The 56,196-nt window shown below is 70.9% G+C and carries 50 protein-coding genes and 1 tRNA gene (1 of these 51 cut by a window edge); 28 read left to right on the forward strand and 23 right to left on the reverse strand.

Annotation, left to right across the window (positions count from 1 at the left end):
• Positions 1 to 110: 110 nt before the first annotated feature.
• Positions 111 to 1,364, reverse strand: coding sequence for an exo-beta-N-acetylmuramidase NamZ family protein (locus ACWIHY_RS08495; RefSeq protein WP_454374878.1), 1,254 nt, complete (start codon positions 1,362 to 1,364; stop codon positions 111 to 113).
• 171 nt (positions 1,365 to 1,535) lie between these two features.
• Between ACWIHY_RS08495 and ACWIHY_RS08500 the strand changes: the two genes are divergently transcribed.
• Genes ACWIHY_RS08500 through ACWIHY_RS08510 form a run of 3 tightly spaced genes read left to right on the forward strand, consistent with a single transcriptional unit; the run spans position 1,536 to position 4,637 of the window.
• Positions 1,536 to 2,300, forward strand: a complete 765-nt coding sequence (locus ACWIHY_RS08500; RefSeq protein ID WP_454374879.1) for an SDR family oxidoreductase — start codon at positions 1,536 to 1,538, stop codon at positions 2,298 to 2,300.
• Positions 2,297 to 4,003, forward strand: a complete 1,707-nt coding sequence (locus ACWIHY_RS08505; RefSeq protein WP_454374880.1) for a class I adenylate-forming enzyme family protein — start codon at positions 2,297 to 2,299, stop codon at positions 4,001 to 4,003. Before ACWIHY_RS08500 ends, ACWIHY_RS08505 begins: the two co-directional genes overlap by 4 nt.
• A 40-nt stretch (positions 4,004 to 4,043) precedes the next feature.
• Positions 4,044 to 4,637, forward strand: a complete 594-nt coding sequence (locus tag ACWIHY_RS08510) for a TetR/AcrR family transcriptional regulator (protein WP_454374881.1) — start codon at positions 4,044 to 4,046, stop codon at positions 4,635 to 4,637.
• Positions 4,638 to 4,736: 99 nt separating this feature from the next.
• On the opposite strand, the gene ACWIHY_RS08515 is transcribed toward ACWIHY_RS08510, so the two are convergent.
• The 7 genes from ACWIHY_RS08515 to ACWIHY_RS08545 form a co-directional block, all read right to left on the reverse strand.
• Positions 4,737 to 5,951 carry an acyl-CoA dehydrogenase family protein gene (locus tag ACWIHY_RS08515; RefSeq protein ID WP_454374882.1) on the reverse strand — a complete coding sequence of 405 codons (1,215 nt, stop codon included), beginning with the start codon at positions 5,949 to 5,951 and terminating at the stop codon, positions 4,737 to 4,739.
• Positions 5,952 to 5,957: 6 nt separating this feature from the next.
• Complete coding sequence (locus ACWIHY_RS08520; protein ID WP_454374883.1) at positions 5,958 to 6,983, reverse strand: phosphotransferase family protein; 1,026 nt, start codon at positions 6,981 to 6,983, stop codon at positions 5,958 to 5,960.
• A 102-nt stretch (positions 6,984 to 7,085) separates the two neighbouring features.
• Complete coding sequence (locus ACWIHY_RS08525; protein WP_454374884.1) at positions 7,086 to 7,997, reverse strand: MBL fold metallo-hydrolase; 912 nt, start codon at positions 7,995 to 7,997, stop codon at positions 7,086 to 7,088.
• 105 nt (positions 7,998 to 8,102) lie between these two features.
• Positions 8,103 to 8,399: a hypothetical protein gene (locus ACWIHY_RS08530; protein WP_454374885.1), complete on the reverse strand. Its 297-nt coding sequence runs from the start codon at positions 8,397 to 8,399 to the stop codon at positions 8,103 to 8,105.
• Positions 8,400 to 8,574: 175 nt separating this feature from the next.
• Positions 8,575 to 8,904, reverse strand: coding sequence for a DUF202 domain-containing protein (locus ACWIHY_RS08535; protein ID WP_454374886.1), 330 nt, complete (start codon positions 8,902 to 8,904; stop codon positions 8,575 to 8,577).
• Complete coding sequence (locus tag ACWIHY_RS08540) at positions 8,901 to 9,299, reverse strand: YidH family protein (RefSeq protein WP_454374887.1); 399 nt, start codon at positions 9,297 to 9,299, stop codon at positions 8,901 to 8,903. Before ACWIHY_RS08540 ends, ACWIHY_RS08535 begins: the two co-directional genes overlap by 4 nt.
• Positions 9,300 to 10,088: 789 nt before the next feature.
• Positions 10,089 to 10,634, reverse strand: a complete 546-nt coding sequence (locus tag ACWIHY_RS08545) for an NUDIX domain-containing protein (protein ID WP_454375121.1) — start codon at positions 10,632 to 10,634, stop codon at positions 10,089 to 10,091.
• Between the two features lie 121 nt (positions 10,635 to 10,755).
• Between ACWIHY_RS08545 and ACWIHY_RS08550 the strand changes: the two genes are divergently transcribed.
• Positions 10,756 to 12,411, forward strand: coding sequence for an FAD-binding dehydrogenase (locus tag ACWIHY_RS08550; protein WP_454374888.1), 1,656 nt, complete (start codon positions 10,756 to 10,758; stop codon positions 12,409 to 12,411).
• Between the two features lie 22 nt (positions 12,412 to 12,433).
• On the opposite strand, the gene ACWIHY_RS08555 is transcribed toward ACWIHY_RS08550, so the two are convergent.
• Positions 12,434 to 12,874, reverse strand: a complete 441-nt coding sequence (locus tag ACWIHY_RS08555) for an ASCH domain-containing protein (protein WP_454374889.1) — start codon at positions 12,872 to 12,874, stop codon at positions 12,434 to 12,436.
• Between the two features lie 234 nt (positions 12,875 to 13,108).
• Here ACWIHY_RS08555 and ACWIHY_RS08560 point away from each other — a divergent pair, with 234 nt between their 5' ends.
• The 4 genes from ACWIHY_RS08560 to ACWIHY_RS08575 all read left to right on the forward strand — a co-directional run bounded on the left by ACWIHY_RS08560 (position 13,109) and on the right by ACWIHY_RS08575 (position 17,125).
• Positions 13,109 to 14,059: a hypothetical protein gene (locus ACWIHY_RS08560; RefSeq protein WP_454374890.1), complete on the forward strand. Its 951-nt coding sequence runs from the start codon at positions 13,109 to 13,111 to the stop codon at positions 14,057 to 14,059.
• Positions 14,060 to 14,124: 65 nt separating this feature from the next.
• Positions 14,125 to 15,675, forward strand: coding sequence for an APC family permease (locus tag ACWIHY_RS08565; protein ID WP_454375122.1), 1,551 nt, complete (start codon positions 14,125 to 14,127; stop codon positions 15,673 to 15,675).
• A gap of 153 nt (positions 15,676 to 15,828) precedes the next feature.
• Positions 15,829 to 16,494 carry a molybdopterin-dependent oxidoreductase gene (locus tag ACWIHY_RS08570; protein ID WP_454375123.1) on the forward strand — a complete coding sequence of 222 codons (666 nt, stop codon included), beginning with the start codon at positions 15,829 to 15,831 and terminating at the stop codon, positions 16,492 to 16,494.
• Positions 16,478 to 17,125: a cytochrome b/b6 domain-containing protein gene (locus ACWIHY_RS08575; protein WP_454374891.1), complete on the forward strand. Its 648-nt coding sequence runs from the start codon at positions 16,478 to 16,480 to the stop codon at positions 17,123 to 17,125. The genes ACWIHY_RS08570 and ACWIHY_RS08575 overlap by 17 nt, the downstream gene beginning before the upstream one ends.
• On the opposite strand, the gene ACWIHY_RS08580 is transcribed toward ACWIHY_RS08575, so the two are convergent.
• Both ACWIHY_RS08580 and ACWIHY_RS08585 read right to left on the reverse strand, forming a co-directional pair.
• Complete coding sequence (locus ACWIHY_RS08580; protein ID WP_454374892.1) at positions 17,111 to 18,523, reverse strand: GntP family permease; 1,413 nt, start codon at positions 18,521 to 18,523, stop codon at positions 17,111 to 17,113. The genes ACWIHY_RS08575 and ACWIHY_RS08580 overlap by 15 nt on opposite strands.
• A gap of 6 nt (positions 18,524 to 18,529) precedes the next feature.
• On the reverse strand, positions 18,530 to 19,054 hold the full coding sequence (locus tag ACWIHY_RS08585; RefSeq protein ID WP_454374893.1) for a gluconokinase: 525 nt from the start codon (positions 19,052 to 19,054) through the stop codon (positions 18,530 to 18,532).
• Positions 19,055 to 19,190: 136 nt separating this feature from the next.
• Here ACWIHY_RS08585 and ACWIHY_RS08590 point away from each other — a divergent pair, with 136 nt between their 5' ends.
• The 3 genes from ACWIHY_RS08590 (at position 19,191) to ACWIHY_RS08600 (ending at position 22,186) form a co-directional block, all read left to right on the forward strand.
• Positions 19,191 to 19,892 (forward strand): FadR/GntR family transcriptional regulator, encoded by a 702-nt coding sequence (locus tag ACWIHY_RS08590; RefSeq protein WP_454374894.1) that lies wholly within the window; start codon positions 19,191 to 19,193, stop codon positions 19,890 to 19,892.
• Positions 19,893 to 19,991: 99 nt separating this feature from the next.
• Complete coding sequence (locus ACWIHY_RS08595; RefSeq protein ID WP_454374895.1) at positions 19,992 to 20,729, forward strand: FadR/GntR family transcriptional regulator; 738 nt, start codon at positions 19,992 to 19,994, stop codon at positions 20,727 to 20,729.
• On the forward strand, positions 20,726 to 22,186 hold the full coding sequence (locus tag ACWIHY_RS08600) for an amino acid permease (RefSeq protein ID WP_454374896.1): 1,461 nt from the start codon (positions 20,726 to 20,728) through the stop codon (positions 22,184 to 22,186). The genes ACWIHY_RS08595 and ACWIHY_RS08600 overlap by 4 nt, the downstream gene beginning before the upstream one ends.
• A 96-nt stretch (positions 22,187 to 22,282) precedes the next feature.
• On the opposite strand, the gene ACWIHY_RS08605 is transcribed toward ACWIHY_RS08600, so the two are convergent.
• Complete coding sequence (locus tag ACWIHY_RS08605; protein WP_454374897.1) at positions 22,283 to 23,056, reverse strand: TetR/AcrR family transcriptional regulator; 774 nt, start codon at positions 23,054 to 23,056, stop codon at positions 22,283 to 22,285.
• Positions 23,057 to 23,156: 100 nt separating this feature from the next.
• On the opposite strand from ACWIHY_RS08605, the gene ACWIHY_RS08610 reads away from it, so the two are divergent.
• The 4 genes from ACWIHY_RS08610 (at position 23,157) to ACWIHY_RS08625 (ending at position 28,114) form a co-directional block, all read left to right on the forward strand.
• Positions 23,157 to 24,632, forward strand: coding sequence for an APC family permease (locus tag ACWIHY_RS08610; RefSeq protein WP_454374898.1), 1,476 nt, complete (start codon positions 23,157 to 23,159; stop codon positions 24,630 to 24,632).
• A 62-nt stretch (positions 24,633 to 24,694) separates the two neighbouring features.
• Positions 24,695 to 26,338 (forward strand): amidohydrolase, encoded by a 1,644-nt coding sequence (locus ACWIHY_RS08615; RefSeq protein WP_454374899.1) that lies wholly within the window; start codon positions 24,695 to 24,697, stop codon positions 26,336 to 26,338.
• Between the two features lie 58 nt (positions 26,339 to 26,396).
• Complete coding sequence (locus tag ACWIHY_RS08620) at positions 26,397 to 27,485, forward strand: S-(hydroxymethyl)mycothiol dehydrogenase (RefSeq protein ID WP_454374900.1); 1,089 nt, start codon at positions 26,397 to 26,399, stop codon at positions 27,483 to 27,485.
• The gene (locus ACWIHY_RS08625) at positions 27,482 to 28,114 is read left to right on the forward strand and encodes an MBL fold metallo-hydrolase (protein WP_454374901.1); all 633 of its coding nucleotides are present in this window, start codon (positions 27,482 to 27,484) and stop codon (positions 28,112 to 28,114) included. Before ACWIHY_RS08620 ends, ACWIHY_RS08625 begins: the two co-directional genes overlap by 4 nt.
• 39 nt (positions 28,115 to 28,153) lie before the next feature.
• Here ACWIHY_RS08625 and ACWIHY_RS08630 read toward each other — a convergent pair.
• Positions 28,154 to 28,241 (reverse strand) — tRNA-Leu (locus ACWIHY_RS08630).
• Between the two features lie 137 nt (positions 28,242 to 28,378).
• Between ACWIHY_RS08630 and ACWIHY_RS08635 the strand changes: the two genes are divergently transcribed.
• The 3 genes from ACWIHY_RS08635 (at position 28,379) to ACWIHY_RS08645 (ending at position 31,083) form a co-directional block, all read left to right on the forward strand.
• Positions 28,379 to 29,722 carry a M20/M25/M40 family metallo-hydrolase gene (locus ACWIHY_RS08635; RefSeq protein WP_454374902.1) on the forward strand — a complete coding sequence of 448 codons (1,344 nt, stop codon included), beginning with the start codon at positions 28,379 to 28,381 and terminating at the stop codon, positions 29,720 to 29,722.
• Between the two features lie 194 nt (positions 29,723 to 29,916).
• A complete protein-coding gene (gene chpH, locus ACWIHY_RS08640; RefSeq protein ID WP_214976507.1) occupies positions 29,917 to 30,150 on the forward strand; it encodes a chaplin ChpH in 234 nt (77 codons plus the stop codon).
• 147 nt (positions 30,151 to 30,297) lie between these two features.
• Positions 30,298 to 31,083 (forward strand): chaplin family protein, encoded by a 786-nt coding sequence (locus tag ACWIHY_RS08645; protein WP_454374903.1) that lies wholly within the window; start codon positions 30,298 to 30,300, stop codon positions 31,081 to 31,083.
• A 73-nt stretch (positions 31,084 to 31,156) separates the two neighbouring features.
• On the opposite strand, the gene ACWIHY_RS08650 is transcribed toward ACWIHY_RS08645, so the two are convergent.
• The gene (locus tag ACWIHY_RS08650) at positions 31,157 to 31,345 is read right to left on the reverse strand and encodes a DUF5703 family protein (RefSeq protein ID WP_018535088.1); all 189 of its coding nucleotides are present in this window, start codon (positions 31,343 to 31,345) and stop codon (positions 31,157 to 31,159) included.
• 47 nt (positions 31,346 to 31,392) lie between these two features.
• Between ACWIHY_RS08650 and ACWIHY_RS08655 the strand changes: the two genes are divergently transcribed.
• Positions 31,393 to 32,088, forward strand: coding sequence for a hypothetical protein (locus tag ACWIHY_RS08655; RefSeq protein ID WP_454374904.1), 696 nt, complete (start codon positions 31,393 to 31,395; stop codon positions 32,086 to 32,088).
• A gap of 62 nt (positions 32,089 to 32,150) precedes the next feature.
• On the opposite strand, the gene ACWIHY_RS08660 is transcribed toward ACWIHY_RS08655, so the two are convergent.
• Together ACWIHY_RS08660 and ACWIHY_RS08665 are read right to left on the reverse strand one after the other, a co-directional pair.
• The gene (locus ACWIHY_RS08660; protein ID WP_454374905.1) at positions 32,151 to 34,613 is read right to left on the reverse strand and encodes an ATP-binding domain-containing protein; all 2,463 of its coding nucleotides are present in this window, start codon (positions 34,611 to 34,613) and stop codon (positions 32,151 to 32,153) included.
• A complete protein-coding gene (locus ACWIHY_RS08665) occupies positions 34,610 to 35,593 on the reverse strand; it encodes an aldo/keto reductase (RefSeq protein WP_454374906.1) in 984 nt (327 codons plus the stop codon). Before ACWIHY_RS08665 ends, ACWIHY_RS08660 begins: the two co-directional genes overlap by 4 nt.
• A 195-nt stretch (positions 35,594 to 35,788) precedes the next feature.
• On the opposite strand from ACWIHY_RS08665, the gene ACWIHY_RS08670 reads away from it, so the two are divergent.
• A complete protein-coding gene (locus ACWIHY_RS08670) occupies positions 35,789 to 36,838 on the forward strand; it encodes an LLM class F420-dependent oxidoreductase (protein ID WP_454374907.1) in 1,050 nt (349 codons plus the stop codon).
• Between the two features lie 238 nt (positions 36,839 to 37,076).
• The gene (locus tag ACWIHY_RS08675; protein ID WP_454374908.1) at positions 37,077 to 37,865 is read left to right on the forward strand and encodes a ferritin-like domain-containing protein; all 789 of its coding nucleotides are present in this window, start codon (positions 37,077 to 37,079) and stop codon (positions 37,863 to 37,865) included.
• Positions 37,866 to 37,953: 88 nt separating this feature from the next.
• Here ACWIHY_RS08675 and corA read toward each other — a convergent pair whose 3' ends face one another.
• Entirely contained in the window at positions 37,954 to 38,946 is a 993-nt protein-coding gene (corA, locus tag ACWIHY_RS08680) for a magnesium/cobalt transporter CorA (protein ID WP_454374909.1), read from the reverse strand.
• Positions 38,947 to 39,005: 59 nt separating this feature from the next.
• Between corA and ACWIHY_RS08685 the strand changes: the two genes are divergently transcribed.
• The 4 genes from ACWIHY_RS08685 to mshC all read left to right on the forward strand — a co-directional run bounded on the left by ACWIHY_RS08685 (position 39,006) and on the right by mshC (position 42,489).
• Entirely contained in the window at positions 39,006 to 39,692 is a 687-nt protein-coding gene (locus ACWIHY_RS08685) for a histidine phosphatase family protein (RefSeq protein ID WP_454374910.1), read from the forward strand.
• An 86-nt stretch (positions 39,693 to 39,778) separates the two neighbouring features.
• A complete protein-coding gene (locus ACWIHY_RS08690) occupies positions 39,779 to 40,369 on the forward strand; it encodes a DUF3090 domain-containing protein (protein WP_138894543.1) in 591 nt (196 codons plus the stop codon).
• Positions 40,333 to 41,175 carry an SCO1664 family protein gene (locus tag ACWIHY_RS08695; RefSeq protein ID WP_454374911.1) on the forward strand — a complete coding sequence of 281 codons (843 nt, stop codon included), beginning with the start codon at positions 40,333 to 40,335 and terminating at the stop codon, positions 41,173 to 41,175. Before ACWIHY_RS08690 ends, ACWIHY_RS08695 begins: the two co-directional genes overlap by 37 nt.
• Before the next feature lie 84 nt (positions 41,176 to 41,259).
• A complete protein-coding gene (mshC, locus tag ACWIHY_RS08700) occupies positions 41,260 to 42,489 on the forward strand; it encodes a cysteine--1-D-myo-inosityl 2-amino-2-deoxy-alpha-D-glucopyranoside ligase (RefSeq protein ID WP_454374912.1) in 1,230 nt (409 codons plus the stop codon).
• A gap of 336 nt (positions 42,490 to 42,825) precedes the next feature.
• Here the strand turns inward: mshC and ACWIHY_RS08705 are convergent, their stop codons facing one another.
• The 6 genes from ACWIHY_RS08705 to ACWIHY_RS08730 form a co-directional block, all read right to left on the reverse strand.
• A complete protein-coding gene (locus ACWIHY_RS08705) occupies positions 42,826 to 43,842 on the reverse strand; it encodes a PAC2 family protein (RefSeq protein WP_454374913.1) in 1,017 nt (338 codons plus the stop codon).
• Positions 43,843 to 44,005: 163 nt separating this feature from the next.
• Positions 44,006 to 44,677, reverse strand: a complete 672-nt coding sequence (locus ACWIHY_RS08710; RefSeq protein WP_454374914.1) for a FadR/GntR family transcriptional regulator — start codon at positions 44,675 to 44,677, stop codon at positions 44,006 to 44,008.
• A 136-nt stretch (positions 44,678 to 44,813) separates the two neighbouring features.
• Complete coding sequence (locus ACWIHY_RS08715; protein WP_454374915.1) at positions 44,814 to 46,424, reverse strand: FAD-dependent oxidoreductase; 1,611 nt, start codon at positions 46,422 to 46,424, stop codon at positions 44,814 to 44,816.
• 15 nt (positions 46,425 to 46,439) lie between these two features.
• On the reverse strand, positions 46,440 to 47,966 hold the full coding sequence (gene glpK / locus ACWIHY_RS08720) for a glycerol kinase GlpK (protein ID WP_454374916.1): 1,527 nt from the start codon (positions 47,964 to 47,966) through the stop codon (positions 46,440 to 46,442).
• Between the two features lie 40 nt (positions 47,967 to 48,006).
• Positions 48,007 to 48,795 (reverse strand): MIP/aquaporin family protein, encoded by a 789-nt coding sequence (locus ACWIHY_RS08725; protein WP_454374917.1) that lies wholly within the window; start codon positions 48,793 to 48,795, stop codon positions 48,007 to 48,009.
• Between the two features lie 244 nt (positions 48,796 to 49,039).
• Positions 49,040 to 49,804, reverse strand: coding sequence for an IclR family transcriptional regulator (locus ACWIHY_RS08730; protein ID WP_454374918.1), 765 nt, complete (start codon positions 49,802 to 49,804; stop codon positions 49,040 to 49,042).
• A 238-nt stretch (positions 49,805 to 50,042) separates the two neighbouring features.
• Here ACWIHY_RS08730 and metH point away from each other — a divergent pair, with 238 nt between their 5' ends.
• From metH to ACWIHY_RS08745, 3 genes are all read left to right on the forward strand, one after another.
• Complete coding sequence (metH, locus tag ACWIHY_RS08735) at positions 50,043 to 53,561, forward strand: methionine synthase (protein WP_454374919.1); 3,519 nt, start codon at positions 50,043 to 50,045, stop codon at positions 53,559 to 53,561.
• A 99-nt stretch (positions 53,562 to 53,660) separates the two neighbouring features.
• Entirely contained in the window at positions 53,661 to 54,362 is a 702-nt protein-coding gene (locus tag ACWIHY_RS08740; RefSeq protein WP_454374920.1) for an HAD family hydrolase, read from the forward strand.
• A 498-nt stretch (positions 54,363 to 54,860) separates the two neighbouring features.
• Positions 54,861 to 56,196 carry the 5' portion of an ABC transporter substrate-binding protein gene (locus ACWIHY_RS08745; protein WP_454374921.1) on the forward strand. 266 nt of this gene lie beyond the right edge of the window, so 1,336 of the gene's 1,602 nt are visible here — the first part of the coding sequence; its start codon is at positions 54,861 to 54,863; its stop codon lies off the right edge, out of view.

Below are 56,196 nucleotides of genomic sequence, written 5' to 3' on the forward strand. Positions count from 1 at the left end.
CCTGGGGTCGAGCTCCTACGCCAGTTCGTGCGGGGGGGTGCCCGCATCCCGGCTCCCACCCCTCGGCCCGCGCCAGGGGGTCCGCCCGGTCCCCCGCCCACGTCCCGGTGTCACCGGTACAGCAGATACTCCCGGCGTACGGAGCCGAACGCCGCGAGGTCGGAGCGCCAGGCGCCCACCACCTCGTCGGTCCCCGCCCCCGCGTCGATCATCGTGCGGACCCGCGTATTGCCCGTCAGCTTGTCGATCCAGTTGTCGGCCCGCCACGCGAAGCCGCTCCAGCTCTTCTTCGCCGTGATGAGCAGCGCGATGCCGGTGCGCACCGGGTCGTACGCGGCCCGGTCGTGCACATGCAGCTGTACGCCGCCGATGGTCTTCCCCTGGAACTTGGAGAACGTCGGCGCGAAGTACGCCTCCCGGAAGCGCACCCCGGCCAGCCCGGTGGCGTTCGCGGCCTCCGCCCACGCGCGGTCGACGCCCTCCGCGCCCAGCAGTTCGAAGGGCCGGGTCGTGCCCCGCCCCTCCGACAGGTTGGTGCCCTCGAAGAGACAGGTGCCGGAGTACACCAGTGCCGTGTCGGGTGTCGGCATGTTGGGGCTCGGCGGCACCCACGGCAGGCCCGTCCTGTCGAAGAAGTCGCCGCGCCGCCAGCCCGACATCTTCACCGTCTCCAGTACCACCGGCCGCTTCAGGAACTCGCCGTTGAAGAGCCGCGCCAGCTCGCAGACCGTCATCCCGTGGGCCTGCGCGATCGGCTCGCGCCCCACGAACGTCGCGAACGCCTTGTCCAGCACGGGACCGAGGGCGGCCCGCCCGGTCACCGGATTCGGCCGGTCGAGCACCACGAACCGCTTGCCCGCGAGCACCGCGGCCGCCATGCAGTCGTACAGCGTCCAGATGTACGTGTAGAAGCGCGCGCCCGCGTCCTGGATGTCGAACACGATGGTGTCCACGCCCGACGCCGTGAAGATGTCGGCGAGCGGCTGCCCGCTCTTCAGGTACGTGTCGTACACGGGCAGCCCGGTCGCCGGATCGTCGTAACGCCCCTCCGAGCCGCCCGCCTGCGCGGTCCCGCGGAAGCCGTGCTCGGGGCCGAAGACGGCGGTGAGGTTCACCCGGTCGTCGGCGTGCATGACGTCCACGATGTGGCGTACGTCCGAGGTGATGCCCGTCGGATTGGTGACGACGCCGACCTTCTGCCCGTCGAGGAGCGCGTAACCGTCGGCGGCCAGCCGGTCGAAGCCGGTCCGCACCCGGAACTGCCCGGGGCGCCCGGCGGCGGCCGGGGGAGCCGCGGCGCCGAGTGCTCCGGCGGCTCCCGCCGCCCCGGTGGCGGCCAGCAACCCGCGTCTGGACAGGCTCATCCCAGTACCTCCGTGATCGACGCCGTCTGTCATGGCCACGCACGCTAGCGCGCGCGGGGGCCGCGGGGAACGAGCCGGGCACGGCGGGTTGAGGGCGCTCTACCCCTTCCGCTGCTCCATACCGACCGGTTAGTCTGCCGAAGTTGTCGGCAGGAGAGGCGGGCCTCAAGGATGAGCCAGTTCTACGACGCGGGAGTCGTCGTCACCGGTGCGGGAGGCGGTATCGGAGCCGCCCTCGCCCGCAGATTCGCGGCCGGGGGAGCACGCGTCGTCGTCAACGACATCGACGCGCAGAAGATCAAGGCGATCGCCGACGAAATCGGTGCCACCGCCGTCGTGGGCGACGCGTCCGCCGTCGTCGACGAGGCCCGCGAGGCGCTCGGCGGCAAGGTCGACGTGTACTGCGCCAACGCGGGCCTCGCCTCGCCCGGCGACGCCTTCGCCGACGAGGAGGTCTGGGCCGCGGCCTGGGACGTCAACGTGATGGCCCACGTCCGGGCGGCCAGGGCGCTGCTGCCCGACTGGCTGGAGCGCGGCAGCGGCCGGTTCGTCTCCACCGTCTCGGCGGCCGGCCTGCTGACCATGGTCGGCGCGGCCCCGTACAGCGTCAGCAAGCATGGCGCGCTGGCCTTCGCGGAGTGGCTCTCACTGACCTACCGTCACCGCGGGGTCAAGGTCCACGCGATCTGCCCGCAGGGTGTCCGTACCGACATGCTGACCGCCGCCGGTTCGGCCGGCGAGCTGGTGCTGGAGCCCACCGCCATCGAGCCGGAGGACGTCGCCGAGGCACTCTTCGAGGGCATCGCGGCCGACCGCTTCCTCATCCTGCCGCACCCCGAGGTCGCCGGGTACTACCAGGCCCGCGCCGGGAACCCCGACCGCTGGCTGACCGGAATGAACCACCTTCAGCAGAAGTGGGAGGAGGCCGGCCGATGAGCGAGTCGACCAAGGAGACCACCACCGGGCCGGCCAAGGAGTCCGCGGCCGCGTCGATCTACGCGGACAGGCCCTGGCTCGCCCAGCTCAGCGACGCCCAGCGCGCCCCCATGGCCCCGCCGGCCACCCTGCTGCACGCCTTCGGCGACGCGGTGACCCGCGCGCCGGACCACCCCGCCCTCGCCTACTTCGACGGCCGGCTCACCTACCGCGAGGCCGACGCGCTGTCGGACTCCGTCGCGGGCCACCTGGCCGCGAAGGGGCTGCGGCACGGCGACCGGGTCGCGGTCATGCTCCAGAACAGCCCGCACTTCGTCATCGCGCTGCTGGGCGCCTGGAAGGCCGGCGCGGTCGTCGTACCGCTCAACCCGATGTACAAGTCGGCCGAGGTCGCGCACGCGCTCGGGGACGCCGAGGCGGCCGCGCTGATCTGCTCGGACCGCGCGTGGGAGTCGTATCTGCGCGACACCGCCGCGGACTCGCCCGTACGCGTCGCCCTCACCGCCTGCGAACTCGACCTCCAGAGCAGGAACGACACGCGGGTCCTGAACTTCGAGCGGGTGACGCCGCAGGCGGACGACGCGGACGATCTGGTGACGGTCGCCCGCCAGGGCCTCCCGGCTCCGGCGGACCGGGAGCTCACCGCCACCGACGTGGCGCTGATCAGCTACACCTCGGGCACCAGCGGCACCCCCAAGGGCGCCATGAACGTCCACGGCGGCATCATGCACAACGCCGAGCGCCAGCGCACCGGCCATCCGATAGCCGAGGGCTCGGCGTACTTCGCTCTCGCGCCCCTCTTCCACATCACCGGCATGGTCTGCGAACTGGCCGCCTGCGTCGCCAACGCCGGCACGCTCGTCCTCGCCTACCGCTTCCACCCGGGTGTCGTCCTCGACGCGTTCACCGAGCACCGCCCGGCCTACACCGTCGGCCCCTCCACGGCCTTCATGGCCCTCGCCGCCACCCCCGGCGTCACACGGGACCACTTCGCGTCCTTCCAGGTCATCTCCTCGGGCGGCGCGCCGCTGCCGCCGGCCCTGGTCGAGAAGTTTCGTGCGGGCTTCGGCCCGTACATCCGCAACGGCTACGGACTCACCGAGTGCACCGCGCCCTGCGCCTCCGTGCCGCCCGAGAAGGAGGCCCCGGTCGACCCCGCATCGGGAACGCTCTCCGTCGGCGTGCCGGGTCCGGACACCGTCGTGCGTATCGTCGACGAGAAGGGCGCGGACGTGCCCTTCGGCGAGCAGGGCGAGATCGCCGTCAGCGGCCCGCAGGTCGTCCCCGGCTACTGGCGCCGACCCGAGGCGACCGCCGAGGCCTTCCCCGGCGGGGAACTGCGCACCGGCGACATCGGCTTCATGGACGAGGACGGCTGGCTGTACGTCGTCGACCGCAAGAAGGACATGATCAACGCGTCGGGCTTCAAGGTGTGGCCGCGCGAGGTCGAGGACGTCCTCTACACCCACCCGGCGGTGCGCGAGGCCGCCGTCGTCGGCATCCCCGACGCGTACCGGGGCGAGAGTGTCAAGGCGTACGTCAGCCTGCGCCCCGGGGCCGAGGTCGCGCCGGCGGACATCTCGGCGTACTGCGAGGAACGGCTGGCGGCGTACAAGTATCCGCGCGAAGTGGAGATCCTGCCGGAACTTCCCAAGACGACGAGTGGGAAGATCCTCAGGCGGGAACTGCGTTCCCGTTCCTGAACTCCCAACCGGTTGTTTCGACGAAAGGCAGGTGGCGGCAATGGCCAGGACGACGGACGGAAGCGGCATCCCCGTCCCCCAGAGGCTGCTGGCCGCCGCCACCCGCCTGTTCGCCGAGCGGGGCTACGACCGCACGTCGGTGCAGGAGATCGTCGAGGCGGCCGGCGTCACCAAGGGCGCGCTCTACCACTACTTCGGCTCCAAGGACGACCTGCTGCACGAGGTGTACGCCCGTGTCCTGCGGCTCCAGCAGGAGCGGCTCGACGCGTTCGCGGACGCGGACGCGCCGGTGGAGCAGCGGCTGCGGGACGCGGCGGCGGATGTGGTCGTGACGACCATCGACAATCTCGACGACGCGTCGATCTTCTTCCGGTCCATGCACCATCTGAGCCCGGAGAAGGACAAGCAGGTGCGGGCGGAGCGGCGGCGGTATCACGAGCGGTTCCGCGCGCTGGTGGAAGAGGGCCAGCAGGCGGGCGTGTTCTCGACCGCGACGCCGGCCGACCTGGTGGTGGACTACCACTTCGGGTCGGTCCACCACCTGTCGACGTGGTACCGCCCGGACGGCCCGCTCACGCCGCAGCAGGTGGCGGAGCATCTGGCGGATCTGCTGCTGCGCGCGCTGCGGCCGTAGGGGCGGTGGGTCTGCGGTCCCGCGTCCGACGCCGGGCGCGGGACCGGGCGGGGGCGGGAAGACGCCCGCAGGCGTACCGTCCCGCCCCCGCCCGCACCCCTACACGTACTTCTTCAGCTCCCGCCGCGCCAGCGACCGCTGGTGCACCTCGTCCGGCCCGTCCGCCAGCTTCAGCGTCCGCGCCCCCGCCCACAGCTCCGCCAGCGGGAAGTCCTGGCTGACGCCGCCCGCGCCGTGCAGCTGCACCGCCTTGTCGATGATGTCGACGACCGCCCGCGGCGTGGCGATCTTGATGGCCTGAATCTCGGTGTGCGCCCCGCGATTGCCCACCGTGTCCATCAGCCACGCCGTCTTGAGCACGAGCAGCCGCAGCTGCTCGACCGCCACCCGCGCGTCCGCGATCCAGTTGTGCACGACACCCTGCTGGGCCAGCGGCTTGCCGAAGGCTTCGCGCGACACCGCCCGGCGGCACATGAGCTCGATGGCCCGCTCGGCCATGCCGATCAGCCGCATGCAGTGGTGGATCCGGCCCGGGCCGAGGCGGGCCTGGGCGATGGCGAAGCCGCTGCCCTCCTCGCCGACCAGGGCGGACGCCGGTACCCGCGCGCCGTCGAAGACGATCTCGGCGTGGCCGCCGTGCGAGTGGTCCTCGTACCCGTACACCTGCATCGCACGACGGACCTCGACGCCCGGCGTGTCCCGCGGCACCAGGATCATGGACTGCTGGCGGCGGATGTCCGCGCCGTCCGGATCGGTCTTGCCCATGACGATGAAGATCTTGCAGTCCGGGTTCATCGCCCCGGAGATGTACCACTTGCGTCCGGTGACGACGTACTCGTCACCGTCCCGCACGATACGGGTCTCGATGTTGGTCGCGTCCGACGAGGCGACCTCCGGCTCCGTCATCGCGAACGCCGACCGGATCTCGCCCGAGAGCAGCGGCTCCAGCCATTGCTTCTTCTGGTCGTCGGTGGCGAACTGCGCCAGCAGCTCCATGTTTCCCGTGTCCGGCGCGGCGCAGTTCAGCGCGGTGGGCGCGAGATGGGGGCTGCGGCCGGTGATCTCGGCGAGCGGCGCGTACTGGAGGTTGGTCAGCCCGGCGCCGTACTCCGCGTCCGGAAGGAAGAGGTTCCACAGGCCCTGCCGACGCGCCACCGTCTTGAGGTCCTCCACCACCTGCGGGGTGTCCCACGGCGAGGCGAGCCGCTCGCGCTGCTCGTGCGCGACGGCCTCGGCCGGATACACGAAGTCGTCCATGAAGGCGAGAAGTTTGGCGCGGAGCTCTTCGGTCCGTGCGTCGTATGCGAAATCCATGGTGTCTCAGCCTTCCTGAAGGGTGGTCAGGCCGTGCTCGATGAAGACGGGCACGAGGTCGCCGATCCGGTCGAAGCCGGCGCCGACGGTCTGCCCGAGCGTGTAGCGGTAGTGGATGCCCTCGAGGATCACGGCGAGCTTGAACCACGCGAACGCCGTGTACCAGGCGATCGCCGAGGTGTCCCGGCCGGACCCGGTTGCGTAGCGCTCGACGATCTCGCGCGCCGAGGGGTGGCCCGGGGCGCCGGCCGTCGTGGAGACCGGGGAGTCGGGCAGCCCCAGCTCGGAGCTGTACATCACGAGCAGCCCGAGGTCGGTGAGCGGGTCGCCGAGGGTCGACATCTCCCAGTCGAGGATGGCATTGATCCGGTCGTCGGCGCCGCCGATCAGGACATTGTCGAGCCGGTAGTCGCCGTGTACGACGGTGGGCGCGGGGGAGTCGGGCAGCGAGCGCCCGAGCGCCGCGTGCAGCTCGTCGATGCCCGGGAGCTCACGGTTGCGCGACGCGTCGAGCTGCTTGCCCCAGCGGCGCAGCTGCCGGTCGAGGAAGCCCTCGGGGCGGCCGAAGTCGCCCAGGCCGACCGCTGCGGGGTCCACGGCGTGCAGGGCGACGAGCGTGTCGACCAGGCCGAGTACGGCGGCGCGGGTGCGCTCGGCGCCCAGCGCGGCGAGCTCGTCGGCCGTACGGTACGGAACGCCCTCCACGAACTCCATGACGTAGAACGGCGACCCGATGACCGACTCGTCCTCGCACAGCAGTACCGGCGCGGGCACCGGCACATCCGTCGGGTGCAGCGCGCTGATCACGCGGAACTCGCGCTTCATGTCGTGCGCCGTCGCCAGCACATGGCCGAGCGGCGGCCGTCGCACCACCCACCGCGCCGTGCCGTCCGTGACGGCGTACGTCAGATTCGAGCGGCCGCCCTCGATGAGCCGGGCGCTGAGCGGTCCGCGCACCAGCCCCGGCCGCTCGCGGTCGAGATGACCGCGCAGCTGCTCGGGATCGAGACCTGGCGGGTGGACTGCGCTCATGGGGGTACCTCCGGGGGCGGACACGGCGGACAGGACGTCGCGACTCATCATGCCGACCAGTCGGTATGCCGTCCAGTGCGCCGACGTACCCCGAGACGCGGATCACGCGTGGCAGGCGACCGGCTTCCCGCCGTTCATGGCCGCCATGTCGCCGAAGACGAGCACCGGATCGAGCGGCGATCCCTCCGGCAGGCCGTCCAGCTCGGCGTAGGCCCGGTGCAGGTTGGCGACCAGGCGCTCGCTTTCGCGCAGCCCGGCGAAGGCGCCGGGACCGGCCTCCCGCGCCGTCTCCAGCGGCGTACGGCCCTTGGCGTGCCCGGCCTCGGCCAGCTCGGCGACGTACCGCAGATACCGCTCGGTCGCGTCGTACGCCGACGGACCGGTGACCGGGCCGTGGCCCGGCACGACGGTGTCCGCGCCGAGTGAGCGGAGCACGTCGAGCGCGCGCAGCGACCCGCTCAGGGACCCCATCGCCACGAAGGGCGTGCCGCCCTGGAAGACCAGATCGCCGGTGAAGACGATCCCGTACTCCGGCAGGTGGACGATCGAATCGCCGGTGGTGTGCGCGACGCCCGGGTGGATCAGCCGTACCTCGGTCCCGCCCGCGTGGACGGTGAGCCGCTCGCTGTAGGTGAGAGCGGGCGCGGTGACGGTGATGTCACCGAAGTCGTTCTGCGGCCACACCAGGTGCAGCTGGAGCCCGACCGCCAGGACTTCGGCGCGGCAGGTGTCGTGCCCGACGACGGTCGCCTCCGGGGTGAAGACGCTGTTGCCGTAGGTGTGGTCGCCGTGGTGGTGGGTGTTGACGACGGTACGGGGGAGCGGCGCGCCGGTCGCGAGGAGCGCTTCGCGCAGCGCCTGCGCCCGGCGCGCGGTGGCCGCGGTGTCGACGAGCAGGGTCGAGGCGCCGTCGCTGACGAATCCGGCGTTGTTCAGGCACCACCCGCCGTCCGGCTGGATGTACGCGTGCACTCCGGGCGCGAGCTGAACGAGGTACGGGTCCGTGGCGGGCACTGGGATTCCCCCGGGTCGGGCCGGGTCACTGGCTGAACCGGCTGGGGAGAGCCTGCCAGTTGGCGCCCGTCCGGGGGAAGGGAGGCCCGGGTCCGGGGCCTGCGCTCAGTGATCGTCCCAGTGGCCGTCGTGTGCGGCGTGGCGGTGGCCGTCGTGGACGTAGTCGAGGTGATCGCCGTGCGTGACGGCGCTGTGCCCACAGTCCTGGCCGTGCTCATGGGGGTGAGCGTGGTGCGTGTGGTGATCCGTGGATTCGCACTCGTCCCAGTGCCCGGAGTGCTCGCGGTGCATGTGCCCGTTGTGCGCGTAGTCGGTGTGGTCGCCGTGCGGCACCGCGGCGTGCCCGCAGGCCGGGCCGTGCATGTGCTCGTGGGTGGGGTGCTCCTGGTGCAGGGTGGCCATTGCGTTCACCTCTGGTGCGATTACGGATACTTTGTGGTACTTCCAGGCTAGTCCTGGACGCCCGCTTCATCCGTCTCCCAGCCCTGCGCCGCGACGAATTCGCCCCTGTGCTCCACCGGCCACCTGCCCGGCGCCCGGATCGGCTCCACGAGGCTCCGCCCCGGGCCCGGCCGGTTCAGACGACGATCGCCACCGCGAACCCGGCCAGGGCGATCGTGCAGGCCGTCGCCGTCAGTGCGGCCCGCACCGACATCGGCGCCGGCGTGGCCGTGCTGCCGACGGCCCGGATGCGGTGGTGGGCGACCCGCAGGAAGCCCAGCCAGACAAGCACGCACAGCGCGGTGGCGACCACCGCGGCCACGCCGGCCTCGTCCTGGACCGCCTGCCTCGCCGCCAGTACGGCCACCACCGTGCAGGCCAGCGTGGTCCTGCGCCAGGCGAGCCTGGTCCGCTCCGGCTGCAGACCGGGGTCGCGGTCGGGGACGGGCGCGGCCGGGCCGCTCAACTGCTGCCCTCCCAGCCGAAGAGGACGACCACCACCATGGCGACAGCGACCACCGCGACCACGAGGCTCAGGACCGTCGGGAACCGGGTGACGGGAAGGTCGTCGCCGCGCCGCATGGCCTGCTCGCAGCGCACCCAGTGGTTGACCGCCCGCAGTGCGCACAGCACACCGGCGGCCAGCAGTCCGAGCGCCATGCCCGCGCGGACGCCGTACGCCAGTTCCGGCAGGAACTGGTCGACCGCGAAACCGCCGCCGATGAGAGCCAGCGCCGTACGGATCCAGGCCAGGAAGGTGCGCTCATTGGCCAGCGAGAAGCGGTAGTCGGGGGTGTCGCCCTCTTCCCGGATGCGCTGCGGCGCGAACCAGAGCCGCAGACTCCGTACAAACTCGGTCACCCGCCGCACCCTACCGGGCCCGTTGTCAGTGGCCGCCTCTACGCTGCGGTGCATGGACGACGTCGTGCGTTTCCCGCTGTACGAGACGGAGCACGAGCTGGTCGCGGCCGAAAAGCTGGCCGAGGACCCGGCGTTCTGGCTCGCGCATCTGTGGGTCACGGCGGGGGACCCGGACGAGCTGACGGAGCGCTTCGGCACGGACACCGCCGACTTCGACGCCGTGCTGGGCCGGCTCGGGGACGAGGAGCGGCCGTGGCCGGTCCTCCGGGTGCCCTTCGGCGGTGGCCACACGGCCGTCGCCGTCTACCGCAACTTCCCCGAGGACAACGGCATCGACTTCTTCGTCCACCACCCCGACTGGGGGCGGCTCGGTCACCTCGGCAAGTTCGACGGACACGACGCCGGCCCCGGCCTGTCCTGGACCGAGCTGACGGCCATCGCCGCTTCCCCGGCGGACGGCGGCGAGGGCCTCGACGACCCGTCGCAGCGCCTGCTGCTCCTGTTGCCGGTCCTGGGCGACGCGGACACGCCCGACGAGGCGGTGGGCGTGGTCGAGAAGGCGCTGACCTGCTGCGGCACACCTGCGGGCCGGGCGCGGGAGACCGCCGCGCACCTGCTGGACGCGAGCTTCTTCGGCGACGGCGCGCGCTGGTACGTCACGGACGCGAGCCCCCTCGCCGTCTGCGACGAGCCGTACAGCCCCCGCGCGGTCCCGCTCGCCCAGGGCATCACCGAAGCGCAGGCGCAGGCCTTGGCGGACGCCCTGGCGGCGAGTCCCGGAGGACGTGATCAGGCCGGGCGGGAATCCGGGGCCCCCGGGCCCGGCAACGCGCGCAGCCGTTCCCACGCGGCGAGACCGTCCGGCACCCACTGCCACCCGCCTTCGCCGAGCCGCCGCTCCAGCTCCGCGCGGGTCAGGAAGCCGTGCCAGGCGACCTCCTCCGCCTGCGGATTCACCGGCAGGTCGCACCGCACCTCGTAGACGCAGGACCACCAGGCCCCCACCCCGTCGCCGCTCTCGTACAGGAACTTGAACAGGGGGACCGGCGCGGGCAGTCCGCGGACCCCCAGCTCCTCCTCCGCCTCGCGCAGCGCCGCCTCGTCGTACGACTCGCCCGCGCCGACGACCCCGCCGACGAACATGTCGTACATCGAGGGGAAGACGAGCTTCACCGGCGTCCTGCGGTGCACGAAGTACCGCCCCCCACCGTCCCGCGCCAGGACGAAGACGCAGCGGTGACGCAGGCCGCGTGCGTACACCACACCGCGCGGGGCCTGTCCGACCACCTCGTCGTTCTCGTCGACGATGTCCAGAATCTCGTCAGCAGGAGTCACCGGAGTCATACCGCCCATCCAACCCCACTGCCGCGAACCGGTTGACGCCCCGCCCGCCTCTGCCGAAGATCTGACGCACGAGTAACTTCTCGGCCTACTCGCCCCGGCAAGGACGGAAACCATGGCGTACGACGCTGACGTGATCGTGATCGGGGCGGGCCTCGCGGGCCTGGCGGCCACGGCGGAACTCGTCGACGCGGGCCGCAAGGTGATCCTGCTCGACCAGGAACCCGAGCAGTCCATCGGCGGTCAGGCGCACTGGTCCTTCGGCGGCCTCTTCTTCGTCGACTCGCCCGAGCAGCGCCGCATGCGGATCAAGGACAGCCGCGAGCTGGCACTCCAGGACTGGCACGGCGCTGCGGGCTTCGACCGCGAGGAGGACCACTGGCCGCGCAAGTGGGCCGAGGCGTACGTCGACTTCGCGGCCGGCGAGAAGCGGGCGTGGCTGCACGGGCAGGGTGTGCGCTTCTTCCCCGTCGTGGGATGGGCCGAACGCGGCGGTTACGACGCCACCGGGCACGGCAACTCCGTACCCCGCTTCCACATCACCTGGGGCACGGGCCCCGGCATCGTCGCACCCTTCGAGCGCCGCGTACGCGACGGCGTGGCGCGTGGCCTGGTCCAGCTGAGGTTCCGCCACCGCGTCACCGGCCTCACACGCAGCGCAGGCTCCGTGGACACCGTCACCGGCGAGATCCTGGAGCCCTCGGCCGCCGAGCGCGGGGCCGCCAGCAGCCGCGACGTGACGGGGGCCTTCGAGTACAGGGCCCAGGCGGTGATCGTCACCTCGGGCGGCATCGGCGGCAACCACGATCTCGTACGCGCCAACTGGCCCGAACGGCTGGGCACCCCGCCGGCCTCGATGCTCTCCGGCGTACCCGCGCACGTCGACGGTCTGATGCTGGGCGTCACCGAGGCGGCGGGCGGCCGCATGATCAACCGCGACCGGATGTGGCACTACACGGAGGGCATCCAGAACTGGAACCCCATCTGGGCCAAGCACGGCATCCGCATCCTGCCCGGCCCCTCGTCCTTGTGGTTCGACGCCCGCGGCAACCGGCTGCCGGTGCCGCTGTTCCCCGGCTTCGACACGCTGGGCACGCTCGACCACATCATGAGGACGGGGTACGACTACACCTGGTTCGTCCTCGACCAGAAGATCATCGGCAAGGAGTTCGCCCTCTCGGGCTCCGAACAGAACCCGGACCTGACGGGCAAGTCCGTCCGTGACGTCATCGGCCGCGCGCGGGCCGATGTCCCCGGCCCCGTCAGGGCGTTCATGGACAAGGGCGCGGACTTCGTCGTGGAGAAGGACCTGGCGTCACTGGTGCGGGGCATGAACGCGCTCACCAAGGAGCCGCTGATCGACGAGGCGCGGCTGCGGCGCGAAATCACCGCGCGGGACCGGGAGATCACCAACACCTTCACCAAGGATCTCCAGGTCATGGCGATCCGGGGCGCGCGCAACTACCTGGGCGACAAGCTGATCCGTACGGCCACGCCGCACCGCATCCTCGACCCCAAGGCGGGTCCGCTCATCGCCGTACGCCTGCACATCCTCACCCGGAAATCGCTCGGCGGTCTGGAGACCGATCTGTCGTCGCGCGTACTCACGGGGGGCGGCGGCGTGCTGCCGGGCGTGTACGCGGCGGGGGAGGCGGCGGGGTTCGGCGGCGGCGGTGTCCACGGCTACCGCTCGCTCGAAGGCACCTTCCTGGGAGGCTGCCTCTTCTCCGGCCGCACGGCGGGCCGCGCGGCGGCGAGGGCGGTGGCGTAGACGTTGGCGGGGGAGCGGCCGGCTACACGGCCGCCGCGCCGTCCAGCCGCTCGACCACCCGGAAGCGTTCCGCGACGATCATCGTCGTGTCGTCGACCGTGAACTCGGGGTCGCCCAGGGCCTCCCGCATCTCCTCGCTGTGCCAGAACCTCTCGTGTCCCGCACGCCATTGGGCCACCGAGGTGTAACCCTCGCCCTCGTCCAGTGCGTGCCGGAGGTCCACCTCGCCGAGCGCCAGCACCCGCACCTCGGTCAGCTCGATCACCGCCACCTCCCGGCCGTCCGAGTCGATCACCGCGGACCGTTCGCCTACCGGCGGCAGCTCCTCCCGTTCGGCCTCGTACTCGGCGAGCAGACCGGTGGTCGAGACCTTCTCGCCGGACAGCACGGCGGAGACCAGTCGGTCCCGCAGCGGCCCGGGAAAGGCCAGCAGGCACGGAGGCAGCGAAGAGTGTTCAGGCATGGGGGCAAGACTAGGCCCGCGCTGGAGGAATCGGGTCCTGGAGTGACGGGAGCAGGAGGAATCGGGCCCTGGAGATACGAGGTCAGGAGGAAATCGGGCCCAGGACGTCGGTGCCCGTTCAACTACCGCAAGTCGGCGCAAAGTTGGTGTAGACCGCCCTTGACGTGGAGTACCCCCTACCGCTTTGCTGTGCGTGATCAAACGCTCGCACACTGCGCCGTGGAGGACCCGCGGATGCCCCCACCTCCGCCACCCCTCGGCCGCTCGCGTCGCCGTACCGACCCCTCGTTCGACGCCGCGCTCGACGACGCCGAACTCGTCACCGTACGCGGCCAGCTGGCCCAGGGCCGCTGGACCAGGGCTCGTTCCCTGCTCGCCGCGACCGGCGACGACTGGGACCGCCGCGGCCACCGTCTCGTCGTGCTCGCCCAGGCCAACGGCGCCGCCGCCTGGGCCGGCGACTGGCTCCTCGCCGAACCCGAGAGCGCCGACGCCGTCACCCTGATCGCCTGCGCCAACGTCCTCGGCGCGCTGCGCGGCAAGGAGCCCGAGGGCCGCGCGCGTGAGGCCTGCCGCCGCGCCGCCGAGTGCTCCCCGGCCGACCCGACCCCGTGGCTCGGCCTGCTGCTGCTCGCCCGTTCCCTCGGTACGGAGGAGGAGGTCACCCAGCTCTTCGACCAGGTCCGGCTGCGCCACCCCGAGCACCACCACGCCCACCACCTGATGGCCGCCCGTCTCGCCGAACGCCGGCCGGACACGGGCAGCGACCCGCTCCACGAGGTGTACGACTTCGCCGCCTGGGCCGCCGAACAGGCCCCCGCCGACTCCCCGCTCGCCGTACTCCCCGTGGTGGCCCACGCCGAGCGCTACCGGGCACTGGCTCTCGCGGGCCAAGCGCCGAAGGACCCCGGGGCCTCCGGCCACTGGACGGGCCGCCGCGCCCGCCAGGTGATGAAGGCGGCGTTCGACTGGTGGCTGGAGTGGGAGCACGAGGGACACCCGCGCCGGCACATCGACCTCAACTACCTGGCCCACGCGAAGCTCTGCGAGGGCAGACCCGCCGAGGCCGCCGCCCTCCTCAACCGCATCGGCCCGCACGCCACCGAAGCCCCGTGGTCGTACCCCGACCGGGACCCGCACCGGGCCTTTCGCGCCGCGCGCGGCGCCGCGCTCGGGATCGCATGACTCAGCACGTCACAGCCAGAGCCAAGGACAGCGTCACCTCACCGAAGCGAAGGGACAACCCCGCCATGTCGACGGGCAGTTCGAGCACGAGCGAGAGAAGCAGAGACACCAGCGCCGACGAGATCCGTACGTACAAGGGGCAGGAGCGGGCGCTGCGAGCCGGCCGCCTCGGCACGACGGGACTCCTGCTGTCCGTACTGGCCGCGAGCGCCCCCCTCATGGTCGTCGCAGGTGTCATGCCCACCACATACGGCGTGATGGGCATCGTCGGCCAGCCACTCCTCTTCGTCATCCTCGGCGTGGTCCTGATGCTGTTCAGCGTCGGATACGCCGAGATGAGCCGGCACGTCCACAACGCCGGCGCCTTCTACGCGTACATAGCCCGGGGCCTCGGCCCCACCGCCGGCGCCGGAGCGTCGCTCGTCGCGCTCGTCGCGTACAGCGCCATGCAGGTCGGCATCTACGGCATCCTCGGCTTCGAGATCTCCGGGATCTTCGCCACCTACCTCGACATCACCCTCGCCTGGTGGATCCCCGCCCTCGTCGCCGTGCTGGTCGTCGGGGCGCTCGGCTGGCTCAAGATCGACCTCAACGCCAAGGTGCTCGGCGTCCTGCTGGTCGTCGAGTGCGCACTCGTCGTGATCTTCGATGTGGCCGCGATCGCCGACCCTGCCAAGGAGGGCCTGTCCCTCCAGGCGTTCAACCCGGAGACCCTCACCGGCGCCGGACTCGGCACCGCGCTCTGCTTCTGCATCGCCGCCTTCGTCGGCTTCGAGCAGGCCCCGGTGTACGCCGAGGAGACCAGCCGCCCGCAGATCGTCGTATCGCGCGTGATGTTCCTCGCCGTCGGCTACGCCGCGCTGTTCCTGGCCCTCAGCGCCTGGGCGCTCAGCGTCGCAACGGGGCCCGGCCGGATCGTCGAGGTGGCGGGGGAGCAGGGGCCCGGACTCCTCTTCACCCTCACCGAGAGCCGCCTCGGCTCCACCTTCACCGACGTGCTGCACATCCTCTTCGTGACCGGAATGTTCGCGGCTCTGCTCAGCTTCCACAACGTCGTCGCGCGGTACGCCTTCGCCATGGGCCGCGAGGGCCTGCTGCCGGCCTCCTTCGGCCGTACGAACAGGACGAGCGGCGCCCCCGCCGCCGGCTCGCTGCTCCAGTCCGGTGTCTCCCTGGCTGTCGTCCTCGCCTTCGCGGTCACCGACGACAAGCCGGCCGGCGACCCGACCGTGCCCGTGCTGCACCTCTTCACCTGGATGGGCAACGTCGGCGCGCTCGGAGTCATCCTGCTGATGGCCGCCGCGTCGTTCGCCGTCATCGCCTTCTTCGTACGCCGCGGAGCCGGCCGCGCGCAGGCGGGACGCCTCGTGGCCTCGGGCATCGCCGCGGTGACGCTGCTGGTCATCGCCTTCTACACCGTGAGGGACTTCGACGTGCTCGTGGGCGCGGGCCCCGGCTCCGCCCTGAGCTGGATCCTGCCCGGCATCATCGGCGTCACGCTCGTCGGCGGCCTGGTGTACGGCGCGGTCCTGCGCTCGGCGAAGCCCGAGGTGCACGCCCGGATCGGCCTGGGCAACGAGGCCTTCCAACTGGAGAAGCAGGCCACGGAGGTCTGACGAGGACCGGCCGAAGTCTGACGGAAGTCTGACGGACACCCGTGGTCGCTGGCCCTCGGCGGCCGCGGGTGTTCGAATTGTTCTGTGACTCCTCAACCACCGGCCGGCCCGGACAGCGGCGGCGCACCCGTCGGCCGCCGGCTCGTTCTCGGCATGCTGGGCCTCGGCGCCGCGGGCCTCGCCTCCGCGCCGTACCTCCAGAAGGGGCTCGAGTCCCTGCTCGGCTCCGCCGCCGACAAGGACCCCACGGGCCTGACCGGCCTCCTCCCCAACGGCGGCGGCTTCCGCTACTACTCCGTCGCCTCCTCCGTGCCGCACAAGGGCTCCGGGAACTACCGGCTGAAGATCGACGGGCTCGTCGACCGGCCCGCCACGTACACCCTCGACGACCTGCGCGCGATGCAGCAGACGCGCATCGTCCGCGACGTCCAGTGCGTGACCGGATGGCGCGTCCCGGACACCCCCTTCGAGGGCGTACGGCTGTCCCGGCTGCTGGCCGCCGCGGGGGTGCGGCCGGAGGCCAGGGCGATCCGCTTCACCTGTTTCGACGGTACGTACAGCGAGAGCCTCACCCTCCAGCAGGCCGGCCGCAAAGACGTGCTGGTCGCCCTGCGCATGCAGGACAAGCCGCTCAGCCACGCGCACGGCGGCCCGGTGCGGCTGTACGTCGCGCCCATGTACTTCTACAAGTCGGCGAAATGGCTCTCCGGCATCACCCTCACGTCCGAGGTGCGGCCCGGGTACTGGGAGGAGCGCGGCTATGACGTCGACGCGTGGGTCGGCCGGTCGAACGGACGCGACGATGCTCCTACGGTCTGAACCACCCGGCCGCCTCCGGCGCTTCACCCGCTCCGAGCGCTGGGTGCACCGGACCACGGCCGGCCTGACCCTGCTGTGCATCGCGACCGCGGCCTGCCTGTACGTACCCCAGCTCGCCGAACTCGTCGGCCGGCGCCATCTGGTCGTCACCGTGCACGAGTGGTCCGGACTGCTGATCCCGGCGCCCTTCCTGCTCGGCCTGGCCTCCCGCGCCTTCCGCTCCGACCTGGGCAGGCTGAACCGGTTCGGGCCGCACGACCGGCAGTGGCTGCGGGCCGCGCTGCGCCGGGACATGAGCCACGCGTCGCGCCCCGCGGGCAAGTTCAACGCGGGCCAGAAGCTCTACGCGGGCTGGATCGCGGGCGCGGTGCTGGTGATGCTCGGCACCGGGCTGCTGATGTGGTTCACCGACCTGGCCCCGCTCGTCTGGCGTACGAGCGCCACCTTCGTCCACGACTGGCTCGCCCTCACCATGGGCATCGTGATCGCCGGGCACATCGGGATGGCCCTGATGCGGCCGGAGTCCCGGCGCGGCATGCGCACCGGGACCGTCGACCGTGAGTGGGCGGAGCTGGAACACCCGCTGTGGGCGCGGGAGTTGAAGGGCCGCCCGGACCTAGAGGACGAGTGACAACAGCAGGACGAAGCCCAGCGAGACCACCGAGATGATCGTCTCCATCACCGACCAGGTCTTGATCGTCTGGCCGACGTCCATGCCGAAGTACTCCTTCACCAGCCAGAACCCGGCGTCGTTGACGTGGCTGAAGAACAGCGAGCCCGCGCCCACCGCGAGTACCAGCAGCGCCGCGTGCGACGCCGACATGTCGGCCGCGAGCGGGGCGACCAGACCGGCCGCCGAGATGGTGGCCACGGTCGCCGAGCCCGTCGCGAGCCGGATGGCCACGGCGATCAGCCAGGCCAGCAGGAGCGTCGGGATCGCCCAGTCCTTGGAGAAGTCCAGGATCATCTGGCCGACGCCCACGTCGATGAGTGTCTGCTTGAAGCCGCCGCCCGCGCCGACGATCATCAGCACGCCCGCGATCGGTGCGAACGACTTCTCGACGGTCGAGGAGAGACGCTCCTTGGTGAACCCGGCGGCGCGCCCCAGCGTGAAGAGTCCCACCAGCACGGCGGCGAGCAGCGCGATCAGCGGCGAACCGATGACGTCCGTGACCCTCTGAACGGCGTTCTCGGGGTCGTCGACGACGATGTCCACAAGCGCCTTGGCCAGCATCAGAACGACCGGCAGCATGACGGTGGCCACCGTCGCGCCGAAGCCGGGACGGCGCTCCAGCTCCTCGGACGGACGCTGCGCCCCCGCAAGGGAACCCAGCATCCGCTCGGGCGCCGGGATGTCGACCCAGCGGGCGGCGTACTTCGAGAAGACCGGCCCCGCGATGATCACGGTCGGGATCGCGACCAGCACACCGAGCCCCAGCGTGAGGCCAAGGTTGGCGTCGATCGCGTCGATCGCCACCAGCGGGCCGGGGTGCGGCGGGATCAGCCCGTGCATCACGGACAGCCCGGCCAGCGCCGGGATACCGATCCGCATCAGGGAGTAATTGCCACGCTTGGCGACGAGCAGCACCACCGGGATCAGCAGCACGATGCCGACCTCGAAGAAGAGCGGCAGACCGATGATGCTGGCGATCAGCACCATCGCCCACGGCATCGCACGGCCGCTCGCCTTCGCCAGGATCGTGTCGACGATCTGGTCGGCGCCGCCCGAGTCGGCGAGCAGCTTGCCGAGGATCGCGCCGAGCGCGATCAGGACGCCGACGCCCGCGACCGTGTTGCCCAGCCCCGTGGAGAAGCTGGTGATGGCCTGGTCGAGTGGGGCGCCCGCCAACGCTCCGAGGGCCAGCGACCCGATGGTCAGCGCCAGGAACGCGTGGAGCTTGAACTTCGTGATGAGCAGGACGATGACGGCAATGCCGGCGAGGACGGCTATCCCCAACTGGCCGTTGCCCGCCGAGGTGATCGGCTCGACGACGCCCGCTGCCAGCGTCTCGACGCTGAGACTGGTCACGGCTCTCTACTTTCTGAAGTCTTGGCTGTCGAACCGGCGCAGGGCCGCGACGGCTCGTTCGGTGATGCCTTCCGGAGACCCCGAGACGTCCACGGACACGCCCGCCTCGTCCTCCTGGAGCGGCTGCAGGGCGGCGTACTGCGAATCCAGCAGCGCGGTCGGCATGAAGTGCCCCTTGCGCTCCCGCATCCGCTCCTCGATCAGCTCCCGGTCGCCCGTGAGGTGCAGGAACACGGCGCCGGGGGCGGCCGCGCGCAGCCGGTCGCGGTAGACCCGCTTGAGCGCGGAGCTGCTCACCACCCCGCCCAGCCCGGCCCGGCCGTGTGCCCACGCGCCGATCGCGTCGAGCCAGGGCCACCGGTCCGCGTCGTCCAGCGGGGTTCCGGCCGACATCTTGGCGATGTTGGCCGGGGGGTGGAAGTCGTCACCCTCGGCGTACGGGACGCCGAGCCGGGCGGCGAGCAGGGGACCGACGGTGGTCTTGCCGGTCCCTGCCACGCCCATCACCACGACGACGTGGGGGCTGTTCATGAGTGGAGTGCCTCGCTGTCTTCATCGACATCGGTCCGTCGCGCTACTGAAACCCATTAGGTACGACGTATTCAAGAGGCTGTGACATAAACGTCGTACTTATTCCTCCCGGGTGTCGCCCCGTAGGCTGATCCCCATGACCAACCAGGCCCGGGGACTGCACGCCCAGCTGCTGGAGAGCCTCGGTCCCGCGATCACGGCCGGTGAGTATCCGCCCGGCAGCGTGCTGCGCACGGACGAGCTCGCCCAGCGCTTCGACGTCTCGCGCACGGTGATCCGCGAGGCGGTCCGGGTCCTGGAGTCGATGCACCTCGTGGAGTCCCGCCGCCGGGTGGGCGTGACCGTACGCCCCACCGAGGAATGGAATGTCTACGACCCGCAGGTGATCCGGTGGCGCTTGGCCGGCGCCGACCGTCCCCGTCAGCTGCGCTCGCTCACCGTACTGCGCTCCGCCGTGGAGCCGGTGGCGGCCGGACTCGCCGCGCAGTTCGCGACCCCGGAGCAGTGCGCGGCGCTCACCCAGGAGGCGCTCGGAATGGTCGCGACCTCGCGCGGCCGACAGCTCGACGCGTACCTCGTGCACGACATCGCGTTCCATCGCGTCGTACTGCGTGCATCAGGCAACGAGATGTTCGCCCGCCTCGGCGACGTGGTGGCCGAGGTCCTCAGCGGACGCACCAGGCACCAGGTGATGTTCGAGGATCCGGACCCCGCGGCCGTCACGCTGCATGTCCAAGTCGCCGAAGCCGTAAGGGAAGGCGACGCCGCGCGGGCGGAGCGGCTGACCCGCGAGATCGCCGTCGGAGCGCTCCAGGAGCTCGACGTGCTCGCCCCCTGAAGTGTCCGTAATGTCCGCCCCATTATCCTTTCGTTTGCCTTAAATCAACTCTCTGAACACTCTTGACGCTTGCATGTCCGACCTCCGAGCATTCTCCGCATGGTCTTGTCAGACAGCCGGACAGGTGGCGGCGCACCCCGGCGCATCAGCGCGATGGAAGCCGTCCTCACCCACCTCCGGGACGCCATAGAGCGGGGTGAACTCGCGATCGGCGAGAAGCTCCCCACGGAGGCCGAGCTCGGAAAGCGCTTCGAGGTCAGCCGCTCCGTCGTACGGGAGGCCCTGCGCGCGCTCCAGGCGCTCGGCCTCACGGTGTCCCGGGCCGGCAAGGGCACGTATGTCGCGGCCAGCGGCCCCGACCAGAACCCGATCTTCGGGTCGTACTCCGCCCGCGACCTGCTCGAAGTGCGACGGCACGTCGAGATCCCCGTGGCGGGTTACGCTGCTACGCGGCGAACGCGGGACGACGTCGACCTGCTGACGCACCTGATCGGGAAAATGGAGCATGAGCCCGACCCCACCGCCTGGGTGGCGCTGGACACGCTCTTCCACATCTCTGTCGCACAGGCGTCGGGCAACCCTGTCTTCCACAAGATCATCGAAGAGATCAGGGACGCCCTTGCCCGCCAGTCCACCTTCCTGAACCAACTCGGGGACCGACGACGCCAGTCGGACCTCGAGCACCGGGCGCTCGTCGAGGCGATCGTCGGCGGCTCCGAAGGAGCGGCGGTGCGGGCCATGGCCGCGCACCTCGAACACGTCGAGATCACCCTCAACACGATCGTGCGGCCCGGTACCGCACAGCACCCCCCAAATGAAGGCGAAGAAACAGCATGAGTGACCGCACCCTGTCTGCGGCCCCCGCCGGTCCCGCCGATCCCGTGTCGACATCCCCACATGTCGACGCGGGTGACGAGGGTTACAGCAAGGACCTGAAGTCCCGCCACATCAACATGATCGCCATCGGCGGAGCGATAGGCACCGGCCTGTTCCTGGGCGCCGGCGGCCGCATGGCGGGCGCGGGCCCGTCCCTCGCCATCGCCTACGCGGTCTGCGGCGTCTTCGCCTTCTTCGTCGTCCGGGCGCTCGGCGAGCTGGTCCTCTACCGGCCCTCCTCCGGCGCGTTCGTGTCGTACGCCCGTGAATTCATGGGGGAGAAGGGCGCCTTCGCCGCCGGCTGGCTGTACTTCCTCAACTGGTCGACGACGGCGGTGGCCGACATCACAGCGGCCGCGACCTACGCCCACTTCTGGGCCATGTTCAGCGACGTACCGCAGTGGGTGCTCGCGCTGATCGCCCTCGCCGTCGTCCTCACCGCGAACCTGATCTCGGTGAAGTACTTCGGCGAGATGGAGTTCTGGTTCGCGATCGTCAAGGTCGCCGCGCTGGTCGTCTTCATGGCCATCGGCATCTACCTGGTCGCCACCCAGCATCAGCTCGACGGCCACACCCCCGGCTTCTCCACCATCAGCGACGGCGGCGGCCTCTTCCCGGTCGGCATGCTGCCGATGCTGCTGGTCATCCAGGGTGTCGTCTTCGCCTACGCGTCGGTCGAGCTGTGCGGCGTCGCCGCCGGTGAGACCAAGAACCCCGAGAAGATCATGCCGAAGGCGATCAACTCGATCATGTGGCGCGTCGGCGTCTTCTACGTCGGCTCCGTCATCCTGCTCGCGCTGCTGCTGCCGTACACGGCGTACTCCGGCGACGAGAGCCCCTTCGTCACCGTCATGAACAAGCTCGGCGTGCCCGGCGCGGCGGACGTCATGAACCTCGTGGTGCTGACGGCGGCCCTCTCCAGCCTGAACTCGGGCCTGTACTCCACCGGCCGCATCCTGCGCTCGATGGCGCTGTCGGGCTCCGCGCCCAAGTTCACGGGCCGCATGAACAAGGGCCAGGTTCCGTACGGCGGCATCCTGCTCACCGCCGGCTTCGGTGTCCTGGGCGTCGGCCTGAACTACGTCATGCCCGGCGAGGCCTTCGAGATCGTCCTGAACTTCGCGTCGATCGGCATCCTGGGCACCTGGGGCATGATCATGCTCTGTTCGCTGCTCTTCTGGCACCGCTCGAAGGACGGCCGGGTCACCCGCCCCGCGTACCGGCTGCCGTGGGCCCCGTACACGCAGCTCGTCACGCTGGCCTTCCTCGCTTCCGTGGTTGTCCTGATGTGGTGGGGCGGCGGCGTGGGCCGTACGACCGTGACGTGCCTCCCGCTGATCGCGGCGGCTCTGGTCGGCGGCTGGTTCGTGGTCCGCAGGCGCGTGGCCGCGCTGGCGCTGGAGCGCGAGGGCGCCTAGCGCGGCGGCCCGGCCGGGCCGAGTTTCGATGTGATGCGGCCGGTGCGACCCGAAAGGAGTCGCACCGGCCGCATCGCCGTACCGCCCCGGCGCATTTCAGTCCGTCCGTCGTGTGCGGACCGGGACCCGGGCCGGAGCCCCACGTCCGGGAACGGGCGGGGCGCCGGAAAGCACCGCCCCCAGCCGGGCCTCCGCCGCCGCCAGCACCATCTCCAGAGCCGCCGGATATCCACTGCGGCGCATCTCCGCCACCAGCACCGGCGCGGTCGCGGCGATGTTCGGATGGCTGTCGGCGGGCAGTCGCGCGTACGTTTCCTGCCAGGCCCGCGCCTCCGACTCCCGGGCGGCCGCCGGCAGCGCGAGCGTGGACGCGTCCAGCGCCGCGAACGCCAGCGTCTGGTCGACGAAGGCGTGATAGACCCGTACCGCCTCGGGATCGGGGAATCCCGCCCCGCGCAGGACGCCCAGGATCGTCTCCACCGACCGCGTCTCGTTCTCCCGCCCGGTCACCCGTGCGCAGGTCAGCATCGCCGCCTGTGGATGCGCCTGGTAGTCGGCGTGCATCATCAGACCCAGCGTCCGCAGGTCCGCCCGCCACTCGCCCGTCGGCCGGAACCGCCGCAGCGTACGGCCGATCAGCTCGTCGGCGACCGCGAGCAGCAGATCGTCGGTGTCCCGGAAGTACCGGTAGAGCGCGCTCGGGTCCGCCCCCAGCGCAGCCCCCAGCCGCCGCACGGTGAGCGCCGCCGCGCCGTGCTCGTGGATCAGCCGCAGCGCCGTACCGACGATCAGCTCCTCGGACAGGACCGTGCCCTGCTTGGTGGGGCGCCTGCGCCGCCGCCCCTCCTCCGGCACCACTCGCTCACTCATGCCGCGCACGTTACGACAACGCCGTTGACGTGTGAAGCCCCGGCGGAGTTCGATGTGCCGCCATCGGGGCCGTCGTGGCCCCCCGGTGAAGGAGCTGGCGATGACGCCATCGAAGACCCCGTACGGCAGCGACCCGCCCGCGCCCGGCACGCTCACCAGGACCCTCGGCGTCATGGACGGTTTCGCCATCGCCGCCTCCAGCACCGCCGCCACCACCAGCATCGGCATCGGCCTGGGCGTCACGGCGGGCGTCGTCGGCCTGCACCTGCCGATCATCATGCTGCTGGCCTTCCTGCCGGTCCTCGGCATCGCGAGCGCCTACACGCGGCTCAACAGGTCCGAGCCCAACATGGGCAGCGGCTACGTCTGGGTGGGGCGCTCCCTCAGCCCCTGGCTCGGCTTCCTCGTCGGCTGGATCGGCCTCGTCGCCACGGTCGTCTTCCTCTCCTACACGACCGCCGTCACCGGCTCCGCCCTCCTCCAGCTCGTCCGCGAGACGGGCATACGCGGCGTCGCCGGGCTCACCCTGGACCCCGACTCCACCGCCCAGTCCACCGCGCTCGGCATCCTGGTCCTGATCGCCGTCACCTTCACCGCCGTCACCGGCCTGCGCGCGGCCGCGAAACTGCAGAAGTACCTGCTCGTCTTCGAGTACGCCGTCCTGCTCGCCTTCTGCGGTTACGGACTCGTCGTCGGCCCGCACCCCTTCAGCCTCGACTGGCTGAACCCCTTCACCATCCCCTCCGGCCAGGCGCTCGCCCAGGGGCTCCTGCTCTCGGTCTTCTGTTACTGGGGCTTCGAGTCCTCGTTCAGCGTGAACGAGGAGGTCCGCGACCCGCAGGACGCCTCCAGAGCCGGACTGATCACGCTCTTCACCATGCTCGGCCTCTTCCTGCTCGGCTCCTTCGCGTTCCAGCGCGTCCTGTCCCAGGACGAACTGGCCGGCAACGGCGCCCAGGGCCTCACCTTCTTCGGCGACCGCCTCGCCGACCAGCCGCTCGCCGCGCTCCCGCTGATCGCGCTCACCTTCTCCGCCGTCGCCTCTCTGCAGGCCGGCGTGATCCCCACCGTCCGCGGCATGTTCGCGATGAGCCGCGACCGTACGATGGGTCCGCTCTGGTCGAGGATCAGCCCCCGTTACGGAACCCCGGCGGCGGGCACGGTCGCCATCGGCTGCGTCGCGGCGGCCGTCGCGTTCCTCTCCCTCGTCCTCCCGAAGATCGGCGACCTGATCCTCGCCTCGGTCAACGCGATCGGCGTCGTCGTCTCCCTCTACTACGCCCTCACCGCGCTCGCCGCCGCCGCGCGCTTCCGCTCGACACCGCGCGTCGTCGTGGTGCCGGTGCTCAGCGCGGCCGTCCTGCTCGCCCTCGGCGGCTACCTCTGCTGGACCTTCTACACCTCGGCCGACCACTTCGAAATCAGCCCGGACAACGGCTGGTTCATGCTGGCGTGCCCCGCCGTGATGCTGCTCAGCGGAGTCGTCGCGGCGGCCTGGGCGAAGTGGGTCCGCAAATCCCCGTACTTCGTCACCGGACGCGGCACCGACCCCGACGCGGTCCCCCTGACCGTGTGACCTTCCACCCCATCACTCCTGCCGCTTTCCCTTCCCGTCACTCCTGCCGAAGGAACCTCACCATGCGCCACAACCCCGCCGACCTGGTTCTCACCGGCGGCCCCGTCCTCACCCTGGACGCCGCCCGCAGCCGCGCCACCACGGTCGCCGTCACCGGCGGCCGCGTCACCGCGGTGGGCCACGACGAGGTACGCGACCTCATCGGGCCGAAGACCGAAGTCGTCGACCTCGCCGGGAGGTTGCTCGTGCCCGGATTCCAGGACGCCCACATCCACCCCGTGTCGGCCGGCCTGGAGCTGGCGCAGTGCGACCTGACGGCCGTCCGGACGGCGGCGGAGACCACCGCCGCCGTCCGGGCGTACGCCGACGCGCACCCCGACCGGGAGTGGATCACCGGCGGCGGCTGGTCCATGGAGGCGTTCGCCGGCGGCAGCCCCACCCGGGACCTGCTCGACGCGGTCGTTCCCGACCGCCCCGTCTACCTGCCCAACCGGGACCACCACGGCGCCTGGGCCAACACCCGCGCGCTGCGTCTCGCGGGCATCGACCGCACCACCCCCGACCCGGCCGACGGCCGCATCGAGCGGGACGCCGACGGCGAGCCCACCGGCCTGCTCCAGGAGGGCGCCATGGACCTGGTCGCCCGCCTCACTCCGCCGTCCACCCCCGCCGACCGGCTGGCCGCCCTGCTCCGGGCCCAGCGACTGCTCCACTCGTACGGCATCACCGCCTGGCAGGATGCCATCGTCGGCACCTTCGGCTCCATGTCCGACCCCGCCGACGCGTACCTCACCGCGGCGCGCGACGGATCGCTCACCGCCCGCGTCAGCGGAGCCCTGTGGTGGGACCGCGAACGCGGCGCCGAGCAGATACCCGAACTGGTCGCACGCCGGTCCGAGCTGAGCCACGGCTGCTTCCGGGCCGGATCGGTGAAGCTCATGGTCGACGGAGTCGCCGAGACGGGCACCGCCGCCCTCCTCGACCCCTACCTGGACGGCTGCGGCTGCGCCACGGCCAACCGCGGCACCAGCTTCATCGACCCCGCGGACCTGCGCCGGTACGTCACAGAGCTGGACGCCCTCGGCTTCCAGGCCCACTTCCACGCGCTCGGGGACCGCGCCGTACGTGACGCCCTGGACGCGGTCGAAGCGGCCCGCACCGCCAACGGCCACCGTGACACCCGCCCCCACCTCGCCCACCTCCAGATCGTCCACCCGCACGACATCCCCCGCTTCAGGGAACTCGGCGCCACCGCCAACATCCAGCCCCTGTGGGCCGCGCACGAACCGCAGATGGACGAACTCACCATCCCCTTCCTCGGGGACGAACGAGCTGGATGGCAGTACCCGTTCGGCGCACTGCTGCGCTCCGGAGCCACCCTCGCCGCGGGCAGCGACTGGCCGGTCAGCAGCCCCGACCCGATGCACGGCATCCACACGGCGGTCAACCGCGTCGAGCCGCTGGGCGACGGCCCCGTCTTCCTCCCGGAGCAGCGCATCGGGCTCACGGACGCCTTCGCCGCGTACACGGCCGGGTCCGCGTACGTGAACCACCTCGACGACACGGGAAGCATCCGCTCCGGAGCGCTCGCCGACCTGGCCGTGCTCGACCGCGACCCGTACGCCGCACCACCCGAGGAGATCGCGGCGACCCGCGTCGCCTGCACTTTCGTGGACGGGCGGAAGGTCTACGACGCCGGTCTCTAGAGCGGGTACGGTGCGGATGCGGTGCCCGTAGTCGACGCGCGAGGAAGGAAGTTCACCCATGACACAACAGGTCCGAGGGGTTGTCGCACCGGGGAAGAACGAACCGGTGCGGGTGGAGACCGTCCTCGTCCCGGACCCGGGACCCGGCGAGGCCGTCGTGAAGATCCAGGCGTGCGGGGTCTGCCACACCGACCTGCACTACAAGCAGGGCGGCATCAACGACGACTTCCCCTTCCTCCTCGGACACGAGGCGGCGGGCATCGTCGAGTCGGTCGGCCAGGGCGTCACCGAGGTCGCCCCCGGCGACTTCGTCGTCCTCAACTGGCGTGCGGTGTGCGGCCGCTGCAGGGCCTGTCTGCGCGGCCGCCCCCAGTACTGCTTCGACACTCACAACGCCCGGCAGAAGATGACGCTGCTCGACGGCACCGAGCTGTCCCCGGCGCTCGGCATCGGAGCGTTCGCCGAGAAGACCCTGGTCGCGGCCGGCCAGTGCACCAAGGTCGACCCGGCCGTCTCGCCCGCCGTCGCGGGCCTGCTCGGCTGCGGAGTGATGGCGGGCATCGGCGCCGCCATCAACACCGGCCAGGTCGGCCGCGGCGACTCCGTCGCCGTCATCGGCTGCGGCGGCGTGGGCGACGCGGCCGTCGTGGGAGCGAGGCTCGCGGGCGCGGCGAAGATCATCGCGGTCGACATCGACGACCGCAAACTGGAGACCGCCCGCACCATGGGCGCCACCCACACCGTCAACTCCCGTTCCACCGACCCTGTCGAAGCCGTCCGCGAGCTCACCGGCGGCTTCGGCGCCGATGTCGTCATCGAGGCGGTGGGCCGCCCCGAGACGTACGAGCAGGCTTTCTACGCCCGCGACCTGGCCGGCACCGTCGTCCTCGTCGGCGTCCCCACCCCCGACATGCGGCTCGACCTCCCGCTCCTCGACGTCTTCGGCCGCGGCGGGGCCCTGAAGTCCTCCTGGTACGGCGACTGCCTGCCCTCACGCGACTTCCCGATGCTCATCGACCTGCACCAGCAGGGCCGTATCGACCTCGCCGCCTTCGTCACCGAGACGATCGGGCTCGGCGACGTCGAGAAGGCCTTCGCGCGCATGCACGAGGGCGACGTACTGCGCTCGGTGGTGGAGTTCTCATGACCTCCGCACGGATCGGCCACCTGGTCACCTCGGGCACCTTCTCCCTGGACGGCGGCACCTGGGACGTCGACAACAACGTCTGGATCGTCGGCGACGACACCGAGGCGATCGTCATCGACGCGGCCCACGACGCGGACGCCATCGCCGCCGCACTCCAGGGCCGTACCCTGCGGGCCATCGTCTGCACACACGCCCACAACGACCACATCGACGCGGCCCCGGCCCTCGCCGCCGCCACCGGCGCCCCGATCCTGCTCCACCCCGACGACCTGCCCCTGTGGAAGCAGACGCACCCGGAGCGTGCCCCCGACGGCGAGCTCACCGACGGACAGACGCTCACCGTCGCCGGCACCGCGCTCACCGTCCTGCACACCCCGGGCCACGCCCCCGGCGCGGTCTGCCTGCACGCGCCCGAGCTGGCCACCGTCTTCACCGGCGACACCCTCTTCCAGGGCGGGCCCGGCGCCACCGGGCGGTCGTTCTCGGACTTCCCGACGATCGTCGGCTCCATCCGCGACCGGCTCCTCACGCTGCCCCCGGACACGGAGGTCCGTACCGGCCACGGCGACGGAACCACCATCGGCGCGGAAGCCCCGCATCTCCAGGAGTGGATCACCAGAGGGCACTGAAAAACAGAAGAACCCCCAGTTCGACTGGGGGTTCTTCGCTGGTGTCCGAGGGGGGACTTGAACCCCCACGCCCGATAAAGGGCACTAGCACCTCAAGCTAGCGCGTCTGCCATTCCGCCACCCGGACAAGGTGTCTGTCTCGCGGCCCCGGGCCGTTCCGACGTGGAAAACCATAGCAAACATTCAGACCCCCTGATCACACCCCCTGGTGGGGCGGCGGGAGGATGAGGGGGACCACCAGCAACGCCAGTGGGAGGAAGCAGCGTGAGCGAGTCGAAGAGGGCCGGCCGGGCGGACAAGGCCGTTCCGGTCTCGGGCGAGGACGAGGTCGTCGATCTCTGCCGGGACCTGATCAGGATCGACACCAGCAACTACGGAGACCACTCGGGGCCGGGGGAACGGGCGGCGGCGGAGTACATCGCGGAGAAGCTCGCCGAGGTGGGGCTCGAACCGCAGATCTTCGAGTCCCACCCGGGGCGGGCCTCCACCGTGGCCCGGATCGAGGGCGAGGACCCGTCGAAGCCCGCGCTGCTCATCCACGGGCACACCGACGTCGTTCCGGCGAACGCGCAGGACTGGACGCACCACCCCTTCGCGGGCGAGATCGCCGACGGCTGCGTGTGGGGCCGGGGCGCCGTCGACATGAAGGACATGGACGCGATGACCCTCGCGGTCGTACGCGACCGGATGCGCAGCGGCCGCAAGCCCCCGCGCGACGTCGTGCTGGCCTTCCTCGCCGACGAGGAGGCGGGCGGTACGTACGGGGCTCGGCATCTCGTCGACAAGCACCCGGGGCTCTTCGAGGGCGTCACGGAGGCGATCGGCGAGGTCGGCGGCTTCTCCTTCACCGTCAACGAGAACCTGCGGCTGTATCTCGTCGAGACGGCCCAGAAGGGCATGCACTGGATGCGGCTCACCGTGGACGGCACCGCAGGCCACGGCTCCATGACCAACAACGACAACGCCATCACCGAGCTGTGCGAGGCGGTGGGGCGGCTCGGGCGGCACAAGTGGCCGGTGCGGGTCACCAAGACCGTACGGTCCTTCCTGGACGAACTCTCGGACGCGCTCGGCACCCCGCTCGACCCCGAGGACATGGACGCGACGCTCGCCAAGCTCGGCGGCATCGCGAAGATGGTCGGCGCCACGCTGCGCAACTCCGCCGCCCCGACCATGCTCGGCGCGGGCTACAAGGTGAACGTGATTCCGGGGCAGGCGACGGCGCACGTCGACGGGCGGTTCCTGCCCGGATACGAGGACGAGTTCCTCGCCGATCTCGACCGGATCCTCGGCCCACGGGTACGGCGCGAGGACGTGCACGGCGACAAGGCCCTGGAGACCAGCTTCGACGGCGATCTCGTCGACGCGATGCAGGTTGCGCTGCGGGCCGAGGACCCGATCGCGCGGGCCGTCCCGTACATGCTCTCCGGCGGCACCGACGCGAAGTCGTTCGACGACCTGGGGATCCGCTGCTTCGGCTTCGCTCCGCTGAAGCTGCCGCCCGAGCTGGACTTCGCCGGGATGTTCCACGGCGTCGACGAGAGGGTTCCGGTGGACGGGCTGAAGTTCGGCGTACGGGTTCTGGACCGCTTCCTGGACCAGTGCTGACGGGACAAGCGCCGACCCGACAAGTGGTGAGCGGACAAGTGGTGAAACGACTTTCCAACTAATCGGCCGGACGTGCTATTTGACTGAAAAGAGTGAATGAGACCATAGGCTAGTAGCCCCATTACTTTCCCTTCGTTACAAGGTGTGCGGTCCGCGGCTGGGACCGCATTGGTTGCCAACAAGGAGGAAAAGTAATGATCAAGAAGGTCGTCGCCGCTGCGGCTGCCACTGGTGGTCTGGTTCTCGCCGGCGCGGGCATGGCCGTCGCCGATTCGGGTGCCCAGGGTGCTGCTGTCGGGTCCCCCGGCGTGCTTTCGGGCAACGTCGTCCAGGCCCCGATCCACGTGCCGGTGAACGTGTGCGGCAACACGGTCTCCGTGATCGGGCTGCTGAACCCCGCCTTCGGCAACACCTGCGTCAACAAGTGACGTTGTGACTGAACCCGTAAGGGTCTGAGTCCCGGGCGGCCCCGGAGTGCGCTCCACGCACTCCGGGGCCGCTGGGAATTCGGCCCGCGGCCGGCAACAAAGTCCCGCGGGCATTCGGTGAAGGCAAAAGGCAGAGGAACGTACCAAATGCGTCAGGTAACGAGGAAGAGCCTGATCACCGTGGCGGCCGCCAGTGGTCTGCTGGCCATGAGCGGCGGCAACGCGCACGCCGGTTCGGGGGCGGGAGGGTCCGCGTCGGATTCCCCAGGTGTACTTTCCGGGAATTCCGTGCAGGCTCCCGTGCATGTCCCGGTCAATGTGTGCGGCAACACCGTGAACGTGGTCGGGGTGCTCAATCCGGCCATGGGCAACAGCTGCGTCAACGACTCCCATGGCTCGCGGCCCGGCAAGAACCACGGCGGCGCATCGGCGGCCGAGGGCCGCACGAGCGATTCGCCCGGTGTCGGCTCGGGCAACAACGTGCAGGCACCGGTCCACGTACCGGTGAACGCCTGCGGGAACACGGTCACTGTCGGCGGGCTGGGCAACGCCGCCACGGGCAACGACTGCGCCAACGACTCCACGGGGACCCCGCCCGGAAAGCCGGGTGAGCCGGGGAAGCCGGACGAGCCCGGAAAGCCGGGGAAGCCCGGGGAGCCCGGCAAGCCCGGCGAGCCGGTGGAACCCGGGAAGCCGGGCACTCCGCAGGAGCCCACCGAGCCCGGTGTGCCCGCGGACCCGGACGAGCCCGCGACGCCCGACGAGCCCGGCAGCCCGGACGGCCCGGACACCCAGACCGTCACGCAGCCCAAGGGCAGCGACGTTCTCGCGCAGACCGGCGCCGGCGCTCCGCTCGGCGTGGTCATCCCGGCCGGCGCGGGGTTGCTGCTGGCCGGTGCGGTGCTGTACCGCCGGTCACGTTCAGCGGCGTAAGACAGGAAAAAGTGCCGGCGCGTCCGGCACGGGAAACGGAGCGGGCCCCGCGATCGCGGGGCCCGCTCCGTCTTCACCAGGTGGCGCGCACCTGTCGGATGATGCGCCGGCGCAGCCGCACGCGGCGGCTGCCGTCCCGGCGCAGACTCAGTCGGTCCAACTCCCAGTGTCCGTACTCGGCATGGTCGGTCAGCAGACGGGTCGCCTCCTTGCGGGAGACCCCACGAGGTACGTACACGTCGACAAATTCGTATTCCGGCATCGCATCTATTGTGCAAGCTGAGCCTCAGTACGGATAGCGTCTGCACTATGTCTGATGCTGCGCAGCCCACCGCTGCCGAGGTACGCGCCGCCGCGGAGGCGGTCAAAGTCGCGCTCGACCGCCACCTCGAAGCGGTCGAACGCCGCACCGGGGACGACGACCCTGCCGTGTACGACGCGTTCAACGAGCTTGCCGCGGCCGCCGAGGCGTACGACGAGCGGCTCTACGACCGCTACGACGAGGTCACACCCTTCGAGATCCCGGGGTCCGACGACTCCCTGCCGCCCTACACCGGGCCCGAGGAACCCAATGCCGTGAGTGTCCTGATCCGCCGCGACTACGCGGTGGTGGAGACGCAGCGACTGCTCGCCCAGGCGCAGCGGATCGCCGATCTGGACCCGGACGTCGACGGTCCGGCGATCGAGGTCGAGCTCGATACCGACGTCGATGCCGAGGAGCGTGGCAATGCCGTGGCCATCGTCGGCGGCAGCGTCCATGCCGCTCTCGGCGTGCTCTTCGGCGAGTACGAACCGGATGAAATCGCTTCCCGGCACAAGGAATTCGGTCTGGAAGAGGGCGACTCCACGCTGTGGGTGGCCGCTGCGGACGACCTGCCCGAGCCGGGGGAGTGGCTGAGCGCCCCCTTCGAGGAGGCCGATCCGCAGCGGGTCGTGTGCCGCTTCGATGTCAGCTCTGTCTTCGACGACGAGTTCGACGAGGCCGACGGTTCCGACCGGACCTGAGACCCTCCGGCCGGAGCTCGTCAGGCCCGGCCTGAGCCCCGGCCGGCGGCCTCCCCGGTCCTCTAGGGGGCGGGCTCCCCGGCGGTCGGCTCCGTGGGCGGCTGGGCGGGTGGCCGGAGCAGGGTGCGCAGGCGCGTGGTGCGCGGCCGGTCCGGGATCTCCGTCACCGCGCGCGGCAGCGCCTGGTCGACGCCGTGGACCACGGAAAGGTGCCGTTCCCCGCGGCTGAACGCGGTGTAGATCCACGGGCGGCTGAGCGCCGGCGCCGCGTCGCCGGGCAGGACGACCACGACCGCGGGCCACCGCATCCCGGTCGCCTGGTGCGCGGTGAGCGCCCAGGCATGCCGCACCGTGTTCTCGACCCGGTCCTTGGGTACGACGACCGGTGTGCCGTCGCAATCGAGGTGCAGGCCGTCGGCGTCCGCCGACACGACCGTGCCGGGCAGGGTCCGGCCGGGCGCCGGGACGTACGCGATCCGGTCGCCGGGGTCGAAGCCGCCGAACCGGCCCGGGCCGGGGTTGAGCCGCTGCTTGAGCGCGGCGTTCAGCGCGCGGGTGCCCGCGGAGCCGCCGTGCCCGGGGGTGATCACCTGGGTCTGGGCGGGGGACACCCCGAACGCGCGCGGCACCGAGTCGGCGACCAGCTGGACAGTACGGTGAACGGCCTCGCCCGCGTCGCGGACCGGGACGATCACCACCTCCTTGCCGGGCGCCTCGACCTGGTTCAGCTCCCCGATCCCGATGCCGGACACCAGCTCGCCGATCGGGCCGGGGTCGGGCGTACGCGACACGATGTGCGGGCACGCGCGGGCGGCCAGCAGGTCGGCGAAGACCCGGCCCGCCCCGGCGGACGACAGCACGCCGGGGTCGCCGCTGAGGACGAGCCTGGTGCCGTCCGCCAGGGACTCCGCGAGGATCGCGGCGGTCTCCACGTCCAGCTGCGGCGCGTCCAGCACGACCAGCAGGTCGAGGGCGAGCGCGCCGTCCTCGTCCCGGCCGGGGCCTTCGGTACCGGCGAGCAGCCCCGAGACGGTGACCGATGCCGCTGCGTCGTCGATCACGGCGGCGAGGCGCCCGCGGCCGTCGGCGCTGTGCGAGGCGGCGTACGCCCGCAGGCCGAGCCCGCGTGCCACGGCGACCAGCGCGGCCGGTTCGGCGCGGGCCGCCTCGCCGCCGCTGTGGGCGACCAGGCCATTGGCGGCCGCCGCGCGGATCAGCTCGGCGGCGGAGGGCGGGACGGCCCCCGGGTCCCAATCGCCCGCCTGCGCCGCGTCGTTGTCGAACGTGCTGGCCAGCCGGGCGAAGCCGTCGGCGAGGCTCTCCTCGGCCAGGGCGTAGCGGTCGAGCCCCAGCAGAACCTCCACGGGCCCGTCGCTCTCGTCTGCCTCGTCGGCTCCGCCGTCCTGGAAGACGAGCACCACCCCCTCGGAGACGGCGTTCTGAACGGCCTCGTCGGGATCGGGCACCTTGTGCTCGGCCAGCGCCTTGCGGACCGTGCCCGACTCCAGGGCGGTGTGGCCCTGGACCGCCGCCCGCTCCAGGAGCCAGCCGACGAGAGCCGCCGTGCGCCGTTCGTCGCCGGGGCCGCACTCCGCGCCCAGCAGGGCGCGCGCGAATCCGTCGGCCTGCTCGGGCCGCACCCCCGGTACGGACAGCAACTGCCACGGATCGTCGCGCAGTACCTGCCCGGCCTGCTCCCCGAGTACGCCGACGACAGGCGCGGCCAGCGTCCCGGGGGCTCCGCCCTCGGCCAGCACGGCCCGAACCGAAGCCACGGCCTCGGGCGCGGCGGCGACGGTCCCGGCCGCCGGGGCGACGCGTGAGGGCGCCTCCGGACCGGCAGCGGGGGAGGCGGCGGGTGCGGGCGCGACGGGGCGCGGCGCGGGTGCCGGGGACGCGAAGAACGCGTCGCCGGACTTGGCGCCGCTCTCCACGGCCCGTACGGCCGCGAGCAATTCGGCGGCCTGCCCGCTCAGTTTGGCCCCCGCCTCGACGGGCGCCGCCTTCTCGGCCTTGCGCCGCTCGATCCGCTCCCGCAACTCCCGCTGTGCGGCGATCTCCGCCTCGGCCTCGGACAACTGCGGCACGGCGGCCGCGCCTTCAGCACCGGCGGCCCCAGCTTCGGCCTCCGCCGAACCTTCGCCGGCAGCGGTCGGGGGCTCCTCGCCCGCGTCGTCGCCGTGGCCTCCAGCGTCCGTCGCCTCGTCCTCGGTGTCGTCCTCGGGGGGCTCTGGGCTGTCGTCGTGCTGCACTTCGGTACCTGCGTCCTCAGTCGCGTCCGTCGGGGTCCCGGTCGCCTCCCCGGTGGTTTCGGCGTCCGCGCCGGGCGCGGTCTGTGCCGCACCGGCCCCGGGGCCGGCCGCCCGGGCCGTGGTGGCGCGCTCGGTGGCCGGCTTCTCGTCGTCCCCGGCGGGCGCCGGCGCCGGAACCGTCGGCTCGGCGGCCGGCTCGGTACCGGCCGCCGTGGTCGTGTCGCGGGGTTCAGCCGGGGATCCGGGGGTTGCCCCCCGGGGAAGCGCGGTCACAGCGTGCTCCAGTCCTGGTCGGGATAGCGGTGCACGGGCGCCGACACGTCGTCGAGCGCCTGGCAGATCTCGTCTGGAAGACTAAGCGCCTCCACTGACAATGCCGCCGCGAGCTGCTGCGCGTTGCGCGCGCCGACGATCGGGGCGACCACGCCGGGCCGGTCGCGGACCCAGGCGAGGGCCACCTGGAGCGGGGTCGTGGCCAGGCCGTCCGCGGCCGTCGCCACCGCGTCGACGATGCGGCGGGCCGCCTCGTCGAGGTACGGCGCGACGAACCCGGAGAGGTGCTCGGACCCGCCGCGCGAGTCCGGCGGTACGGTGCGCCGGTACTTGCCCGTGAGCACGCCCCGGCCGAGCGGCGACGACGGCAGGAGCCCGACCCCCAGATCGAGCGCGGCCGGCAACACCTCGCGTTCCACCCCGCGCTGGAGCAGCGAGTACTCCATCTGCGTGCTGGCCAGCCGGGTCCGGACACCGGGCGCCGCGAGCTGCCAGGTGGCGGCCTTCGCCAGCTGCCAGCCGGAGAAGTTGGACACCCCGGCGTACCGCGCCCGGCCGCTGCCGACCGCGATGTCGAGCGCCTGGAGCGTCTCGTCCAGCGGCGTCGCCGGGTCGAAGGCGTGCACCTGCCACACGTCGACGTAGTCCGTGCCGAGCCGTTCCAGCGACGCGTCGAGCGCGGCCAGCAGATGGCCGCGCGACCCGTCGAAGCGCCGGTCGGGATCGGGCACGCTGCCCGCCTTGGTCGCGATGACCAGATCGCGCCGCGGAACGAGCCGCTCCACGAGCTGCCCGAGCAGGTACTCCGCCTCCCCGTCGCCGTACACGTCCGCCGTGTCGACGAGCGTGCCGCCCGCGTCCCAGAAGGCCTTCAACACGTCGGCGGCGTCGTGCTCGTCGGTGTCCCGGCCCCAGGTGAGGGTGCCCAGCCCGATTCTCGATACGCGCAGGCCCGTACGGCCGAGATGCCTCTGCTCCATGGGCGCGAGATTACTGGCCGGGGGCCCGGCGGCAGGAGACCTGTGGACAAGTCCGGTGGACAGGTCGACGGGCGGGGCCACCTGGCCGATTCGTTCCCGGAGACCTCCGGCGCCGCCCGGACGCCCCCTGACGGATCGCGCCCCCGCGCGCTAGAGTCCCGGGCACAGACGTTACTGATCAGTAAGGAGAGCGGCATGCGGCTCGGCATCAACCTCGGTTACTGGGGCGCGGGGATGGACGGCGACAATCTGGCCGTCGCCCAGGAAGCGGACCGGCTCGGCTACGACGTCTGCTGGGCCGCCGAGGCCTACGGTTCGGACGCCGCCACCGTGCTCTCCTGGGTCGCCGCCCAGACCGAGAGCATCGACGTCGGCTCCGCGATCTTCCAGATCCCGGCCCGTACGCCCGCCATGACCGCGATGACGGCCGCCACCCTCGACTCCCTCTCCGGCGGCCGTTTCCGTCTGGGCCTGGGCGTATCCGGGCCGCAGGTCTCCGAGGGCTGGTACGGCGTGAAGTTCGACAAGCCGCTGGCCCGCACCCGCGAGTACGTCGAGATCGTCCGCAAGGCCATGACCCGCGAGCGCCTGTCGTACGAGGGGCAGCACTGGACGCTGCCGCTGCCCGACGGCCCGGGCAAGCCGCTGAAGCTCACGGTCCACCCGGAGCGCGAGCACATCCCGCTCTACATCGCCGCGATCGGTCCCAAGAACCTGGAGCAGACCGGTGAGATCGCCGACGGCGCGCTGCTGATCTTCCCCTCGGCCGAGCACATCGAGGACACCGCGCTCCGGCACATCCGCGCGGGTCGCGAGAAGGCCGGCAAGACCATGGACGGCTTTGACGTCTGCCCCACCCTGCCGCTCGCGGTCGGCGACGACGTCAACGCGCTGGCCGACATGTTCCGTCCGTACACCGCCCTGTACGTCGGCGGCATGGGCAGCCGCAAGCAGAACTTCTACAACCAGCTCGCCCAGCGCATGGGCTACGAGAAGGAAGCCGCCGAGATCCAGGACAAGTACCTGAGCGGTGACAAGAAGGGCGCGGCCGCCGCGATCCCGCACCAGCTGATCGACCAGACGGCCCTGCTGGGCTCCGTGGAGCGAATCGCCGAGCGGATGCAGGCGTACGCCGCGGCCGGGGTGACGACACTGACGCTGGCCCCCGCCGGCTTCACGCTCGACGAGCGGATCTCCGCCCTGCGGGCCGGTACCGACGCTCTGGAGCGCGCCGGTCTGGCGTAATACCGCAGGATGAGAAAACGGAAGAAAGTCTGCGGCCGTGGTGGGGGCTCGGGGGTCTTCCCCGCCACGGCCGTCATGCACAACAACGCCCCACGGCCCGGTGGGGTTACGCGCCCGTACCGCCCCGGGGTTCATTCTTCCGGTGGAGTTGACCGCCGCCCCTGTTGCCTGCCGTCCCGTACCGCTCTTGACTTGTTCTTTGCGGACGCCTGCACGGAGGTACACGGAGGTATCAGTGATGCTGTCGGCCCGAAGTCTCTTCCAGGAAATTCTCGACAACGACGCTTCCTTCCAGCTCTTCTGCTCCATAGCCGCCAGCGGCGAGACGCAGGGCGGCTGGGAGAACGGCAGGATCGCGGCCCTCGTGCCCGAGACCATGAGGTACCTCGCCCCGAAGATCACCCGGCACGGTGCCGACGAGGACAAGCACGGCCGGCTCTTCAACGCCCTGCTCAAGAAGCGGGAACTCGACCCGGTCCCGGTCCCGCCGGAAACCGACTACACGATGCTGCTCGAACAGCGCGGCATCGGCCTCGCCCACGACAAGCTGCGCCGCGACGAGCCGCTGACCGAGCAGGACATCCTCGTCTACCTCTCGCACAGCCGGGTGACCGAACAACGGGCCGCCGACCAGATGGACATGCTGGTCAAGTACTTCGGCGACCACCCCGAGGCGGGCAGGCCGATCAGGATGATCTGCGACGACGAGGAGAACCACCTCTCGTACTGCCACGAGGAGCTCCTCCGGCTGGCCCGCGCGGGCCACGGCCGTACGATCCAGCGCGTCCTGCGCGAGTGCGCCATGGAGGAGTGCCGCGTCTACCGGGACGTCAGCCTCGCCGTCATGGGCCACATGGGGCGCGTACTGAAGTGGCCGAAGGCCAAGTCCGCCACGCTCGCCGCCGGCATCCACGCCATGTACGCGTACGAGCGCCTCGGCGGCTGGCGGCGCATGGTGAGCCTGTCGGCGCCGCAGCGGCGCGACGCGCTGGGCGGCCCGGCGACGTCGGCGGCCGGAGTCGTCTGAGCGGCGGACCGGCTGTTCCCGCCGACCCTTGGAACCGGCCCCGCCCGTGGGGCCCGGTCGGTCCGGGCGGTGGCCGGTGGACGGTCCGTCAGAGCCAGCCGCGGCGCTTGAACAGCCGGTACAGCCCGATCTCGCACACCACCATCAGCATGATCACGCCCGGATAGGCCCACACCGAGGTCAGCTCGGGCATGTGCTCGAAGTTCATGCCGTAGATCCCCGCGACCATGGTCGGAACCGCGGCCATCGCCGCCCACGCCGAGATCTTCCGCATGTCGTCGTTCTGCCGGACGCTCATCTGCGCCAGATGCGCGGACAGGATGTCGGACAGCAGCCGGTCGAGCCCGTCGACCTGCTCGTTCGCGCGCGTCAGGTGATCGCTGACATCCCGGAAGAAGGGCTGCGCGTGCTCGTCGACGAACGGCAGCCCGGGACTCGACAGCCGCAGCATCGGCTGGGCGAGCGGGCCCGTCGCGCGACGGAACTCGAGGACCTGGCGCTTGAACGTGTAGATCCGCGCGGCGGTGTTCTTGGAGTCGCTGCCGACCGGCGCGAAGACCTCCGCCTCCAGTTCCTCCAGGTCGGTCTGGAGCTCGGCACCGACCTCTATGTAGTGGTCGACGACGGCGTCGCTCACGGCGTACAGGACGGCGGTCGGGCCGTGCCGCAGGACCTGGGGCTCGGCTTCCAGGCGGTGGCGTACGGCCGCCAGCGGGGCGCCCTCGCCGTGCCGTACGGTCACCACGAACGAGTCGCCGACGAAGACCATCAGCTCGCCCGTCGTCACGGTGTCGCTCTCCGGCTCGTAGATCACCGGCTTCAGCACCGCGAAGAGCGAGTCGTCGTACACCTCCAGCTTGGGCCGCTGATGCGCCGACAGCGCGTCCTCGACGGCCAGCGGGTGCAGGCCGAACTCGCTGCTCACCAGAGCGAATTCCTTCTCGGTCGGCTCGTGCAGCCCGATCCACAGGAAGGCGTCGCCGGTGGCCCGCGCCTCGGCGAGGGCGTCGGAGAAGTCGGAAGGGCCCTCGGTGCGGCACCCTTCCCGGTAGATGGCACAGTCGACGATCACGGCGCGCATTCTCCCCCGGTACGGGTCCCGGCGCACCCAGGAGCCGACTTCCGCCTAGGCTGGCGGCCATGGCCACGCTGATCCTCGTACGCCACGGACGTTCCACCGCCAACACGGCCGGGCTCCTCGCAGGCTGGACGCCAGGCGTCACGCTCGACGAGCGCGGCGCCGCCCAGGCGGCCGCGCTGCCCGGCAGGCTCGCCGACGTGCCGCTCGCCGCGGCGGTGACCAGCCCCCTCGAACGCTGCCGTGAGACCCTCCAGCCGCTGCTCGACGCCCGGCCCGGCCTCCCGCTGCACACCGACGAACGGATAGGGGAGTGCCACTACGGCGACTGGTCGGGACGCAAGCTCGCCGAGCTCTCCGACGAGCCGCTGATGGCCGCCGTGCAACAGCACCCGTCCTCCGTGACGTTCCCGGGCGGTGAGTCGATGCGCGCCATGCAGGCGCGCGCGGTCGACGCCGTACGGGACTGGAACGCCCGTATCGAGGCCGAACACGGCGAGGACGCCGTGTACCTCATGTGCTCCCACGGCGACATCATCAAGTCCGTCGTCGCGGACGCACTCGGGCTCCATCTTGACCTCTTCCAGCGGATTCACGTGGACCCGTGTTCCCTGACGGCCATCCGGTACACCGGGCTGCGGCCCTTTCTTGTGCGCCTCGGCGACACGGGCGACCTCTCCTCGCTGGCGCCGCGCGAGAGCGCCAATGACGGGGACGCGGCCGTAGGGGGCGGCGCAGGCGCACCGTGATCGCTCCGCGCAGTAGGGTGGACGCGCCCCAGGGCCGCGCATGAAGACGATTTCACCGCACAGACGATTTCAAGGGAGATCAGGACGTGTCCCGTCAGGTGTTCCTCTACGACCCGCCGGACCGCTTTGTCGCCGGTACGGTCGGGCTGCCTGGACGCCGTACGTTCTTCCTGCAGGCATCCGCGGCCGGCCGTGTCACCAGCGTCGCCCTGGAGAAGACCCAGGTCGCGGCGCTCGCCGAGCGGATCGACGAGCTGCTCGACGAGGTGGTACGCCGCACCGGGGGCAACGCCCCCGTGCCGGCCGTGGCCCCCGCCGATGTCACCGACAGCGCGCCGCTGGACGCCCCCGTCGAGGAGGAGTTCCGCGTCGGCACCATGGCGCTGGCCTGGGACGGTGAGGAACAACGCATGATCGTCGAGGCGCAGGCCCTCGTCGAGCTGGACGTGGAGACCGAAGAGGATCTCGCGGAGGCAGAGGAGCGGCTGCTCCAGGACGAGGAGAACGGCCCGCCCATGCTGCGGGTCCGGCTCAGCGGCGCGCAGGCCAGAGCCTTCGCCAAGCGCGCCCTCGACGTCGTCAACGCGGGCCGGCCGCCGTGCCCGCTGTGCAGCCTGCCGCTCGATCCGGAGGGACACGTATGCCCGCGTCAGAACGGATACCGCCGCGGAGCGTGACTCCGGCGGACACCGACCTCCTCACCGTGCTGGCGAAGGGGCAGCTCACGGTGCGCGGACGCGTGCGCGAGGCCTCCAACGCCGTGCTGCACTGCGGGATCGAGTACGACGGTGTGTCGGCGTCCTGCGTGTACAAGCCGGTCGCCGGTGAGCGGCCGCTGTGGGACTTCCCCGACGGCACGCTCGCACAGCGGGAGGTGGCGGCGTACGAGATCTCCGAGGCGACGGGGTGGGGCCTCGTGCCGCCGACCGTGCTGCGCGACGGCCCGTACGGCGAGGGCATGTGCCAGCTGTGGATCGAGACGGCCGCCGACGGGACCGACGGGGAGCTGCTCGCCCTGGTCGAGGACGAGGAGCCCGCGGAGGGCTGGAAGGCGATCGCCTTCGCCGACGTGGGGGAAGGGCGCACAGCGCTCCTCGTGCACGCCGACGATCCGCGCCTGCGCCGGCTGGCGGTCCTGGACGCGGTCATCAACAACGCCGACCGCAAGGGCGGGCACCTGCTGCCGACGGCGGACGGGAAGCTGTACGGCATCGATCACGGGGTCACGTTCAACGCCGAGGACAAGCTCCGCACGCTCCTGTGGGGCTGGGCGGGCGAGCCGCTGACGGCCGAGGCCACCGGAGTGGTGGACCGGCTGGCGCAGGACCTGGCCCCGGGGAACCCGCTCGGCACCCGCATGGCCGAGCTGATCACTCCGGCGGAGGTGGAGGCACTGCGCGCGCGGGTGGCGACGCTCCGCACGACGGCACGCCATCCGGAGCCGAGCGGCGACTGGCCGGCCATTCCGTGGCCGCCGGTTTAGACAGGGTCCGCGCAAGGGTGCCTTGCCGGACACGATTTCGTATCCGGTTCGTATCCGGAACGTGCGTCCGGTTACGCTCGAGGCATGCATGCCTGGCCCGCTTCTGAGGTCCCCGCCCTGCCTGGCAAGGGCCGCGACCTCCAGATCCACGACACCGCGACCAGTGGGTTGATCACCCTCGACCCCGGTCCCGTCGCCCGAATCTACGTCTGCGGTATCACCCCGTACGACGCGACCCACATCGGTCACGCGGCGACCTACAACGCGTTCGACCTTGTGCAGCGCGTGTGGCTCGACACCAAGCGGCAGGTTCATTACGTCCAGAACGTCACGGACGTGGACGACCCGCTGCTCGAGCGGGCGATCCGCGACGGACATGACTGGACCGAACTCGCGGAGCGCGAAACCGCGTTGTTCCGCGAGGACATGACCGCCCTGCGGATGCTCCCGCCGCAGCACTACATCGGCGCCGTCGAGGCCATACCCGGCATCGTGCCGCTCATCGAGCGGCTGCGGGAGGCGGGCGCGGCGTACGAACTCGAAGGTGACGTGTACTTCTCCGTCGAGGCCGACCCGCACTTCGGCGAGGTGTCCGGTCTCGAAGCCGACGCGATGCGGCTGCTGTCCGCCGAGCGCGGCGGCGACCCCGAGCGCCCCGGCAAGAAGAACCCGCTCGACCCGATGCTCTGGATGGCCGCCCGTGAGGGCGAGCCGAGCTGGGACGGCGCCTCGCTCGGCCGCGGCAGGCCCGGCTGGCACATCGAGTGCGTGGCGATCGCGTTGGACCATCTGGGGATGGGCTTCGACGTGCAGGGAGGCGGATCGGACCTGGCCTTCCCGCACCACGAGATGGGCGCCTCCCACGCCCAGGCGCTGACCGGTGAGTACCCGTTCGCCAAGACGTACGTACACGCCGGCATGGTGGCCCTGGACGGCGAGAAGATGTCGAAGTCCAAGGGCAACCTGGTCTTCGTGTCCAAGCTGCGCCGTGACGGCGTGGACCCGGCGGCCATCCGCCTCACGCTCCTGGCGCACCACTACCGGGCCGACTGGGAGTGGACGGACCAGGTGCTCGAAGACGCCCTTGAGCGGCTCGGGCGCTGGCGCGCGGCGGTGTCCCGCCCCGACGGGCCGTCCGCCGACGCCCTGGTCGAGGAGATCCGCGAGGCGCTCTCCAACGACCTCGACGCCCCGGCCGCACTCGCCGCCGTGGACCGCTGGGCCGCCCTCCAGGCGTCCGAAGGCGGTACGGACGAAGGCGCACCCGGTGTCGTCTCGCGTGCCGTCGACGCGCTGCTCGGCGTGGCCTTGTAGACGTCTTTCCGGCCAATCCCGCCCCTGGACCTCTCCCGGAGAGGGCCGGGGGCGGTTCCGGTTGTTCGCTGCCGGCTTTCGGCCGGACGCCGCGGTCGAAGGCGGGCATGTGGTCGTGTGGCGAGGTGCTCGCTCCGGCGGAGCGCCGCGAGCCTCGCGACCCGGCCGTGGCCGGATCATCAGTGAGGGCACGGGCGCGTACGGGCACGATGTCCGTCGGTTTCGAACTCGACGGAGCGGGGCGTCTGTTCATCGCCGGCGGCTGTTCCCGCCGGACCAGGGCCGCCGACACCCGCGGCGGAGCGACCTGGCGGCGCCGTCCGGCGCCGCCCCGCTTCACTCCTCGGTGGAGCCTTCCGCCCCGTCGGAGCCTCCCGCGCCTTCCGGTCCCTCCGGCGGGGAACCGGGCTCCGCGCGGGGCGGCTTCGGGGGCCGCGTACGGCCGCCGGAACTGTCCCGCAGGTACGTACCGGTGCCCTCGGTCCCGTCTGTCGCGTGACCGGGGCCCGGGCCGCCGTCGCGTCGCCGCAGGTACCGCTCGAACTCGCGGGCGATCGCCTCGCCCGTCGCCTCGGGAAGCTCCGCGGTGTCCCGCGCCTCCTCCAGCGACTGCACGTACTCCGCGACCTCGCTGTCCTCGGCGGCCAGTTGGTCCACGCCGACCTGCCACGCCCGTGCGTCCTCGGGCAGTTCGCCGAGCGGGATCCGCAGGTCGATGAGGTCTTCGAGGCGGTTGAGAAGCGCCAGCGTGGCCTTGGGGTTCGGCGGCTGCGACACGTAGTGCGGCACTGCGGCCCACAGGCTCACCGCCGGCACACCCGCGTGCGTACAGGCCTCCTGGAGGATTCCGACGATGCCCGTGGGCCCTTCGTACTTGGTCTCCTCCAGATCCATGGTCCGCGCGAGGTCCGCGTCCGACGTCACGCCGCTGACCGGCACGGGCCGGGTGTGCGGGGTGTCGCCGAGCAGTGCGCCGAGGATCACGATCATCTCGACGCCCAGTTCGTGCGCGAAGCCGAGGATCTCGTTGCAGTACGAGCGCCAGCGCATGGACGGCTCGATGCCGCGGACCAGCACGAGGTCACGGGGCTTGTCGCCGCCGATCCGTACGACCGACAGCCGTGTCGTGGGCCAGGTGATCTTACGGACTCCGCCGTCGATGAACACCGTGGGCCGGTTGACCTGGAAGTCGTAGTAGTCCTCGGCGTCGAGCGCCGCGAAGACCTCGCCCTTCCATTCCCGGTCCAGATGCGCCACCGCGGTGGAGGCGGCGTCGCCGGCGTCGTTCCAGCCCTCGAACGCGGCCACCATGACCGGGTCGATCAGCTCGGGAACCCCCTCGAGCTCGATCACCCAGTGCCCCCTTTCGAAGTTCCCTTGTCCACGCACCAACCTTACGGCTTCCACCAGGTGCGGGGACGCCTGATGCGCACGCGGGAAGCGTGCCCTTCGCCCGCCGAATCATTCGAAAACAGAGCCCCGATGTCTGGAGCGCCCTGCACCGTCCCGCATCGCCCTACAGGGTCGAGCGCAACCACTGCTCGACGCTCGCGATGTGCACCGTCGCCCACGACTTGGCGGCTTCGGCGTCCTGGTCGCGCAGGGCGGCGAGGATCGCGCGGTGCTCGTTGAGCGTTCGGCCGACCGCGTCCTCCTGGGTCAGCCCCCGCCATACGCGCGCCCGGGTGGCAGGCCCGGAGAGCGCGTCGAGCAGCGAACACAGCACCGAGTTGCCGGAGCCCTGCACGATGCGGCGGTGGAACTCGAGGTCGCTCGCGACCAGCTCCTCGACGGACGGACGCGGCCCCAGGGCGTCCAACTGCGAGCCGAGCGCGTCCAGTTCCACCGCGCCGATCCGGGTGGCGGCCATCGCGGTCGCGGCGGGCTCCAGGATGCGGCGTACAGCGAGGAACTCCAGCACGGTGTCGTCCCGGTGGAAGTCCACGACGAAACTCATCGCTTCGAGCAGCAGGTGCGGATCGAGACTCGTGACGTACGTGCCGTCGCCCTGCCGTACGTCGAGAATCCGGATCAGCGACAGGGCGCGTACCGCCTCGCGCAGCGAGTTGCGCGACAGACCCAGCCCGGCGGCCAGCTCGCTCTCCTTGGGGAGACGGTCGCCGGGGCGCAGGGCCCCCGAGACGATCATTTCCTTGATCTTCCCGATCGCCTCGTCGGTGACAGCCACAGTGGGTCTCCCAGTCGCTCAGACATCCGATGTCTGGCGCCCATTATGTGGTAGGAAGCGCCCGCGGGTGAGGCAATGGGTAAGGGGCAGCCGCCGTGGCGGCTGCCCCTTACCTTTCGAGCCCGAACGAAACGCCTCAGGCCTTGCGGCCCAGCACGTCCTCGACGTTGGCACGGACCTCGTCCGTGGCCAGACCGCGGATCGTCAGCGTCGTACGGCGGCGCAGTACGTCGTCCGCCGTCTCGGCCCACTCGTGGTCACGGGCGTACACGACCTGCGCCCAGATCTCCGGCGCGTCCGGGTGGACGCGCTCGGCGAGCGCCGGGTCCTCGTTGGCCAGGCGCGCGATGTCGAAGGACAGCGAGCCGTAGTGCGTGGCCAGGTGGCGGGCGGTGTCGGCGGCCATCCGCGGGCCGGGCGTACCGCCGTCGACGAGCAGCCGGTGCGCGACCGCGTTCGGGTTGGATATGCCGGGCAGCGGCAGCTTCCTGGGCAGCCGCGAGATCGGCTCCATGTCCTCGCCCAGCGGGTGGCCGGGCAGGGCGGCGAGCTTGTTCATGACGGTGCGGCCGATGTGACGGAACGTCGTCCACTTGCCGCCGGCGACCGACAGCATGCCGCCGCGTCCCTCGGTGACGACCGTCTCGCGCTTGGCCTTCGAAGTGTCGCCGGGACCGCCGGGCAGCACCCGCAGACCCGCGAAGGAGTACGTGATCAGGTCGCGGGACAGCTGCTGGTCGCGGATCGAGAAGGCGGCCTCGTCCAGGATCTGGGCGATGTCCTTCTCGTTGACCGCGACATCCGCCGGGTCGCCCTCGTACTCCTCGTCGGTCGTGCCGAGCAGGAGCTGGTCCTCCCACGGCAGTGCGAAGGTGATGCGGTACTTGTCGATCGGCGTGGCCAGCGCGGCCCGCCAGGGGGCGGTGCGCTTGAGCACCAGGTGCGCACCCTTGGAGAGCCGGATGGAGGGCGCCGCGTCCGGGTTCTCCATCTTGCGCAGGTGGTCGACCCACGGCCCGGTGGCGTTGAGCACCAGGCGGGCGGTGACGCCGAATTCAGCGCCGTCGAGCCGGTCCTTGAGCTCCGCGCCGGTGACCCGGCCGTTGGTGAAGCGAAGCCCGGTGACCTCGGCGTGGTTGAGGACGGTCGCGCCCGACTCGACGGCGGCACGGACCGTCATCAGGGCCATGCGCGAGTCGTTCATCTGGTCGTCGCCGTAGACCGCGACGGCCTTGAGGCCGTCCGTACGCAGCTCGGGCACCGCACGGGACGCCTTCGCCGGGCTGATGACGTGGCCGACACCGTCGCCGAAGGCGGACAGCGCCGAGTAGGCGAAGACGCCCGCGCCGAGCTTGGCCGCACCGTGCGGGCCGCCCTTGTAGACGGGGAGGTAGAAGGTCAGCGGGTTGGCCAGGTGCGGCGCGACGTCCCGGGAGACGGCGCGCCGCTCGAAGTGGTTCTCCGCCACCAGCTTGACCGCGCCGGTCTGGAGGTAGCGCAGTCCGCCGTGGAGCAGCTTGGAGGAGGCGGAGGAGGTGGCGCCGGCGAAGTCACCGGCGTCCACCAGGGCCACCCGCAGTCCCGACTGAGCGGCGTGCCAGGCAGTGGAGATGCCCAGGATGCCGCCGCCGATCACCAGGAGGTCGTACGTCGCCTTGGAAAGCTGCTCCCGGGTTTCGGCGCGGCTCGTGGTCGAACCGTCGGCCGGGCGCGTCCCGAGGGCCGGGACGCTCTGCAGGGTGGTCATCTTGGTAACTCCTCGTCAGCTCTCGTCATCGAGCCAGCCCATGGACCGCTCGACGGCCTTGAGCCAGCTCTTGTACTCACGGTCCCGCGTGGCGGCGTCCATGCGGGGGGTCCATTCGGCGGCCCTGCGCCAGTTGGCGCGCAGCTCGTCCGTGCTGGACCAGAAGCCGACGGCGAGGCCGGCGGCGTAGGCGGCGCCGAGGCAGGTCGTCTCGGCGACCATCGGGCGCACCACCGGTGCGTCCAGGAAGTCCGAGAGCGTCTGCATCAGCAGGTTGTTGGAGGTCATGCCGCCGTCGACCTTGAGGGCCGTCAGCTCGACGCCGGAGTCCTTGGTCATGGCGTCACTGATCTCGCGGGTCTGCCAGGCGGTGGCCTCGAGGACGGCACGGGCGATGTGCGCCTTGGTGACGTACCGGGTGAGGCCGGCGATCACGCCGCGGGCGTCGGGACGCCAGTACGGGGCGAACAGACCGGAGAAGGCGGGTACGAAGTACGCGCCGCCGTTGTCCTCGACGGAGGAGGCCAGCGTCTCGATCTCGGCGGCGGACTTGATCAGGCCCATCTGGTCGCGCATCCACTGGACGAGCGCGCCGGTGATGGCGATCGAGCCTTCGAGGGCGTAGACGGGCTTCTGGTCGCCGATCTGGTATCCGACGGTCGTCAGCAGGCCGTTGTACGAGTTGACGGGCGTGTCACCGGTGTTCATCAGCATGAAGGTGCCGGTGCCGTACGTGGACTTCGCCTCGCCCTGGGCGAAGCAGGTCTGGCCGAACAGCGCCGCCTGCTGGTCACCGAGCGCGGAGGCGACGGGCACGCCCTTCAGCGGGCCGGCCTTGGCGACTCCGTACACCTCGGCGGAGGAACGGATCTCCGGCAGCACCGCGGCCGGGATGTCCATCGACTGGAGGATCTTCTCGTCCCAGCGCATCTCGTGCAGGTTCATGAGAAGGGTGCGCGAGGCGTTGGTGACGTCGGTGACGTGTACGCCGCCGTCGGTGCCGCCCGTCAGGTTCCAGATGACCCAGGAGTCCATGGTGCCGAAGAGGATGTCGCCGGCCTCGGCGCGCTCGCGCAGGCCCTCGACGTTGTCCAGCAGCCAGCGGACCTTGGGACCCGCGAAGTACGACGCGAGCGGCAGGCCGGTCTCGCGGCGGAAGCGGTCCTGGCCGACGTTGCGGCCGAGCTCCTTGCAGAGGGCGTCGGTGCGGGTGTCCTGCCACACGATGGCGTTGTGGACGGGCTCACCGGTGTGCCTGTCCCAGAGCAGCGTGGTCTCGCGCTGGTTGGTGATGCCGATCGCCTTGACGTCGGCGGGGGTGATGCCCGCCTTGGAGATGGCGCTGGCGACGACTTCCTGGACGTTGGTCCAGATCTCGGCCGCGTCGTGCTCGACCCATCCCGGCTTCGGGAAGATCTGCTCGTGCTCCTTCTGGTCGACCGAGACGATCCGGCCGTCCCTGTCGAAGACGATGCAGCGGCTGGAGGTGGTGCCCTGGTCGATGGCCGCGATGAACGGGCCGGTGGTGTGTGCGTCGGTCACGGTGTGCTCCCGGAGGTCTGTAGAGGGTCGGCCGGTCGGCTCAGGCGAACGCGATGTTGTAGATACCCGCGGCGAGCGCTCCGCCGATCAGCGGGCCGACAACGGGGATCCAGGCGTAGCTCCAGTCGGAGCCGCCCTTGTTCGGCAGCGGGAGCAGGGCGTGCACGATGCGCGGCCCCAGGTCACGGGCCGGGTTGATCGCGTACCCCGTCGGGCCGCCGAGGGAGAGGCCGATGCCGACGACGACGAAGGCGGTGATCAGCGCGCCGAGCACGCCGAGACCCTTGCCGCTGTCGTTGAGGCCCTGGGTGAGCACCGCGAGGACCAGCACGACGGTGCCGATGATCTCGGTGGCCAGGTTCTGCCAGACGTTCCGTACCTCGGGACCGGTGGAGAAGACACCGAGCACCGGGCCGGCGTTGGGTGCGGCCTTCTGGTCGACCATGCCCTCTTCGGCCGGCTGGTCCGCGAGGATCTCCGGGTCCGTGAGATGGGCCTGGAACTGACCGTAGTACGCGATCCAGACCAGTGCGGCGCCGACCATGGCACCGAGTATCTGGCCTGCGAAGTAGACCGGAACGTTGCTCCAGTCGCTGTCCTTGATCGCGATACCGACGGTGACCGCCGGGTTGAGGTGGGCGCCCGAGAGGCTGCCGGTCATGTAGACCGCCGTCATGACGGCGAATCCCCACCCGAAGGTGATGGCCAGCCAGCCGGCGTTCTGCGCCTTCGAGCGCTTGAGCACGACGGCGGCGACGACGCCACCGCCGAGCAGGATGAGTACGGCGGTACCAATGATCTCGCCGATGAAGATGTCGGAGCTGGACACCCGCGACTCCTTTGTCCTTCGTCCAGGGGAAAGGCGAACCCCGGGTCCCTCCGGGTGGTCCGCGCCCTCGGTGAGGGCCTTGCCGGTCCCTTGGCGTTGCCACACTCTAGCGCGTATTGCCGGTAGGTGTTCGGCATTGCCGACCGATGAACGGCAGTTTTGCCCCCGGTTAAGATGCGCGTCAAGGGTTCCGAGACCGGTTTCGCGATCGTTACCAGCGTGACAGGAAGTGGCCGAGCGCGCCTCAGAAGCGGCTGGCGCCCAGATCCCGCGACACCGCGCGAGCGCAGTCCCGTACGGCCGCGACAAGCTCCGGACGGAGCTCCCCGCCGTTACGGACCCGCTCGACCGCCCCGGTGATGCCCACCGCACCGACCGGCATCCGCCGGCGGTCGTGGATGGGGGCGGCGATCGAGGCCACCCCGTCCCAGGTCTCCTCCACGTCCGCGGCCCAGCCGCGCGCTCGGGTCAGGTCGAGCACCGCTTCGAAGTCCTCCGCGTCGGTGATCGTGTGCGGGGTGAAGGTCTTGCGCTCGCTCTCGAGGACCTCGTTGTGCGCCACCGGGTCGTACGCGGACAGCACCTTGCCCAGCGCGGAGGAGTGCAGCGGCTGCATGGCCCCGACCTCCAGCACCTGCCGGCTGTCGTCCGGACGGAAGACGTGGTGGACGATCAGTACGCCCCTCTGGTGCAGTACGCCCAGATAGACGCTCTCGCCGCTGGAGCGCGCCAGGTCGTCGGTCCAGACCAGCGCGCGGGCGCGCAGCTCGTGCACGTCCAGATAGGTGCTGCCGAGGCGCAGCAGCTCGGCGCCCAGCTGATAGCGGCCGGACGCCGGATCCTGTTCGACAAAACCCTCCGCCTGGAGGGTCCGCAGGATGCCGTGCGCCGTACCCTTGGCAAGACCGAGGGACGAGGCCACCTCGGACAGTCCGAGCCTGCGCTCGCCACCCGCGAGCAGGCGCAGCATCGCCGCCGCCCGCTCGAGCGACTGGATGTTCTTCGGCACGCTCGGCCACCTCCACCTCGGTTCGACAATGCTGAACACTATCGGCTCATGCCGACCTGGCGTCACCGTCCGAGGCATGCCCCCGACCGTGAGCCATCAGAACACGGCACGAACGCGACACCGTCCGCCCCGTGGGACGCCTTCCCGCCACGGACGGGGTCACGGCTACGCTGGCCAGGTGCGCCTTCCGCCGGGAGGGCGCAAAGCCGACAGCCGTCGCACCCCAGGGAGCAGATCCATGGCCTCGTTGCCAACCCCCACGCCTGCCAGCCACAGCAGCCGCGCTGACGCCCTCCGCGAAGCACTCGCCAGCCGAGTCGTGGTCGCCGACGGGGCGATGGGCACGATGCTCCAGGCGCAGGACCCCAGCCTCGAGGACTTCGAGAACCTCGAAGGCTGCAACGAGATCCTCAACATCACCCGCCCCGACATCGTGCGCACCGTCCACGAGGAGTACTTCGCGGTGGGCGTGGACTGCGTCGAGACCAACACCTTCGGCGCGAACTTCGCCGCGCTCGCCGAGTACGACATCCCCGAGCGGGTCTTCGAGCTGTCCGAGTCGGGCGCCCGCATCGCCCGCGAGGTCGCCGACGAGTTCGCGGCCAAGGACGGCCGTCAGCGCTGGGTACTCGGCTCGATGGGCCCCGGCACCAAGCTGCCGACGCTGGGCCACGCCCCGTACATCACGCTGCGCGACGCCTACCAGCAGAACGCCGAAGGCATGCTCGCGGGCGGCGCCGACGCGCTCCTGGTGGAAACCACCCAGGACCTCCTCCAGACCAAGTCCGCGATCATCGGGGCCCGCCGCGCCATGGACGTCGCCGGCGTCACGGTCCCCCTGATCTGCTCCGTCACCGTCGAGACCACCGGCACCATGCTGCTGGGCTCCGAGATCGGCGCCGCGCTCACCGCACTGGAACCGCTCGGCATCGACATGATCGGCCTGAACTGCGCCACCGGCCCGGCCGAGATGAGCGAGCACCTGCGCTACCTCGCCCGCCACTCGCGCGTCCCGATCTCCGCCATGCCCAATGCCGGCCTCCCCGTCCTGGGCAAGAACGGCGCCCACTACCCCCTGTCGGCCCCCGAGCTGGCCGACGCACAGGAAGCCTTCGTCCGAGAGTACGGCCTCTCCCTGGTGGGTGGCTGCTGCGGTACGACGCCCGAACACCTGCGCCAGGTCGTGGAGCGGGTGCGCGACCTCACCCCGACCGCGCGCGATCCGCGCCCCGAGCCGGGCGCCGCGTCGCTCTACCAGACCGTCCCCTTCCGGCAGGACACGTCGTACCTGGCCATCGGTGAGCGTACGAACGCCAACGGGTCGAAGAAGTTCCGTGAGGCCATGCTGGAAGGCCGCTGGGACGACTGCGTGGAGATGGCGCGCGACCAGATCCGCGAGGGCGCGCACATGCTCGACCTGTGCGTCGACTACGTGGGGCGCGACGGAGCCGCCGACATGGCGGAGCTGGCCGGCAGGTTCGCCACCGCCTCCACCCTGCCCATCGTGCTGGACTCCACCGAGCTGGACGTCCTGCGGGCCGGGCTGGAGAAGCTCGGCGGGCGTGCGGTCATCAACTCGGTCAACTACGAGGACGGCGACGGGCCCGAGTCCCGCTTCCAGAAGGTCACCAAGTTGGCGCGGGAGCACGGCGCCGCGCTGATGGCGCTGACCATCGACGAGGAGGGCCAGGCCCGCTCCGTCGAGCACAAGGTCGCGGTCGCCGAGCGGATCATCGCCGACCTCACCGGCAACTGGGGCATCCACGAGTCGGACATCCTCATCGACTGCCTCACCTTCACCATCTGCACCGGGCAGGAGGAGTCCCGCAAGGACGGCGTCAACACCATCGAGGCCATCCGCGAGCTGAAGCGGCGCCACCCGGACGTGCAGACCACGCTCGGCCTGTCGAACATCTCCTTCGGCCTGAACCCGGCCGCGCGCATCGTCCTGAACTCCGTCTTCCTCGACGAGTGCGTGAAGGCCGGCCTGGACTCGGCGATCGTGCACGCGAGCAAGATCCTGCCGATCGCCCGCCTGGGCGAGGAGCAGATCAAGGTCGCCCTCGACCTCATCCACGACCGCCGAGAGGAGGGGTACGACCCGCTGCAGCGGTTCCTGGAGCTGTTCGAGGGCGTCGACACGAAGTCGATGAAGGCCGGCAAGGCCGAGGAGCTCCTCGCGCTGCCGCTCGACGAGCGCCTTCAGCGCCGCATCATCGAGGGTGAGAAGAAGGGCCTGGAGGCCGACCTCGACGAGGCCCTGACCGAGCGCCCGGCACTGGACATCGTCAACGACACGCTCCTGGAGGGCATGAAGGTCGTCGGCGAGCTCTTCGGCTCCGGGCAGATGCAGCTGCCGTTCGTACTCCAGTCCGCCGAGGTCATGAAGACGGCGGTGGCGTACCTCGAGCCGCACATGGAGAAGACCGACGACGAGGGCAAGGGCACGATCGTGCTGGCCACCGTCCGCGGCGACGTCCACGACATCGGCAAGAACCTCGTCGACATCATCCTGTCCAACAACGGCTACACGGTCGTCAATCTCGGCATCAAGCAGCCCGTCTCCGCGATCCTCGAGGCCGCCGAGGAGCACCGCGCCGATGTCATCGGCATGTCCGGTCTCCTGGTGAAGTCCACCGTGATCATGAAGGAGAACCTCCAGGAGCTCAACCAGCGCAAGATGGCCGCCGACTTCCCGGTCATCCTCGGCGGCGCCGCGCTGACGAGGGCGTACGTCGAACAGGACCTCCACGAGATCTACGACGGCGAAGTCCGCTACGCCCGCGACGCGTTCGAGGGCCTGCGTCTGATGGACGCCCTGATCGGCGTCAAGCGCGGCGTCCCCGGCGCCAAGCTCCCCGAACTCAAGCAGCGCCGTGTGCCGAAGAACGCCGCGACCGCCGTGCTCGAGGTCGAGGAGCCGGAAGGCTCCGTACGCTCCGACGTCTCCATCGACAACCCGGTCCCCGAGCCGCCGTTCTGGGGCACCCGCGTCGTCAAGGGCATCGGCCTGAAGGAGTACGCCTCGTGGCTCGACGAGGACGCGCTGTTCAAGGGCCAGTGGGGCCTCAAGCAGGCACGCACGGGTGACGGGCCGACGTACGAGGAGCTCGTCGAGACGGAGGGCCGTCCCCGGCTGCGCGGCTGGCTGGAGCAGCTCCACACCAGGAACCTGCTCGAAGCCGCTGTCGTCCACGGCTACTTCCCCTGCCACTCCAAGGGCGACGACCTGATCCTCCTGAACGAGGACGGATCGGAGCGCACCCGCTTCACCTTCCCGCGTCAGCGCCGCGGCCGCCGCCTGTGCCTCGCGGACTTCTTCCGCCCCGAGGAGTCGGGCGAGACGGACGTGGTCGGCCTCCAGGTCGTCACGGTGGGGTCGAAGATCGGCGAGGCCACGGCCGAGCTGTTCGAATCGAACTCCTACCGCGACTACCTCGAACTGCACGGGCTGTCCGTGCAGCTGGCGGAGGCGCTCGCCGAGTACTGGCACGCCCGGGTCCGCACCGAACTCGGCTTCGGGGCCGAGGACCCGGCCGCCGTCGAGGACATGTTCGCGCTGAAGTACCGCGGCGCGCGCTTCTCGCTCGGTTACGGCGCCTGCCCCGACCTGGAGGACCGCGCGAAGATCGCCGAGCTGCTGCAGCCCGAGCGCATCGGGGTCCATCTGTCGGAGGAGTTCCAGCTCCACCCGGAGCAGTCCACCGACGCCATCGTCATCCACCACCCCGAGGCGAAGTACTTCAACGCGCGATAGTCCCGGACGAGTCGTACACTGGTCGGTCCAGCGCAGGCCGGTCGCCTTCCCACCTGGGGAGACGGCCGGCCTTCTCGCCCCTTCAGGAGGTGTGCCCGGATGACCAGTACCGTCCCCGCGCCCAGTACCCGTACGGCCGAAGGCTCCGCTCTGCAGGCTGTCTTCCTCGACATGGACGGCACCCTGGTCGACACCGAGGGCTTCTGGTGGGAGGTCGAGGCGGAGGTCTTCGCGGACCTCGGTCATGTGCTGGACGAGGCGTGGCGCGACGTGGTGGTCGGCGGGCCGATGACCCGCAGCGCGGGCTATCTCATCGAGGTGACCGGCGCGGACATCACGCTGCCCGAGCTCACGGTGCTGCTCAACGACCGCTTCGAGAAGCGCATCGGCAGTGGAGTGCCGCTGATGCCCGGAGCGGCGCGGCTGTTGGCGGAACTGGCCGCCCACGAGGTGCCCACCGCGCTGGTCTCCGCCTCGCACCGGCGCATCATCGACCGTGTCCTGGAGACGCTCGGCCGGGAGATGTTCACGCTCACGGTCGCGGGCGACGAGGTGGCGCGTACGAAGCCGCACCCGGACCCGTATCTGCACGCCGCGGCGCGGCTCGGCGCCGATCCAGGGAGATGCGCGGTCGTCGAGGACACGGCGACCGGTGTGGCTGCCGCCGAGGCCGCAGGCTGCCGCGTGGTGGCCGTCCCGTCCGTCGCGCCGATCGCGCCCGCGCGCGGCCGGGTGGTCGTGGGATCGCTCGAAGAAGTCGATCTCGCTTTTCTCACGACCCTGATCACGCGAATGAACTGAACCGCGCACCGAGCGTACTTTCGCAATTGAGCGGAACTCTCGGCATTGGACCGTGCATTTTCCGTGACGCGCGGAAATAGAAATGCACTGTGGAACAGAAGTATTCATAGGGTGACCTTCGTCACCCTCCGTGCTGCCTCCGGTCGTGCCCCGCTGCGTCAAAGCGCCCCTGCGGGGCCTTATTTGACGTCCTTCTGTCCTGATTGGTGGAGCGGTGTACGAATCATTCCCGCCCCATCGCGCCGACCCGCCAGGATGCGTGATCACCGTCCGATAGCGGGCCGCCAGCGGCCCGGTCCGGCCTCCCCGGCGATTCCCACTAATCTCAACACGAGAACTTCGCCGCACCACCTTGTGCCTCAGCGCTCAACCAGTTGCTGGGGCCACAGAACCGATCGCTCTGATCCCGGCCCGATCGCTCCGCCCCGACCGGGCGGCCGCGGCGGAGTATCCCGTACACCGCTGAAACTCAGTGCCGGATGAGGGAGAACGTCCAGGATGAACCGCAAGACTTTGGTGCTGCCGGCCGTGATCGGCCTGCTCGCGCCCGTGCTCGCCGCGTGCGGCGGCCCGGGCGGCGGTGGCAAGGGCGGTGATGCCATTGTCGTGGGCACCACGGACCAGTTCGTGGCCACGAAGGACGCGCCCGCGCCCTTCGACCCGGCGTTCGCCTATGACGCGGGTGCCTGGAACGTTCTCCGCCAGACCGTCCAGATGCTGATGCACGTCCCGCGCGGCGGCGGCGAGCCGGTGCCGGACGCGGCCTCCAAGTGCGGCTTCACGGACACCCAGAACGAGAGCTACCGCTGCACCCTGCGCAACGGGCTGAAGTTCGCCGACGGCGACGCGCTCACCGCGGAGGACGTCAAGTTCTCGGTCGAGCGCGTACTGAAGATCAAGAACAACAACGGTCCGGTCGCGCTGCTCTCGAACATCGACACGATCGAGACCAACGGCGACCACGAGATCGTCTTCCACCTCAGGACGCCGGACGCCACGTTCCCGTACAAGATCGCGACGCCTGCCGCCGCCATCGTCGACCCCGACACGTACCAGGCCGACAAGCTCCGGGACGGCTTCGCCGCCGACGGCTCGGGCCCGTACACGCTGAAGACCGAGACCGAGGGCGACCGGGTCGTCAAGGCCGTCTTCACCAAGAACCCCGCGTACAAGGGTGACTTGGAGCTCCGGAACGACAAGGTCGAACTGCGGTCGTTCGCCGACACGGAGTCCATGGAGAAGGCGCTGAAGGACGGCGACATCAGCATGATGACGCGCACCCTGCAGCCCGATCAGATCAAGGACCTGTCGGAGAACCCGGCCAAGGGCATCGACCTCATCGAGATGCCCGGCCTGGAAATCCGCTACCTCGGCTTCGACACCGAGGACTCCACGGTGAAGAGCAAGGCGGTGCGCCAGGCGCTGGCCGCCGTCGTGGACCGGGGGGAGCTCGCGAGCGAGGTCTACCCGGCGACGGCCGAGCCGCTGTACTCGCTCATCCCGAACACCATCACCGGGCACCAGAACGCGTTCTTCAACAAGTACGGCGAGCCGAACCGGCCCAAGGCCGCCGGCATCCTGAGCGCCGCCGGTATCAGCACGCCGGTGAAGCTGACGCTGAACTACACGACCGACCACTACGGCTCGGCGACGAAGAAGGAGTTCGAGGTGCTCCAGGAGCAGCTCAACGCCACGAACCTCTTCGACGTCAGCATCAAGGGCACCGAGTGGTCGAAGTTCCGTGACAACCAGAAGCGCGGCGACTACGCCGTCTACGGCATGGGCTGGTTCCCCGACTTCCCGGACGCCGACAACTACGTCGCGCCGTTCCTGG

The sequence above is a fragment of the Streptomyces sp. NPDC055287 genome (genome assembly GCF_053646035.1).

What these genes read in the sequence shown, in the direction of transcription:
- ACWIHY_RS08510 (WP_454374881.1), top strand. Translation starts at nt 4,044, where the DNA reads ATGGCCAGGACGACGGACGGAAGCGGCATCCCCGTCCCCCAGAGGCTG.
- ACWIHY_RS08560 (WP_454374890.1), top strand. Translation starts at nt 13,109, where the DNA reads ATGCCCCCACCTCCGCCACCCCTCGGCCGCTCGCGTCGCCGTACCGAC.
- chpH (WP_214976507.1), top strand. Translation starts at nt 29,917, where the DNA reads ATGATCAAGAAGGTCGTCGCCGCTGCGGCTGCCACTGGTGGTCTGGTT.
- ACWIHY_RS08740 (WP_454374920.1), top strand. Translation starts at nt 53,661, where the DNA reads ATGACCAGTACCGTCCCCGCGCCCAGTACCCGTACGGCCGAAGGCTCC.
- ACWIHY_RS08650 (WP_018535088.1), bottom strand. Translation starts at nt 31,345, where the DNA reads ATGCCGGAATACGAATTTGTCGACGTGTACGTACCTCGTGGGGTCTCC.
- ACWIHY_RS08595 (WP_454374895.1), top strand. Translation starts at nt 19,992, where the DNA reads ATGGTCTTGTCAGACAGCCGGACAGGTGGCGGCGCACCCCGGCGCATC.
- ACWIHY_RS08655 (WP_454374904.1), top strand. Translation starts at nt 31,393, where the DNA reads ATGTCTGATGCTGCGCAGCCCACCGCTGCCGAGGTACGCGCCGCCGCG.
- ACWIHY_RS08495 (WP_454374878.1), bottom strand. Translation starts at nt 1,364, where the DNA reads ATGAGCCTGTCCAGACGCGGGTTGCTGGCCGCCACCGGGGCGGCGGGA.
- ACWIHY_RS08575 (WP_454374891.1), top strand. Translation starts at nt 16,478, where the DNA reads ATGCTCCTACGGTCTGAACCACCCGGCCGCCTCCGGCGCTTCACCCGC.
- ACWIHY_RS08530 (WP_454374885.1), bottom strand. Translation starts at nt 8,399, where the DNA reads ATGGCCACCCTGCACCAGGAGCACCCCACCCACGAGCACATGCACGGC.
- ACWIHY_RS08685 (WP_454374910.1), top strand. Translation starts at nt 39,006, where the DNA reads ATGGCCACGCTGATCCTCGTACGCCACGGACGTTCCACCGCCAACACG.
- ACWIHY_RS08550 (WP_454374888.1), top strand. Translation starts at nt 10,756, where the DNA reads ATGGCGTACGACGCTGACGTGATCGTGATCGGGGCGGGCCTCGCGGGC.
- ACWIHY_RS08570 (WP_454375123.1), top strand. Translation starts at nt 15,829, where the DNA reads ATGCTGGGCCTCGGCGCCGCGGGCCTCGCCTCCGCGCCGTACCTCCAG.
- ACWIHY_RS08610 (WP_454374898.1), top strand. Translation starts at nt 23,157, where the DNA reads ATGACGCCATCGAAGACCCCGTACGGCAGCGACCCGCCCGCGCCCGGC.
- ACWIHY_RS08645 (WP_454374903.1), top strand. Translation starts at nt 30,298, where the DNA reads ATGCGTCAGGTAACGAGGAAGAGCCTGATCACCGTGGCGGCCGCCAGT.
- ACWIHY_RS08515 (WP_454374882.1), bottom strand. Translation starts at nt 5,951, where the DNA reads ATGGATTTCGCATACGACGCACGGACCGAAGAGCTCCGCGCCAAACTT.
- ACWIHY_RS08675 (WP_454374908.1), top strand. Translation starts at nt 37,077, where the DNA reads ATGCTGTCGGCCCGAAGTCTCTTCCAGGAAATTCTCGACAACGACGCT.
- ACWIHY_RS08520 (WP_454374883.1), bottom strand. Translation starts at nt 6,983, where the DNA reads ATGAGCGCAGTCCACCCGCCAGGTCTCGATCCCGAGCAGCTGCGCGGT.
- ACWIHY_RS08600 (WP_454374896.1), top strand. Translation starts at nt 20,726, where the DNA reads ATGAGTGACCGCACCCTGTCTGCGGCCCCCGCCGGTCCCGCCGATCCC.
- ACWIHY_RS08620 (WP_454374900.1), top strand. Translation starts at nt 26,397, where the DNA reads ATGACACAACAGGTCCGAGGGGTTGTCGCACCGGGGAAGAACGAACCG.
- ACWIHY_RS08500 (WP_454374879.1), top strand. Translation starts at nt 1,536, where the DNA reads ATGAGCCAGTTCTACGACGCGGGAGTCGTCGTCACCGGTGCGGGAGGC.
- ACWIHY_RS08590 (WP_454374894.1), top strand. Translation starts at nt 19,191, where the DNA reads ATGACCAACCAGGCCCGGGGACTGCACGCCCAGCTGCTGGAGAGCCTC.
- ACWIHY_RS08505 (WP_454374880.1), top strand. Translation starts at nt 2,297, where the DNA reads ATGAGCGAGTCGACCAAGGAGACCACCACCGGGCCGGCCAAGGAGTCC.
- ACWIHY_RS08695 (WP_454374911.1), top strand. Translation starts at nt 40,333, where the DNA reads ATGCCCGCGTCAGAACGGATACCGCCGCGGAGCGTGACTCCGGCGGAC.
- ACWIHY_RS08670 (WP_454374907.1), top strand. Translation starts at nt 35,789, where the DNA reads ATGCGGCTCGGCATCAACCTCGGTTACTGGGGCGCGGGGATGGACGGC.
- ACWIHY_RS08565 (WP_454375122.1), top strand. Translation starts at nt 14,125, where the DNA reads ATGTCGACGGGCAGTTCGAGCACGAGCGAGAGAAGCAGAGACACCAGC.
- corA (WP_454374909.1), bottom strand. Translation starts at nt 38,946, where the DNA reads ATGCGCGCCGTGATCGTCGACTGTGCCATCTACCGGGAAGGGTGCCGC.
- ACWIHY_RS08605 (WP_454374897.1), bottom strand. Translation starts at nt 23,056, where the DNA reads ATGAGTGAGCGAGTGGTGCCGGAGGAGGGGCGGCGGCGCAGGCGCCCC.
- ACWIHY_RS08625 (WP_454374901.1), top strand. Translation starts at nt 27,482, where the DNA reads ATGACCTCCGCACGGATCGGCCACCTGGTCACCTCGGGCACCTTCTCC.
- metH (WP_454374919.1), top strand. Translation starts at nt 50,043, where the DNA reads ATGGCCTCGTTGCCAACCCCCACGCCTGCCAGCCACAGCAGCCGCGCT.
- ACWIHY_RS08615 (WP_454374899.1), top strand. Translation starts at nt 24,695, where the DNA reads ATGCGCCACAACCCCGCCGACCTGGTTCTCACCGGCGGCCCCGTCCTC.
- mshC (WP_454374912.1), top strand. Translation starts at nt 41,260, where the DNA reads ATGCATGCCTGGCCCGCTTCTGAGGTCCCCGCCCTGCCTGGCAAGGGC.
- ACWIHY_RS08665 (WP_454374906.1), bottom strand. Translation starts at nt 35,593, where the DNA reads ATGGAGCAGAGGCATCTCGGCCGTACGGGCCTGCGCGTATCGAGAATC.
- ACWIHY_RS08585 (WP_454374893.1), bottom strand. Translation starts at nt 19,054, where the DNA reads ATGAACAGCCCCCACGTCGTCGTGGTGATGGGCGTGGCAGGGACCGGC.
- ACWIHY_RS08715 (WP_454374915.1), bottom strand. Translation starts at nt 46,424, where the DNA reads ATGACCACCCTGCAGAGCGTCCCGGCCCTCGGGACGCGCCCGGCCGAC.
- ACWIHY_RS08555 (WP_454374889.1), bottom strand. Translation starts at nt 12,874, where the DNA reads ATGCCTGAACACTCTTCGCTGCCTCCGTGCCTGCTGGCCTTTCCCGGG.